Origin of the sequence: Serratia sp. LS-1, assembly GCF_003719595.1 — a bacterium.
GTDB lineage: Bacteria > Pseudomonadota > Gammaproteobacteria > Enterobacterales > Enterobacteriaceae > Serratia > Serratia ureilytica.
This window is the reverse complement of sequence record NZ_CP033504.1, coordinates 4,945,059-5,002,729: the sequence shown is the minus strand read 5'-3', so window position 1 is coordinate 5,002,729 and position 57,671 is coordinate 4,945,059. Positions and strand designations below refer to the sequence as shown.

Below are 57,671 nucleotides of genomic sequence, written 5' to 3'. Positions count from 1 at the left end.
ACCGACTTCGCAAGGCCGATCTCCCCGGAGGTTAATAGTCTTAAAGCGCCCTCTTTCTTTTCCATCGTGGTGCATCCCTGTCATTATTTAAAAAACTCACTGCCGCGGGCACTAACAAAGAGGTTAATAATAGCACCCTAGGTACACAGGATAAACATTCAACCATTCTTTTTGCATTCATTCACCTCAACGTATTTCGTGACAACAAAACTCACAGATTTAATAATTCATTTAGCAAATGAATTATTCCAACTGATTAGCCTGAATTAAAATTTAATAACTGCGATCTGCATTCCAACCTCATGAGTAAACAGCCTGTAATTCCATACAGCTTATTTTTTCCTTTTACTGATAACGTTATAGTTTTTCCGCTGCGGCAAAATCCGTAGCCGGAGTTAGCGTTCCGAACACTTACACAAGGCAGCATTATGTATATAATGCTGGGGCTCTAAACATCCAGAATTATGGTGGCCCAAGTGGGGGCTTCGCAAGAAGCGCCGGTTTCCTTCGTGTCCGGTAACGCTAACTCCGCTTGGGCTACCACCATGGGTTTAGCGTCTCATGTGGTAGTACGCATACTACACACTAAGGATAAAGACACATGGAAAATGTCGCCATCACCGAAAACCCCACAAGTACCCTCACCCTTTATCGCCAACTGTTTAACCACCTCGATCTCAGCGCGTTCAATCCTTCAGAGCTCTTAGACCTGGCCGCACTTTCTGCCGAGCAAGCAGAAGGGCTGTGCCACGGACTGATGCTGTTCGGCCATTTACTGCAAGAGACCCCGCAGTTGGATACCGAAGGCTGGGAACAGCTGAACCGCTATCTCAATGCCACGGCACATCTGGTTCCTGCGCTATGTAACCTTTATGGGCGTGCGCTGCGGGAGATGGAAGCCTGCGGCTAACGTAAATGACAATCAGGGCGATGCCTGCACTCGTCGCCCTTCCCACCCACGATTTCCAATAGATCTGACTGACATATCACAACAAAAGCATTCATCAAGGTAGGCATTTCCTCCCCTACCTGGCATAGTTAACGCATTCGGTAAATCGATGAGTTAACTGCTGGGTATTGATGCATACTGCTCTCGTCAGCAAGCACATTGCCCAGAGCTTACTCGGTGATGTGAGGGAGTGGTTTTGACAACTGCAATAGAGGCGTTATCTTCAAAAGAATCCGTTTTAAAAGCCATCGAAGAATATAAAAAACTTGGCCGAGATGAATTCTTAAAACAACATGAAATAAAACGATTTAAAAAATACACCCTTCATTATAATGGCGAGAAGTACGATATCCGCGGCATTGCCGCTAGAGCATACAATGAGCAGCATGGTTATCCGTTTAAAGGAATCAACACCGATAGCGGAACGGAAAAAGCCATCCAATTTCTCAAAGACCTCGGTTTTGAGATCGCCGAAACACCGCATCCTTTTGACTATTTAACCGAAGGCAAACTGTACACACGCAAAGCGCTTATCGAGCTCTACGGCGGGCAGCTGCAAGGCGGTATCTGGACCCCGCGGGAATTCCCAGTGATCTTTATCTTCACAGGAGAAAGCGGCGAAACCTACGGCTATAAAGATGGATGGACAGCCGAAGGCAGCTTCTCTTATACGGGGGAAGGCCAAAAAGGCCCTATGGAATTTATTCGGGGTAATAAATCCATCCGCGACCATAAAAAAGACGGCAAAGACATCTTCCTGTTCGAAGACAACAAGAAAGAAAAAGGCGTTCGCTATCTTGGCATGTTTGAGTGCGATTCTTGGGATCACATTCAGTGCTTAGACTTAGAAAATAACATGCGACAAGGCATTACCTTTAACCTGTTCAAAGTCTCGTCACTGCACGCGGTTGAAGAAGAAGCAGACACCGATGAAGCCGATACGCAAACGGAGACGCTCGAGCAGTTGCGCAAGAAGGCACTGCAGTCCTCACAGCAATCTGGCCAGCGCCAACAGAGCGACAGCAAAAAATCCTGGTTCAAACGCAGCGAAGACGTAAAAAAATACGTGCTCAAGCGCGCCAATGGCATCTGCGAAGCCTGCGATCAGCCGGCCCCCTTCAAGAAAAGGAACGGCGATCCCTACCTTGAACCCCATCACACAAAACGCCTCGCCGATGAAGGCCCCGATCACCCGCAGTGGGTTGGCGCCATCTGCCCCACTTGCCATCGCCGGATTCATAGCGGGGTGGATGGGAAAGAGGTGAACAAGAAGCTGATGGTGAAGCTGGAGGTGAAAGAGGCCGCTATCGGTTAAAAGTTGCCTGCAACAGCGTGCTACCTGTCAACTTCAAAACCGAGTTTGTGCAGTATCATAGAAATAATAAGGAAAAACAGGGAACCTCAGCATGTCAGTACCTACCTACGACCAATTCATCGAGCCGGTGCTTCGCTTTTTGGCAACCAAGCCCGAAGGCGCACTTGCTCGAGATGTGCAAGATGCAGCAGCAGACATACTCAACCTAAACGAAGAACAACGAGCAGAAACCATTGCCAGCGGCCAATTGGTTTATAAGAATCGTACCGGCTGGGCTCACGATCGTTTGAAACGTGCAGGGCTCTCGCACAGCTTATCCAGAGGCAAATGGTGCTTAACCGCCAAAGGCATCGACTGGTTAAAGCAGCATCCAAACCCGCTCACTGCAGCAGAAGTCGAGCATCTCGCTTTGGCTTATAGCAACGTCAAACTTCAACAAAATAGTGATGCGGTGGATTTGGACCCGGTAACAGAACCTCTTCTCACCGAAGCGATGTTAACAAATAGCCCAGACGATCGCCTGGAACAATCAATCAAAGAGATCCGCGATGCGGTTGCGACAGAACTGCTAGAGAACCTGAGCCAAGTATCCCCAGGCCGCTTCGAGGTCATCGTGCTGGATGTGCTGCACCGTTTGGGCTACGGCGGCCACCGCGATGATTTAAAGCGAGTCGGAGGCAACGGTGATGCGGGGATTGATGGCGTAATTTCTTTAGACAAGCTCGGCTTAGAAAAAGTGTATGTGCAAGCCAAACGTTGGCAAAACACCGTAGGCCGCCCTGAGTTGCATGCATTCTACGGTGCACTGGTGGGGCAAAAGGCCAAACGGGGAGTATTCATCACGACCTCTGGTTTTACTAAGCATGCCGTTGCCTACGCGCAATCGGTAGAAGGCATGGTACTTATCGACGGTAACCGATTGGTACATCTGATGATGGATAATGAGGTGGGTGTTAGTTCGACGCTGGTTAAAGTACCAAAGTTGGATAGTGATTATTTTGATCAGTAAATTCTTCTACACTAATCTCGTCGTTACGCCCTCTTAATCGGCGTCGGTCAAGAAGTCTTTGAACAGGTCTCCTCGTGAGGACAGGATATATCTACGGTTGTGGGGAGCAACCCACATTTAACAAAGAACGTGTAACATAGATATAAATTGAACAGACATTGCTGCCAGCCGTTCTGGGATTATGGGGCGCTGCATGGTCTGAGACGTGATAAAAATCAAAACAGGGAATACGATGAAATTCACCGAAGACACCCGGGTAAAAATCCCCGTCATCCTCCACCTGATACGGCTGGGCTACTGCTACCTGTCCCTGAAAGAACAACGCTGGGACAAAGAAACCAACATCTTCCCTGACCTCTTCACCGCTGCGATTGGCAAAATAAACCCCGGACTTGCGCCAGATGACATTGGACGCCTGTTAAAAGACCTCACGCTCCTCCTCGACAACGATGACCTGGGCCGCGCCTTCTTCGAAAAACTCAGCGACCGTTCCGGCATCAAACTGATCGACTTTGATAACTTCAGCAACAACAGCTTCCATGTCGTCACCGAACTGACCTGCGAAAATGGCGACGAAGAGTTCCGCCCGGACATCACGCTACTGATCAATGGCATGCCGCTGATCTTTATCGAAGTGAAAAAGCCCAATAACCGGGAAGGCATCGTCGCGGAACGCAACCGCATCAACGAACGCTTTAAGAACCCCAAATTCAAACGCTTCGCCAACATCACCCAGTTCATGATCTTCTCCAACAACATGGAGTATGACGACAGCGACCCGGAGCCGATTCAGGGAGCATTCTACGCCAGCAGCTCTTACAGCAACCCGGTATTCAACTACTTCCGCGAAGAAGAACTCTTCAACCTCACCAACTTACTGAAACCGCTGTCAGATGAAGCCGAAATCACCGTCCTGAAAGACAACAACCTGGAAGTGATCCGCACCAACCCGGAATTCCAGACCAACAAAGATCACAACCGCCCGACCAACCGCCTCTGCACCGCGCTGTTGAGCCGCGATCGGTTGGCATTTATCCTGCGCTATGCGCTGGTGTACGTTGCCGAACCGGGCGGCATCCAGAAACACATCATGCGCTACCCGCAGCTTTTCGCCACCAAAGCGATTGAGCGCAAACTCAACGCGGGTGTGAAAAAAGGCATTATCTGGCACACCCAGGGCAGCGGAAAAACCTCGCTGGCTTACTACAACGTGCGCTTTCTGACGGATTACTTCCAGAATCAGCAGGTGATCCCGAAATTCTACTTTATTGTCGATCGTCTGGATCTGCTCCAGCAGGCGCAGCGTGAATTCACCGCCCGTGGCTTAATCGTTCACCTTATCGACTCACGCGAAGCCTTTACCCGCGACATCAAAGCAACGCAGGCGCTGCATAACCACCACGGCAAAGCGGAAATCACCGTCGTCAACATCCAGAAATTCCGCGATGACCCGGACGTCGTCACCACCCAAGACTACGACATCAATATCCAGCGCGTGTACTTCCTCGATGAAGTCCACCGCAGCTACAACCCCAAAGGGAGCTTCCTGGCGAACTTAAGCCAGTCGGACACTAACGCTATCAAAATTGGCCTGACCGGTACACCTCTGCTGGGAACGGACTACAACTCCCGCGACCTCTTCGGCGACTACATCCACAAATACTACTACAACGCCTCTATTGCCGACGGTTACACACTGCGCCTGATCCGCGAAGAGATAGCCACCAATTACCGGATGATCCTGCAACAGGCGCTAAAAGACGTAGAAGTCAGAATGGGCGATGTGGATCGCAAGTACATTTACGCCCATCCCAGCTTCGTCAAACCGATGCTGAACTACATCGTCACCGACTTTGCCAAAAGCCGGGGCGCGCTGAATGATGACACCATCGGCGGCATGGTGATATGTGATAGCTCTGAACAGGCCAAACAGATGTTTGAATTGTTCAACGCCGACTACGCCGAATCGCCCACCGTCGCCGATGAAGTCACCGACGAAATGCCTGTATTACAGGCCGCAGAACCCGCAGCCGTTTACCAGATCCACGCCAAAGAAACATGGAAAATCAAACGCGCCGCCCTGATCCTGCACGATGTCGGCAGCAAGCAAGAACGCAAAGAGTGGGTGGAACAATTTAAAGTAGGCGAGATTGACCTGTTGTTCGTCTACAACATGTTGCTCACAGGCTTTGACGCCAAGCGATTGAAAAAACTCTATCTTGGTCGCGTGATCAGAAAGCACAACCTGCTCCAGGCGCTGACGCGCGTCAACAGGACCTACAACCACTTCCGCTACGGCTACGTGGTAGACTTTGCCGACATCCGCCAGGAATTTGACGCCACCAACAAAGCCTACTTCGAAGAACTACAGGCCGAACTGGGCGACGAAATGGAGCACTACTCCCGCCTGTTCAAATCGGCGGAAGAGATCCGTGAAGAAATCGAACACATCAAAGACGTTCTGTTCAGCTTCGATACCGAAAACGCGGAAATCTTCACTGACCAGATAAGCCAGATCCAGGACCGGGAAACCGCGCTGGCGCTGAAAAACGCGCTGGCCGATGCCCGCAGCCTGTACAACCTGATCCGCCTCCAGGGCAATACTGAATTTCTCCAGGAGCTGGACTTCAACAAACTCAACATCCTTTACCGCGAAGCCAGCCGCCGCCTCGACTTACTCAACCTGAAAGCGGAACTGGAACAGGGCGTTGACCTCTCCGGCCTGCTGAACCGGGCGCTGGAAGAGGTGATCTTTGAATTCCATAAAGTGGGCGAAGAAGAGCTGGTACTGGCCGACGAACTGAAAGAGACACTGCGCCGCACCCGCGAGGCGCTGGCCGCGAACTTCGACCAGCAGGACCCGCAGTTCGTCAGCCTGAAAGACGAACTGGAGCGCCTGTTCAAGAAGAAGAAGCTCAGTGAAGTCACGCAGGAAGAAATGGTTGCGAATATCGGCACACTCAATAAAATTCATGACCGCATCAAAGAGCTGAACCGCCAGAACAACCTGCTGCGCCAGAAATACCGGGGCGACGTGAAATACGCGCGTACCCACAAACGCCTGCGCGAGCGCGGCGGCCTGAGCGAACCGGAGCGTAAAATCTTCGAAGCACTGCTTGGCGTTAAGCTGGATGCGGATGAAAAAGTGCTGAACAACAGCCATATACTGAACAATGAAAGCTACTTTGAGCGCCAGATTGTGTCATGTGTACTTGACCACTTTGAACAACAGCAGCACATCACCCTCAGTGCGAAAGCGGCTGGCGACATCAACCGCCTGATTGTGGCGGAATACCTGAACGAATTTAATACCGGAGCACGTACGTGGTAGAACTGGAATTTAGAGACAAAACCAAAACTCTGATCGACAGCCTGAAAAGCATCTGTGCGAACTACGGTCTGGGTAATGACGGTAATGAGTTCAAAATCATCACTCAGGCATTTCTGTACAAATTCCTGAATGACAAATTCGCCTTTGAAGCCAAAAAGGTGGATAAAAGCATCGCCAGCGCCGAAAAATGGGAAGTCGCGCTCAATCAGATGAGTGAAGAACAACGGGATAAACTGCAACTGAAGATGAGCGCCGACACCGCCCGTCTGAAGCCACATCACTTCATTCAGTATTTATACAACCGTCAAAATGAGGCCAATTTCGCCACCACCTTTGACGACACCCTGATGGATATCGCCGCTACCAACAACGACGTCTTCGCAGTCAAAACTGACGGCGGCGCAAAAGTGGTCCTCTTTGAACGTCTTAGCCAATACATCGCCGACGAATCAAAGCGAGATGACTTCTGCCGCGCCATCATCAACAAACTGGCCGATTTCAGCTTCGAACGTATCTTCACGCAGAAGTTTGACTTCTACGCCACCATCTTTGAATACCTGATCAAAGACTACAACAGCAACTCCGGCGGCAAATACGCTGAATACTACACGCCCCACGCCGTGGCGCGCATCATGGCGGAAATTCTGGTGCCGAAAGCGCAACAGGGGGTCGTGCGCAACGTAAGTTGTTACGATCCATCCGCAGGTTCCGGCACCTTGCTGATGAACGTTGCGCACGCCATCGGGGAAAATCGTTGCAGCATCTTTGCTCAGGATATCTCGCAGAAATCCTCCAGCCTGCTGCGCCTGAACCTGATCCTCAACAATCTGGTGCATTCGATCCCAAATGTTATTCAGGGCAACACCATTCTGCATCCGTTCCACAAGGACGGCAGCACGCTGAAACGCTTTGACTACATCGTCTCTAACCCACCGTTTAAAATGGATTTCAGCGACTTCCGCGACGAGCTAGACAGCAAGGAAAACCAGCAACGTTTCTTTGCCGGGATACCGAAAATCAAAGCCAAAGCCAGGGACAAAATGGAAATTTACCAGTTGTTCCTGCAACACATCATTTTCTCGCTGAAGCCGGGTGGTAAAGCGGCGGTCGTGGTGCCGACCGGCTTTATCACCGCTCAGTCGGGTATTGATAAAGGCATTCGTGAACATCTGGTGAAAAATAAGATGCTGGCGGGAGTGGTCTCTATGCCGTCGAATATCTTTGCCACCACCGGGACCAACGTGTCGATCCTGTTTATTGACGCCAGCAATAAAGAGAAAGTAGTGCTGATCGATGCTTCTAACTTAGGGGAAAAAGTCAAAGACGGTAAAAACCAGAAAACGGTGCTGACAGAAGAAGAAGAACAGCGCATCTGCGAAGTATTCAACAATAAGTGGAGCGAAGAAGATTTCTCGGTGGTGGTCAGCTATGACGACATCGCCGCGAAAAATTACTCGTTCAGCGCCGGGCAGTATTTTGATGTGAAAATCGAATACACCGATATGACTCCGGGGCAGTTTGCCGCGAAAATGAAAGGGTTTACGGATAATCTTGAGAGTTTGTTTAGCCAGTCGCGCGAGCTGGAAGCGGAGATTAAGAAGCAGATGGCAGGGCTGAAGTATGAGTAAGGTCGCGTTCAGACGATTGGGAGATTTGATTACTCTCAAGAGGGGATATGATTTACCTGAAAAAGTCAGGATAGCAGGCCCGTACCCGGTAATAAGTTCTGCCGGGGTATCTGGATGGCACAATGAATATAAAGTAGAGGGACCGGGCGTTGTAACCGGGCGATACGGCACCTTGGGTGAAATGTATTATGTTGAGGACGAGTATTGGCCGCATAATACCGCGCTGTACGTGCAGGACTTCAAAGGCAATGACCCCAAATATATTTTTTATCTATTAAGCTGTTTAGGGAGAATTCGTACCTCTGATAAAAGTGCTGTACCGGGCGTAAATAGAAATGAACTTCATGAAATGGCTGTTCCAGCCATAGAAGATGTGACATCACAAATAAAAATACGTGAAGTTCTTGAGTCAGTCGACGAAAAAATCGCCCTCAACAACCGCATCAACGCCGAACTGGAAGCAATGGCGAAAACGCTGTATGACTACTGGTTTGTACAGTTCGATTTCCCTGATGCTAACGGAAAACCGTATAAAACCTCTGGTGGTAAGATGGTGTATAACTCCACGCTGAAACGGGAAATTCCAGCGGGGTGGTATGCTTCCAATATTCTGTCATTAGCTGATTTGTTAGGCGGTGGAACGCCTACGAAGACAAACCCCGGATATTGGAATGGTTCTATTCCATTTTTTACACCAACAGATTCAGATAAAAATATCTACAGTCTGAATACACAGGATTCGATTACTGATCTTGGTTTAAAACACAGTAGTACTCGGCTCTTTGAAAAAAACACGATTTTCATCACTGCAAGAGGATCGGTTGGCCGTCTCGCCCTTAATGCTGTTCCTATGGCGATGAACCAATCATGTTATGCACTGAGGGCGAAACAAGGAACAAGTTTTGCGTTTTTGTATTTCCTCACTAAAGAGTTAATTCATCATCTCGAAGTGAAGGCAACTGGATCCGTGTTTAGCTCGATTATCTCAAACGATATTGAATATACCAACCTAGCATTACCTGATGATATTGGCATGATACATAAATATGCCAAAAAAATAGAACCAGCTTTCACAAAAATTGAATTATTGACAAAAGAAAATCAGCAACTCACCACACTCCGTGACTGGCTCCTCCCTCTACTTATGAACGGACAGGTCACGGTTAAATAATCCCCAGCATGTTTTCGAGGCGCAGTCTAGATCTAGACTGCGCCTCGCCCACCGTAATCAAAACCCTGTCATCTATTACGTATAGTGATATTTATCATATTTACCAGTATTAATTATTACTACATCTAAACGACATATAACCATCATCAAAGATCCTACTTTTCACTGTGGTTAGATAGTCAATCCGGTTTAGTAAATCCCCTCGCTATCTGGCAGCAGGTTATCGAAATAATCGCGCACCACGCTACCGCGATAAGGCTGATTCCCCGGCGTGAAAGGCAAAGAAAGCGACAAAGGCCTCCCCTGACTATCTGCAATCCACTCAAGCAGATACTCCAGCCGATCTTCACCTCTACGCTTTTCCCAATATCCCACTGGAATACCGTTCATCCAGATAGCTAAACCGTTGTTGCGAACGACGCATCTCGTCACCACTGTTCCCGTCTTGCAGGCGAGTCTAAATGAGTTGTAGAGATTTCTTCCGTTTCACATCCCGGAGAGGCAAGCTCTGAAGAAAACACCATTTCAATCCCCAGCACATTAAACACCCTAAAAAGGCGCTCCAGACTGGCTGATACAGGGTTTGACTCCAGGCGCGCATAGGTCTGTTGAGTGACGCCCAGCCTCTCCGAAACGTCTTTTTGCGTCAGACCTTTTGCTTTACGAAACCCCACCAGCAAAGGACGTAGCTGGCTCAGTGTTTTTAACGGATAGACGGTATTCATAAATAGCGGCTCGCTGTCTTATCGCTGTGTACAGATTATAAGCTGTTTTGCTCACGTTACACCTTATAGGCTGTAAATGCAAAATACAGCTCATAGGGTGTTTTGTTATCAATACAGCTTATAGGCTGTTAATTTGAAAGGCAAGCTAGCTGCGGAACGGAGTGCTGACTATGCAGTAGCCCTGGCAAAATTTACTCCGGGGCATTGGCGATCTTCTCTGGTGCTCATCAGCGCCGGTTAATGCGGCAGGTAGTGAAAAAGTAAGCCACTTTATGAAATCGTCAGTCCGTTCTCCAGTGCAACCAAAATTCCTGAGCGGCTAACTCGCATGATCACATTAAAACCTAATACGGCTCCAACATAACCTCCTCACCCCGTTTCCACACGATAAACCCGGCTTCATACGGATGCAAAGGCGTACTGACAATAACACTGTATCCTTCACCAGGGATAAAATCATACTCATCGATGCCAGGAACACACTTCCCAGGCTCCAATGCAACAGGCGTGTTTGCATATGATTTTTCATAGACATAATTATCATTGCCATACTTCCATATGGCTACCGTGAGAATGGACTCTTCTCTTTCCATGTCATTCTTATCGACAAAAACGCAGATCTTGCTGCCGACAGCCGTTGCTTTTGCCGGGCGTAAATTGACTTTATCCCCCATAGGGCAACCAGAGATAAAAAGAGGAATAAAGAGTAAGAGGAATTTTTTCATAGTGGCAGCCCTGCGCTTCTGATTATGGGTTGAAATTTTGACAATGTACTTCTGTCTACTATCCCTGAGTAATTCCTACCGTATAAACCGATAAAATCGCTAACGCCAAACTTCTTGAGATAGAAATAGTCTGCAATTATCGATGCTTGCTGTTCCATACTATACTCACGCAACAGCAACCGATCGAGCCGATATTGATAGCTCACCGCCCAACTGAGAAGCCCACGGGTACGCACCCACATGCCTCTTTGATGCTGCCAAACATGTGCCATCTCGTGGATAAACAGGTGCTGTGCCAAATGATGCACCGTAAAATCAGGTCGGTATAAAGCCCTGCGAAAGTACAACTCCCCATTCGGGCTCATCGCCGTGTACTGATTCTGCAGCCCAAACGGCAGGTAGCTGTCGCAGTGAACCAACACGCTCTGATAGAAAATGGTGCTGCCAAACACCGAACGCGCCAGATTGACTTCGCCCAGCCTTAACGCCCGCGTGATCCCTTCCTGTTGCGGCTCCATCCTGGAACTCCTTGATGCGAAAGAGTCTAATGAAACGTCATTTTAACCTTTAAGGTCAATCAGATAGGCCTTAGGAAAGCATCAGGAAGATCCGGTTTTTACGGGGATGAGAAATGCGTCAATACAGAGTAAAGTGGGCAGCTAGAGGCGGCGGGCAGATTCCAGGCACAAAAAAACCACCTTTCGGTGGCTTCTTGTTCGCGCGGTACTTAATGGTGCCGAAGGCCGGACTCGAACCGGCACGTATCTCTACGGTTGATTTTGAATCAACTGCGTCTACCGATTTCGCCACTTCGGCACTGAAGTAGTATGCGGAAAACGGGTGAATTATACCTTCCCGCGACCAGCACGCAACACTTATCCGTTGTTCAATGAGTTAAGTGTCGAAAAAACCGCCGTCACGCGCGTTTGTCCGCCCCGTCTTCTCGCTGCGCGCCCTTCACAACCCTGTTAATGGTGAGCAGGCTGTTGCAACGAGCATCCGGGATAAGGCGCCACACTCACGCAATACCATCCGATTCCAGGTTCCAACGTCGTTGCACAAAACAATGACGGTTCATGTGCCGTACGTCACTCACTCCCACTAGCCAGAGCCGCTCGCCCAACTAGCGAAACAGGTTCAGGACCCCGCCACACGGAAAGTAGCACCTGCCCCCCATCGCCACTGTCTCACCCTGCGCCTGGCAAAAACAAAATAATCCCCAGCCGTAATGGCAATGCTGCAAATAATTGCACGCCAATGTGTCAGCGAATAAAGAATGAGGTTGCGCAACATTCCAAGAACACTATTTTTCATTAATGAATATCAGATGGGAAATAAAGAAGCGGAATGCTGCCTTCAGGGGAGAGACGCTATTTCGGTTAGATGGGGGGGTTATCTAAAATCACCAGGAAATAGCGTACATACGTAACAAAATAGCAACTCAAGGCGTAAAAACCAGCAGAGAACACTTGCCTCTGCAGAGTTAATAGCTTTAAGATGATGTAAGAAAATTTTCCCTGGTGTTGGCCAATATTGGCAGCCTGACCTACGCGGTCAGGTTTTTTTTTATATTTTTTATCAAAACATTACCGGGAAAGTGTATCGCCTTAAGGGGTGAGAAACTAGTTAGACTAAAGTACAGTCCCTTACTAGACCTTTATCAGTTCATGCAGGTTATTATTTCAAAGCGCAGAGATCGGGGCCGGTGCTGTATTGCTTCCCTCTCGTGAGCCGCCACGCTGCCCACTCAATACCGATTAACGCCCGTCATTTCCCGGTTCGAAAGCTGCCGTGAGCGAGCAGCCTATCCATCCACCGGTTTAATCAGCCGCAGCTCCATCCCCAGGCGCACGGCATGTCGGGCATTCGTGACCCCCAACTTTTTGACGACGTTGGACATATGGTACTTGATGGTGCCGGTCTTTATGCCCAGGATCATCGCCGTTTCCTGGTAGGTTTTACCCACGCTGGCCCAATAGAGGATTTCGTTTTCCCTGTCGGTAAAGCGGGCGTTGCCCTCCAGCGCTGCGGCGTTTTTATCTGAGGGTGGGGCCAGCGCCAGATACGACTCATGGATTGAGGCCAGCAATACCGAGATTTCACCTTTACGTTCGATGAGCGCCGGGATGACTTCCGCTTTCTGTTCTGCGCTGAAGGCAAAGGAAAGCGTGACGAGATTGTTGTTGTAATCGTGCAATACGAAGGTATAGCCGTGCGTCACGCCAAACTCGCGGGCCTGCTCGAACAGTTCGGGAAAATGCAGCCCTGCGTCGGCCATGATTTGCTCGTCCCAGGCGAAGGGGGTCAGGCGGTTGCGGGCGGTAATCACCACCGGATCAATGTACTGCAACCCCTGCTCTTGATACTTGTTGACCCATTCAGTCGGGTAGTTGGTGACGCCAAAAATACAGGAAATGTCTTTTTTGGATAACACCACATACGCCCACAGGAGCTCGCCCAACTCCCCCAACGCCGCTTCCAGGCGCTTGCCGATGATATTGCTGAGATTGTATTCGTCTTCCATTGACTGCCCGCTCCCTCTATCCGCATGCCGCAGGGTTGACTATAGCACGACGAAAAGCGACAGGTCGGGGGAGTGGTTCACCGGGGGCATGCCGCACCCACAAAAAAGGCGCGGCCCCACGGCCGCGCCTTTTCCCATACCGCTCGCCCCGCTACTTGCGTTTGAGCAGCATATACACGCTGATCAGCAGGAACAGCATGCTCGGCAGCAGCGCCCCCAGCACCGGCGGCATGCTGTAAACCATGCTCAGCGGGCCGAAGATCTGATCCAGCACGTAGAACAGGAAGCCGAAGCTGATGCCGGTCACCACGCGGATGCCCATCGGCACGCTGCGCAGCGGGCCGAAGATGAACGACAGCGCCATCAGCATCATCACCGCCACCGACAGCGGCGAGAAGATTTTTCGCCACATGTTGAGCTGGTATTTGTTCGATTCCTGGCCGCTCTGCTTCAGGTACTTCACGTAGTTGTGCAGCCCGCTGATGGAGAGCGAATCCGAATCCAGCGCCACCACGCCCAGCTTGTCCGGGGTCAGGTTGGTTTTCCATTCGCCGGTCAGCGTCTGGGTGCCGGTCACCTGTTTCGGGTTGGTCAGATCCGAGGTGTCCACCTGCGAAAGCTGCCACAGGCCGTTCTCGAAGCTGGCGGTGGCGGCATAGCGCACCGTCTCCAGGCGACGCTGATCGTTGAAGTGGTAGATGTTGACGCCGGAGAGTTCTTTATCGCCGGAGACGCGCTCGATGTAGATGAAGTCGTTGCCGTCCTTCGCCCACAGCCCGCTCTTGGTGGAGAGCAGCGAGCCGCCGTACATCTGCTGGGCGCGGTAGTTGCGCGCCATCTGCTCGCCCTGCGGCGCCACCCACTCGCCGATCGCCATGGTCAGCAGCACCAGCGGAATGGCGGTTTTCATCACCGAGCCGGCGATCTGCAGGCGGGTGAAGCCGGAAGCCTGCATCACCACCAGTTCGCTGCGCGTCGCCAGCTGGCCCAGGCCGAGCAGCGCACCGAGCAGCGCCGCCATCGGGAAGAAAGTCTCGATGTCTTTCGGCACGCTCAGCAGGGTGTACATGCCGGCGCTCAGCGCAGTGTATTCGCCCTGGCCGACCTTGCGCAGCTGATCGACGAACTTGATGATGCCGGACAGCGACACCAGCATGAACAGCGTCATGATGATGGTGTTGAAAATCGTTTTACCGATATAACGGTCTAATACGCCAAACATCAGGCCGCTCCTCTCAGGCGTGCGCGCAGCTTGCGCATCGGCACGGTATCCCACAGGTTCAGCGCCAGCGCCAGCGCGAAGTAAACGCCGTTAACCAGCCACAGCCACAGCATCGGATCCAGTTTGCCCTTGCCGGCGTTGGAGCGCAGCGAGGTCTGCAGCAGGAAGAAGATCAGGTACAGCAGGATGGCCGGCAGCATGCTCAGCACGCGGCCCTGGCGCGGATTCACCACGCTGAGCGGCACCACCAGCAGCGCCATCAGCGCCACCGACACCACCAACGTCAGGCGCCAGTGGAATTCGGCGCGCGCGTCCGGATCGTCGGATTCCCACAGCGTCTGCATCGACATCTGTTCGGATTCGGTGTTGTCCGCCGCCACGGTGCGGTGGCCAATCACCGCCTTGTAGTCGGTGAAGTCGGTAATGCGGAAGTCGCGCAGCAGCGCGGTGCCTTCAAAGCGGGTGCCCTTGTCGAGCGTCACCACCTGCGAGCCGTCTTTCTGCTGCACGATGTTGCCGTGCTCGGCCACCACCACCGACGGGCGTTGGTTGCCGTTCGGCCGCAGCTGCGCCAGGAACACGTCGTTGAAGGTGCTGCCCTTCACGTTGCCGATAAACAGCACCGCGTTGCCGTCCTGCGAGGGTTTGAACTGCCCTTCCGCCAGCCCGGCGATGCTCGGGTTGGCCTTGGCTTCGTTCACCACCACGTCCTGATAGCGCGAGGCCCAGGGGCCGGCCCAAAATACGTTCACCGCCGCGATCGCAGAGGTGAGCAGCGCCAGGATCATGGCGGCGATAATCAGGGTGCGTTTACCCAGCCCGCAGGCGTGCATGACGGTGATTTCGCTCTCGGTATACAACCGCCCAAGCGTCATCAGCAAGCCGAGAAACAGGCTCAAAGGCAGGATGAGCTGCGCCATTTTCGGCACGCCCAACGCGAGCAGAGAGAGTACTAAGTTTGTCGGGATATTGCCGTCCACCGCGTCGCCCAACACCCTGACCAAATTCTGACAAAAGAAGATCAGAAGCAGGATGAACAGGATGGCGATTTGGCTCTTGAGCGTTTCCCGTACCAGATATCTTATGATGATCACGCTTATTACGCCTGTGAAAACTTGTCTTTTTGCAGGAAAATCGATAATTTCATCGTTAATCCGCCATTTATTCTCATCATATGGCAACCTTCACAGCTAAAATAGTATTACAACATCAAGCCGTTTGGGTGTCCTATAGGAACTTGCTTATAGTCGCCAAAACAGAGCAATTTATGCCGTTCAGGTTAACATAATCCGTTAACTCAAATGGCAGGAGATCGTTACGGAGTCGGTTATTCTAGCCGTAGCGTCCGCCTTTGTCTTTAAGATTCAGGAGAGTGCATGGAGTTCAGTGTAAAAAGCGGTAGCCCGGAAAAACAGCGCAGTGCCTGTATTGTAGTCGGCGTTTTCGAACCGCGCCGCCTGTCCCCTATCGCAGAACAACTCGACAAAATCAGTGATGGTTATATCAGCGCATTGCTGCGCCGTGGCGAACTGGAAGGCAAGGTCGGGCAGACGCTGCTACTGCACCATGTGCCCAACATTCTCTCCGAGCGCATCCTGCTGATCGGCTGCGGCAAAGAGCGCGAGCTCGATGAGCGCCAATACAAGCAGGTGATCCAGAAAACCATCAATACCCTCAACGACACCGGCTCGATGGAAGCGGTCTGCTTCCTGACCGAGCTGCACGTGAAAGGCCGCAACACGTACTGGAAAGTGCGTCAGGCGGTGGAAACCGCCAAAGAGACGCTCTACACCTTCGATCAGCTGAAAAGCAACAAGGTGGAGCCGCGTCGTCCGCTGCGCAAAATGGTGTTCAACGTGCCGACCCGCCGTGAGCTCACCAGCGGCGAGCGCGCCATCCAGCATGGCCTGGCGGTGGCTTCCGGCATCAAGGCGGCCAAAGATCTCGGCAACATGCCGCCGAACATCTGTAACGCCGGCTACCTGGCCTCACAGGCCCGTCAGCTGGCGGACGCCTTCAGCACCAACATCACCACCCGCGTCATCGGCGAACAGCAGATGAAAGAGCTGGGCATGAACGCCTATCTGGCGGTTGGAGCCGGTTCGCAGAACGAATCATTGATGTCGGTGATGGAATATAAGGGCAACCCAAATCCGGACGCTAAGCCGATCGTGCTGGTAGGCAAAGGGCTGACCTTCGACTCCGGCGGCATCTCGATCAAACCGGCCGACGGCATGGACGAGATGAAATACGACATGTGCGGCGCGGCGACCGTGTACGGCGTGATGCGCGTGGTGGCGGAGCTGAACCTGCCGCTGAACGTGATCGGCGTGCTGGCCGGCTGTGAAAACATGCCGGGCGGCCGGGCGTATCGTCCGGGCGACGTGCTGACCACCATGTCCGGCCAGACCGTCGAGGTGCTGAACACCGACGCCGAAGGCCGTCTGGTGCTGTGCGACACCCTGACCTACGTCGAGCGCTTCGAACCGGAGCTGGTGATCGACATCGCCACCCTGACCGGCGCCTGCGTGATCGCCTTGGGCCACCACATCACCGGCCTGATGTCGAACCACAACCCGCTGGCGCACGAGCTGCTGGGCGCTTCCGAGCAGGCCGGCGACCGCGCCTGGCGCCTGCCGATGGCCGACGAGTACTACGAGCAGCTGGACTCCAACTTCGCCGACATGGCGAACATCGGTGGCCGCCCTGGCGGCGCCATCACCGCCGCTTGCTTCCTGTCGCGCTTCACCCGCAAGTACACCTGGGCGCACCTGGACATCGCCGGCACCGCCTGGCGCTCCGGTAAAGCCAAGGGCGCGACCGGCCGCCCGGTGGCGTTGCTGTCGCAGTTCCTATTGAATCGGGCCGGACTCAACGGCGACGATTAAATCTGAGCGGTAATTCAGGTATAATCCCAAGGGGCACAGCATGCTGTGCCCCTACATTTTTTTATCGGCAGCGGTGGATCCTTAATGAAACAGGCGACGTTTTATTTGCTCGACAACGCGGAACCGTCAGGCGCGCTCAGCGCCCATGAGGCCGTGGCCTGCGCCGTTGCCGCCAACGGCTTCCGCGCCGGCAAGCGGGTGCTGATCGCCTGCGAGAGCCAGGAGCAGGCCCAGCGGCTGGACGAAGCGCTGTGGCAGCGCGAGCCGCATGAATTCGTGCCGCACAACCTGGCCGGCGAAGGGCCGCACTACGGCGCGCCGGTGGAACTGTGCTGGCCCGGCAAGCGCGGCAATGCCCCGCGCGATCTGCTGATCGCCCTGCTGCCGCAGTTTGCCGATTTTGCTACCGCTTTCCATGAAGTGGTAGACTTCGTTCCTTACGAAGACACTCTGAAACAGTTGGCGCGCGACCGTTACAAGGCCTATCGCAGCGTCGGCTTCCATTTGACCACGGCTACGCCGCCAACTCACTGAATACGATAAAGAATGGAAAAGACAAACAGTCAGCTCGACACCGCATACGACCCAAAACAGATCGAACAGAAGCTGTACGATCACTGGGAGAGTCAGGGTTACTTCAAGCCGAACGGCGACACCAGCCAGGAAAGCTTCTGCATCATGATCCCGCCGCCGAACGTCACCGGCAGCCTGCACATGGGCCACGCGTTCCAGCAGACCATCATGGACACCATGATTCGCTATCAGCGCATGCAGGGTAAAAACACCCTGTGGCAGGCGGGCACCGACCACGCCGGCATCGCCACCCAGATGGTGGTGGAGCGCAAGATCGCCGCGGAAGAAGGCAAAACCCGCCACGACTACGGCCGTGACGCGTTCATCGACAAAATCTGGCAGTGGAAGGCGGAATCCGGCGGCACCATCACCCGCCAGATGCGCCGTCTGGGCAACTCCGTGGACTGGGAGCGCGAGCGCTTCACCATGGACGAAGGCCTGTCGAACGCGGTGCGCGAAGTGTTTGTCCGTCTGCACAAAGAAGACCTGATCTACCGCGGCAAGCGCCTGGTGAACTGGGATCCGAAGCTGCGCACCGCCATCTCCGATCTGGAAGTGGAAAACCGCGAATCCAAAGGCTCCATGTGGCACCTGCGCTACCCGCTGGCCGACGGCGCGAAAACCGCCGAGGGCAAAGACTACCTGGTGGTCGCCACCACCCGTCCGGAAACCGTGCTGGGCGATACCGGCGTGGCGGTCAACCCGGAAGATCCGCGCTATAAAGACCTGATCGGCAAAGAGATCATTCTGCCGCTGGTCGGCCGCCGCATCCGCATCGTCGGCGACGAACACGCCGATATGGAAAAAGGCACCGGCTGCGTGAAGATCACCCCGGCGCACGATTTCAACGACTACGAAGTCGGCAAACGCCACGGCCTGCCGATGATCAACATTCTGACCTTCGACGGCGACATCCGTCAGGAAGCGGAAGTGTTCAACACCCTGGGCGAAGTCTGCACCGACTACTGCAACGAGATCCCGGCCGAGTTCCGCGGCCTGGAGCGCTTCGCGGCGCGGAAAGCGGTGGTTGCTGCCTTCGATAATCTGGGCCTGCTGGACGAGATCAAACCGCACGACCTGACGGTGCCTTACGGCGACCGCGGCGGCGTGGTGATCGAGCCGATGCTGACCGACCAATGGTACGTGCGCACCGCGCCGCTGGCCAAAGTGGCGGTGGAAGCGGTCGAACAGGGCGACATCCAGTTCGTGCCGAAGCAGTACGAAAACATGTACTTCAGCTGGATGCGCGACATTCAGGACTGGTGCATCTCGCGTCAGCTGTGGTGGGGCCACCGCATCCCGGCCTGGTACGACGTGAACGGCAAAGTCTACGTGGGCCGCAGCGAAGAAGAAGTGCGCAGCGAGAACAACCTGGGCGCCGACGTGGTGCTGACCCAGGACGAAGACGTGCTGGACACCTGGTTCTCGTCCGGCCTGTGGACCTTCTCTACCCTGGGCTGGCCGGAGCAGACCGAGGCGCTGAAAACCTTCCACCCGACCAGCGTGATGGTCAGCGGCTTCGACATCATCTTCTTCTGGATCGCTCGCATGATCATGCTGACCATGCACTTCATCAAGGATGAAAACGGCAAGCCGCAGGTGCCGTTCAAGACCGTCTACATGACCGGCCTTATCCGCGACGACGAAGGCCAGAAGATGTCCAAGTCCAAAGGCAACGTGATCGATCCGCTGGACATGGTCGACGGCATCTCGCTGGAAGATCTGCTGGAAAAACGCACCGGCAACATGATGCAGCCGCAGCTGGCGGAGAAAATCCGCAAGCGCACCGAGAAGCAATTCCCGAACGGCATCGAGCCGCACGGCACCGACGCCCTGCGCTTCACCCTGGCGGCGCTGGCATCGACCGGCCGCGACATCAACTGGGACATGAAGCGCCTGGAAGGCTACCGCAACTTCTGTAACAAGCTGTGGAACGCCAGCCGCTTCGTGCTGATGAACACCGAAGCGCACGACTGCGGCTTCAACGGCGGCGAGAAAGTGCTGTCGCTGGCGGATCGCTGGATCCTGGCCGAATTCAACCGCACGGTGAAAGCCTACCGCGAAGCGCTGGACACCTACCGCTTCGATCTGGCGGCCAACATCCTGTACGAATTCACCTGGAACCAGTTCTGCGACTGGTATCTGGAGCTGACCAAGCCGGTGGTGAGCAACGGCAGCGAAGCGGAACAGCGTGGCACCCGCCACACGCTGATCACCGTGCTGGAAGCGCTGCTGCGCCTAGCGCACCCGATCATTCCGTTCATCACCGAAACCATCTGGCAGCGCGTGAAGCCGCTGACCGGCACGACCGCAGATACCATCATGCTGCAGCCGTTCCCGGCCTACGACGCCGCGCTGGAAGACGAACAGGCGCTGAACGATCTGGAGTGGATCAAACAAACCATCATCGCCGTGCGCAACATCCGCGCCGAGATGAACATCGCGCCAAGCAAAGCGCTCGACGTGCTGCTGCGCAACTGCAGCGCCGACGCCCAGCGCCGCGTGCAGGAGAACCAGAGCTTTATCGCCCGTCTGGCGCGCCTGGAATCCATCGCGCTGCTGCCGGCCGGTGAGAAAGGCCCGGTCTCCGTCACCAAGCTGGTGGACGGCGCTGAGCTGCTGATCCCGATGGCCGGTTTCATCGACAAGGACGCCGAGATCGCGCGTCTGGCCAAAGAGATGGGCAAACTGGATGCGGAAATCGCCGCGATCGAAGGCAAGCTGGCGAACGAAGGCTTCGTGGCGCGCGCGCCGGAAGCGGTGGTCGCCAAAGAACGCGATCGTCTGGCGGCCTGCAAAGAAGGCAAAGTGAAGCTGCAGGAACAGCAGGCGACCATCGCTGCGCTGTAATCCACCGGCTCACGCCAACGCCTGAAAAACAGCGGGGTCTTCCCCGCTGTTTTTTTATCGCCGTTGCATCCGGGCCGGGTTAGATGTTATTACAAGATATTACTGCTGCAGGGACGCCGCCGGGAAATAATCCCCGGCGCGTTTCGTGCTGCGATAAAAACGAAAAACGAACGTGGTCTCTTTCAATGGCGAGTGTAAACATGACAACAGCAACCCCGGCGCGCCTGCTGGTGCGCCCCATCACGGCGGAAGACAATGCCGCCATTGCTCACGTCATTCGCGAAGTCTCCGCCGAGCACGGCCTGACGGCGGATAAAGGCTATACCGTCTCCGATCCCAATCTGGACGCCCTGTATCAGCTCTACAGCCTGCCGCGCAGCGCTTACTGGGTGATCGAGGTGGACGGCCAGGTCGCCGGCGGCGGCGGCATCGCGCCGCTGCAGGGCGGCGCAGACGATATTTGCGAATTGCAGAAGATGTATTTCCTGCCGGTATTGCGCGGCAAGGGATTGGCGAAACGCCTGGCGCTGCAGGCGCTGGATTTCGCCCGCCGGCACGGCTTCCGCTGTTGTTACCTCGAGACCACTGCCAGCCTGACGCAGGCCGTCGCGCTGTACGAACACCTGGGCTTCGAACACATCGACCACGCGATGGGCGCCACCGGCCACGTCGATTGCGAAGTCACCATGCTGAAAACGCTGTAACCGTCCCGCCTCTCCATCAGGGCGCAGCTTGCTGCGCCTTTTTATTAATATCGCAATCAATCAGTAAAACTCGCTATAACGCCGTTTTTCAAGCAGATAAACTGACGTTAAAAACCGCGATGTAAATTTAATGTGAAGTTCGTTAATAAATTAACGATCGTAAATTGACCGCTTGCGCCCCCGCGCTACTCTGCCAGTATCCCAATCGCGCACGGAGAGCTGTCATGTCGGAAAATACCTTTGATTACATCATCGTCGGCGCCGGTTCCGCCGGCTGCGTGCTGGCGGCGCAGCTGATCCGCCGCACCCAGGCGCGGGTGCTGCTGCTGGAAGCCGGCGGCGACGACAATAACCTGTTTATCAAAATGCCGGCCGGCGTGGCCAAGATCATCGCCAAAAAGAGCTGGCCCTACGAGACGGAACCGGAACCGCACGCCAATAACCGCCGCATGCAGATCGCGCAGGGCAAGGTGCTGGGCGGCAGCAGTTCGGTCAACGGCATGATCTACCTGCGCGGCCAGCCGCAGGACTACGACGACTGGGCCGAGCGCTATGGCTGCGCCGGCTGGAGCTACCGGGAGGTGCTGCCCTACTTCAAACGCGCCGAGGCCAACGAAAGCCTGTCCGACGACTACCACGGCGCCGACGGGCTGCTGCCGGTCAGCGAAAACCGCTATCGCCACCCGCTGAGCATGGCGTTTATCCGCGCCGGCCAGGAGTTGAACCTGCCCTATCGCAACGACTTCAACGGCGACAGCCAGCACGGCGTCGGTTTCTACCAAACCACCACCCGCAACGGCGAGCGCGCCAGCACCGCCCGCACCTACCTGAAGGCGGTGCGCGACGAACGGCGGCTGGTGGTGAAACTGAACGCCCTGGCGCACCGGCTGACCTTCGAGGGCAACGTCGCCACCGGCGTGGTCTACAGCCAGAACGGCGGCGCGGAAGTGACCGCGCGCGCCACCAAAGAAGTGATCGTCAGCGCCGGCGCGGTCGGTTCGCCGAAGCTGCTGATGCTGTCCGGCATCGGCCCGCGCGACCACCTGCAGCAGCTGGGCATCGAGGTGCGGGCGGATCTGCCGGTGGGCAAAAACTTCCACGACCACCTGCACATGTCGATCAACGTCAGCACCCGCGAACCGATCAGCCTGTTCGGCGCCGATCGCGGCCTGCAGGCGCTGAGCCACGGTGCGCAGTGGCTGGCGTTTCGTAGCGGCGTGCTTTCGTCCAACGTGCTGGAAGGCGCCGCCTTCACCGACAGCCGGGGCGATGGCCGCACGGACGTACAGATCCACTTCCTGCCGCTGCTGGACAGCTGGGACGACGTGCCCGGCGAGCCGCTGCCGAACATTCACGGCTTCACGCTCAAGGTCGGCTATCTGCAACCGAAGGCGCGCGGCGAAGTGCTGCTGCGCAGCAGCAACCCGCGCGATCCGGTCAAGCTGCACGCTAACTACCTCGGCCACCCGGACGATCTGGCCGGTAGCGTGCGCGCGGTGAAGTTCGGCCTAGGCTTCCTGCAAACCGCGGCGCTGAAACCGCTGATCAAAGATCTGCTGATGCCGCAGCCGGAGTGGACGCGCGACGACGCACAGCTGGAAGCCTTTGTGCGCAACTTCTGCAAGACGGTGTATCACCCGGTGGGCAGCTGCCGCATGGGGCCGTCGCCGCAGGACGCGGTGACCGATCCGCAGCTGCGGGTGCACGGTTTTGAACAGCTGCGGGTGATCGACTGCTCGGTGATGCCGCAGCTCACCAGCGGCAACACCAATGCGCCGACCATTATGCTGGCGGAAAAGGCGGTGGATTTGTTGCTGGGCGCGCCGCAGTAAGGACGCGCCTCAACGTCAGGCGGCGGTGGGCACGCCGCTGTGGAAACGCAGCTCGCTGTCCGGCGACAGGATCAGTTCAGCTTCGAGGCGGCCGAAATGCGCCACCCGTTCGCTGATGTCGTCGCCGGCGATCTGCTCGGCCAATGTCAGGTAGTCCTGATAGTGACGCGCTTCGGATCGCAGCAGCGAGACGTAAAAGCGGTTCAGCTCATCGTCCAGGTGCGGCGCCAGTTTGGCGAAGCGTTCGCAGGATCGCGCTTCGATGTAGGCGCCGCAGATCAGTTTGTCGATCAGCGTCGCCGGATCGTGAGTGCGGATCTCGCGGATCATCCCCTTGGCGTAGCGGCTGGCGGTGATCTTGCGATACGGGATCCCGCGCGCCTGCATGATCTCCAGCACCTGCGAGAAATGATGCAGTTCTTCCTTGATCAGCAGCACCATGCGATCCGCCAGATCCTGGCCGTAGGCCGAGCCGTTTTTCGGCAGGATCTTGCGGGTGAACTGACCCTGACGGAACAATGTATCGGGCGCGCCCTGCGCTTCGTGCAGAAACGCCTCGTAGGGCCGCAGCAGCGCCAACAGCGCGTCGCCGCTCTCTTTGTCCGCCACGTAGCGGCGGATCAGCCACATGCCGGTCTGTGCGGCTTTCAGCTCACACACCAGGTGGTCGGTCAGCAACAGCTGCAGGTTTTCCGGACGGCGCGCGGCGTCGATCCAGGCGTCGGGAGTTTCACAGTGCAGGAAGCTTAAAATCGGGGCTAGCAGGGATTGGTATGTCATGGCGTCATTGCCCTATGTATTTCAAGTTGCAGCTAGGCGGCCAGCTCACTCATCCCCAGGAGCTTACTCAGGTAAGTGACTGGGGTGAGAGAGTGCAGCCAACAACGCTGCAGCTTGAAAGACGACGGGGATATCAGGGGCCGGCGAGAGCCGGCCCACAGGCATTAATCGGAAAGGAATTAGTGGCGTTTGCCGTCGTCGTCTTCGTCAATATAGTCGCCGTCTTCGTCATCCTCACCGTCTTCACCGTTCGGATCTTCAAAGTAGGTGCCCCAGCCGTCGTAGTTGACGCCGCAGCGCTCTGCCAGCGCCACCAGCTGCTCGACCTGAGCGTCGATCAGCTCGGCGTTCAGGCCGACTTCGCTGATCACGTCGCAGCACATCACCATCGAACCGTCTTCCACTTCCAGCTCTTCGGCGTCGGTCACTTCGTAGCCCAGCTTGAAGGCTTCAACGGCGGCCTGCTCCAGAACCTCAAATTTCTCGGCGGACAGATGGTGCTCGATGGTGTAGAGCGCGTCCGGATCGCTGCCGTCTTCCAGCAGCTCTTCGATGATCAGGCGGGTCTCTTCACGTTGTTCTTCCAGCAATTCGCGGTTTGCCATGCCTATATCCTCAAGTCAAATGGCCTTCATTCCTTCTATTTTCACACACCGCCGACATTGCTTCCACGATAAACGTGAAAGATTTCCTCACCGGGGTTGAAATTGAATATTCATACATATAAAGTGAATTTTAATTCAATTAAGCAATCAGGGAATCGGACTATGAGCACCGGCAATGCGTTCTACCAACGTCACTTTCTGAGGTTAATGGATTTCACCCCCGCCGAGCTGCAGGCGCTGCTGCAGCTTTCGGCCGATCTGAAGCAGGCCAAGAAGCAGGGGCGGGAACAGCGCCGGCTGCAGGGCAAAAACATTGCGCTCATCTTCGAAAAAGACTCAACCCGCACGCGATGCTCTTTCGAAGTTGCCGCATTCGATCAGGGCGCGCAGGTCACGTACCTCGGCCCGAGCGGCAGCCAGATCGGCCATAAAGAGTCGATGAAAGACACCGCCCGGGTGCTGGGCCGCCTGTACGACGGTATTCAGTACCGCGGCTACGGCCAGGCGCTGGTGGAAACCCTGTCGCAGCACGCCGGCGTGCCGGTGTGGAACGGCCTGACCGACGAGTTCCACCCTACCCAATTGCTGGCGGATCTGCTCACCGTGCAGGAACACCTGCCGGGCAAGGCGCTGAACGAAGTGAAGCTGGCGTACGTCGGCGACGCGCGCAACAACATGGGCAACACGCTGCTGGAAGCCGCCGCGCTGGCGGGCATGGATCTGCGGCTGGTGGCGCCGAAGGCCTGTTGGCCACAGCCGGAGCTGGTGGCCGAATGCCAGGCGCTGGCGCAGCAAACCGGCGCGAAACTCACCCTGACCGAAGACATCGCCGAAGGGGTGCAAGACGCCGATTTCCTCTACACCGACGTGTGGGTGTCGATGGGCGAACCCAAAGAGACCTGGCAGGAGCGTATCGCGCTGCTGCGGCCGTATCAGGTCAACATGGCGATGCTGAAACTGACCGGCAACCCGAACGTGAAGTTCCTGCACTGCCTGCCGGCGTTCCACGACGATCAAACCACGCTCGGCAAGCAGATGGCGCAGCAGTACGATCTGCACGGCGGTATGGAAGTGACCGACGAGGTGTTCGAGTCGGCGCACAGCGTGGTGTTCGATCAGGCGGAAAACCGGTTGCATACCATCAAGGCGGTGCTGGTCGCCACGCTGAGCGCAACGCTCTGACACGCCTCTCCCTCCGCCCTGGTGCCCCCGGCCAGGGCGGCTAATATATTCCTGGAATATCAAATAGCGCATTGGCCTTTGCCCGCCGCGGACAAAGGTTCTACCGTGACAGGCCGACGGCGCCCGCGCCGTAAAAACCAACGATAACAAACCGTTCTCAGCGCCGCCTTGCGGCGCCTTCAGGGGATACACACCGATGAAAACCAAACTCTTGCCGCTGTTCCTGCTCGCCGCCCTGCCCGCCGCCGCGTTGGCCGCCACGCCGCCGAATACGCTGGTGGTGGTGCAATCGCTGGATGACATCGTCAGCCTCGATCCGGCGGAAGCCAACGAACTCTCCAGCATCCAGACGGTGCCCAGCCTGTACCAGCGCTTGGTACAGGCGGATCGCGACGATCCGGCCAAGGTGGCACCGGTGCTGGCAGAAAGCTGGCAGAGCGATGCGGCGGCCAAAACGCTGACGGTAAAACTGCGGCCGCAGGCGGCGTTCGCCTCCGGCAACCCGCTGACCGCCGACGACGTGATCTTCTCCTACAGCCGCGCGGTGAAAATGAACAAGTCGCCGGCGTTCATCCTCAACGTGCTCGGCTGGCAGCCGGACAACATCGACGCGCAGCTGAAGAAGATCGACGACCATACCGTGCAGCTGCGCTGGACGGCGGACGTCAGCCCGGCGGTGGTGCTGAATATCCTCTCGACGCCGATCGCCTCGATCGTCGACAGCAAAGCGGCGCTGGCCAACGTTAAAGACGGCGACTTCGGCAACGCCTGGCTGAAAATGCACTCCGCCGGCAGCGGCCCGTTCAAGATGCGCGTCTATCAGCCGCATCAGGCGATCGTGCTGGACGCCAACCCCACGACGCCGGGCGACAAGCCGCAGCTGAAAAACATCATCATCAAGAACGTGCCGGATCCGGCCACCCGCCGCCTGCTGGTCCAGCAGGGCGACGCCGATATCGCCCGCGAACTGGGCGCCGACCAGACCGACACGCTGAAGAACCAGCCGGGGGTTAAGGTGCTGGAGATCCCGTCCGCCGAACAAAACTACCTGGTGTTCAACACCGGCAACGGCGCCAATCCGCTGCTGAACAACCCGGCCTTCTGGGAAGCGGCGCGCTACCTGGTGGATTATCAGGGCATCACCCAGGATCTGCTGAAGGGCCAATACTTCGTGCATCAGAGCTTCCTGCCGGTCGGGCTGCCGGGCGCGCTGGAGACCAACCCGTTCCGCTACGATCCGGCCAAGGCGAAAGCCATTCTGGCCAAGGCGGGCATCACCCACGCCGCCTTTACGCTGGACGTAGAGAACAAACCGCCGTTCATCACCATCGCGCAGGCGCTGCAGGGCAGCTTCGCCGCTGCCGGCGTGAAGGTCGAGCTGCTGCCGGCCGCGGGCAGCCAGGTTTACTCCCGCGTGCGCGCCAGGCAGCATCAGGCGGCGATCCGCCTGTGGATCCCGGATTACTTCGACGCCCACTCCAACGCCAGCGCCTTTGCCTACAACGACGGCAAGAGCAGCACGGTGGCCGGGCTGAACGGCTGGCAGATCCCGCAGTTGAATAAGCAGACGCTGGCGGCACTGGCCGAAGCCGATCCGGCCAAGCGCCGCGCGCTGTACACCGCCATGCAGCAGGAGCTGCAGCGCAGTTCGCCGTACGTGTTTATCGATCAGGCCAAAACCGAAGTGGTGCTGCGCGACAACGTCAAAGGCTACCAGCAGGGGCTGAACGCCGACATGGTCTACTACGATCGCGTCAGCAAATAGCCCGCAGGCGGCCATCGCCGGCCAATCGATTGCGGGGCGGCAAAAAACGGCGTTTTAACGCTTGCAGTGGCGAAAAGCGCGAGTATAATGCGCCACAATTTGCCAGGAGAAAGCATGAAAAACGACGTTTGTTTTGTTAGCCGCAATCGACAAAACCGACTGCCTATCGGCGGCCAGCTGCCGTTGTTTCTCCTGTTGCTAAACCGTTCGTTTCAAGCCCCTCATTGAGGGGCTTTTTTTTGCCTTAAAAAGTCCCGCGCCACGGGCACGCGTCGAGGAGGAGTGAAAAATGGCCAACCCGCTGTATCACAAACACATCATCTCTATTAACGATCTCAGCCGCGAGGATCTGGAGCTGGTGCTGCGCACCGCCGCCGGTCTGAAAGCCAACCCGCAGCCGGAACTGTTGAAACACAAGGTGATCGCCAGCTGCTTCTTCGAAGCCTCGACCCGTACCCGCCTGTCGTTCGAAACCTCGATGCACCGCCTCGGCGCCTCGGTGGTCGGTTTCGCCGACGGCAGCAACACCTCGCTTGGCAAGAAAGGCGAAACCCTGGCCGACACCATCTCGGTGATCAGCACCTACGTGGACGCCATCGTGATGCGCCATCCGCAGGAAGGCGCGGCGCGCATGGCCTCGGAGTTCTCCGGCAACGTGCCGGTGCTCAACGCCGGCGACGGCGCCAACCAGCACCCGACCCAGACCCTGCTGGATCTGTTCACCATCCAGGAAACCCAGGGCCGCCTGAACAACCTCAGCATCGCCATGGTCGGCGATCTGAAGTACGGCCGCACCGTGCACTCGCTCACCCAGGCACTGGCCAAATTCGAAGGCAACCGTTTCTACTTCATCGCCCCGGACGCGCTGGCAATGCCGGCCTACATCCTGAAAATGCTGGAAGAGAAAGGCATCGAGTACAGCCTGCACGGCAGCATTGAAGAAGTGGTGCCGGAGCTGGATATTCTCTACATGACCCGGGTGCAGAAAGAGCGCCTCGATCCGTCCGAGTACGCCAACGTGAAGGCGCAGTTCGTGCTGCGTGCCGCAGATCTGGCCGGCGCGCGCGCCAACCTCAAGGTGCTGCACCCGCTGCCGCGCATCGACGAGATCGCCACCGACGTGGATAAAACGCCGCACGCTTACTACTTCCAGCAGGCGGGCAACGGCATCTTCGCCCGTCAGGCGCTGCTGGCGCTGGTGCTCAACGCAGATTTGGCTCTTTAAGGGGGAACCGCCATGACTCACGACAATAAACTGCAGGTTGAAGCGATCAAATGCGGCACGGTGATCGACCACATTCCGGCGCAGATTGGTTTCAAACTGCTGACGCTGTTCAAGCTGACCGCCACCGACCAGCGCATCACCATCGGCCTGAATCTGCCCTCCAACGAGCTGGGCCGCAAGGATCTGATCAAGATCGAGAACACCTTCCTGACCGAGCAGCAGGCCAACCAGTTGGCGATGTACGCGCCGAAGGCCACGGTAAACCGCATCGACAACTATGAAGTGGTGCGCAAGCTGACCCTCAGCCTGCCGGACCACATCGACGGCGTGCTGACCTGCCCGAACGGCAACTGCATCAGCCGCAGCGAGCCGGTGGCGTCGAGCTTCAGCGTCAAATCGCGCGACGGTGAAGTACACCTGAAGTGCCGCTACTGCGAAAAAGAGTTCGAGCATCAGGTGGTGCTGCAGGCGGACTAATCCCGGCATGGGCGCCGGGAGATGGCGCTGTTATTCTCCCGGTGACGCCCTATAATGGGTTCCTGAAAATCACTCTACCCACGTTGCTACCCACCGAATTTTACGCTGCGGCCGACCGCGCGGCGGCGTGAAAGACAACGGGTTTATCAGGAGAAAACATGTCACGTAACATCAGCACTGAACTCGCCCCGGCAGCCATTGGTCCTTACGTGCAGGGCGTTGATCTGGGCAGCATGATCATCACTTCCGGCCAGATCCCGGTCGATCCGAAAACCGGCGCCGTCGCCGACGACGTCGCCGCTCAAGCGCGCCAGTCGCTGGAAAACGTCAAAGCGATCGTCGAAGCCGCCGGCCTGATCGTTGCCGACATCGTGAAAACCACCGTGTTCGTGAAAGACCTGAACGACTTCGCCACCGTCAACGCCGCGTACGAAGCCTTCTTCACCGAGCACAGCGCGCCGTTCCCGGCCCGTTCCTGCGTGGAAGTGGCGCGTCTGCCGAAAGACGTGAAGATCGAAATCGAAGCCATCGCCGTGCGTCGTTAATCGACGGTCACGCGCATCACGGCCAGTGCAGACTGGCCGTTTTTACATTACTTGAATGCTGGGCGCCGACGGACACAACCCAGAGTTTCCGCTGCTGGAGAGGATGAAGCGTTAACCTGTTTTACCGCCTGTTTTAAAACGGCGATAACCTCTTCTCGCGAAGCCGTAATCGGTTTGCCGCGAGGCGTTATGCGGTCAATCTGTTCAGATGTATAGGTGTTCACTGCATCTACACCTTCCATGCCGAATTTATACACCTTCAGCTCATAAGAGGCAGGTTGTGTTACCTGACGTTTTGTTGACTTTATCACCATGCGAACCTCCTGTGACCCCACCGGCATTTCGTCATTATTGCGCAAATTTCATCCACCTTCAATTATGAGGCCGGCGGCAAAAAACCTTCCTGGAACCACAGGAAAAGCGCCTCAGCATCTCGATAAAGTATCTGTTTGAGCCCCCCGGTGAGGTCAACAAATTGATGATAATTTATATAATAATCAGCCAACTCCGTATTAATCGGCGATATTAAACGCAAACCTGCGCATGCCGTATCCACCATAAAGAGCACGGCGACATAGAGCGCAAAACGCAGCGTATTGCCATCAAGGCTCGAGTCTCTAATCCGAAAGTTTTGCAGCATCTCAATATTTAACATCGCCAGTTGCTCGCCAGCCGCCGGACAAAATCGGCAGATACAGGCGCCTGCCGGCCGGTCATCGATGCCCTGTATCTTAAAACTAAACGTAAAACCGTCAGGATCGTCCAACGCGGCGCCATTCAACGCCCAGGGAATACGGCGCTCTTCAGGTTGTTGGCGAGCCAACGCAACGCACCACTCAAAATCTTCAGCCTTCATCATTTGCACCCGGACGCCATACCCGGCCTCAGCAAAGAGGTCATTGGCTGCAGCCAGTGCGCGTTCTCCAATCAATCGGACATTAAAAACCTGCGGCATTATCAATCCCTTGAATGCGTAAACCGTATTGAATGAACAAATCGGGCTGGATTTTACAACCAGCCCGTCGTTTCTGCTCTTTCAACCACATCGCAATGTCGAGATATGGAATACGCCCCGCAGTTTCTTCGCCACCTCTCCTTACGGCGCCATTTGCATCCCACGCAGCAGCGCCTCCAGCGGGTACACCGCCGCAATCACCACTTCGTCGCGCGTCTGCGCCGCCGCATCCAGCTGGCGCTGCGCTTGCTCGGCCTCGGCCCGGCTCAGCGGTTTGCCCTGCTGATGGCGATCCAGCAGCGTTAAGCCCAATGCGGCCAAGGCACCGACGTCCTGCGCCACCGGCGCCAGCTCCCGCAGCGTGCGGTTGCCCGCGATCGCCGTCTGCAGCGCCGCGCCGTTCGCCTGCCAGCGCTGCAGCCGTTCGCGCAGCGCCTGCGCCGCCGCCTTATCGCGCTTATCCTTCAGCAAAGCCGCGACCTGCGCATGCATGGCGCGCACCGCCTCGCTCTCCGGCGGCAGCGCATCGGCAAAGCGGTTCAGCGGTTCGAACTGATGATAGTTGCCGGCCTGGAACTTCAGGTGCTGGCGGGTGTAATACTGCGCCGGTTCCACCGCCTCGGCCAGGATCTGCAGCGGCATGATCTGCACGCTGTTGCTCAGCCGGGTGAATTCGCGCGCCGTTTCCGCGTGCTGCTGCAGGCCGACCGACACCACCGACCAGGCGTCGATCGCCGCCAGCCGCCGGTACATGTTGCTTTCGTCGGTGACGTCCTGCGCCGACCACAGCCTCTCCGCCACCGCAAAGGCGCGCGGCCACAGCTTGAGATCGATCAGCGGCGCACGCACGTTTTCCGCCCACAGCGCCGCTTCCCCGCCGAGGATCTTGGCCTGCCCCTTCTCATCCGGCACCACCGGCATCTTGCCCGCCGGCGCCGCCGCCAGTTTCTCGCCCTGGGTGGGGTAACGCACGTTGCCGACCAGCGTATAGCCGCTGAGCTTGTCCTGTTGCAGCGTAAATACCGGCCGCGTGTCGCCCATCCAGGTATCGACGCGGAACGTCACCTGCTGCGGCGTGCGCCAGACGATATCGTGCACCGCGCGGCGCGACTTGCCGTTGAAATCGATAAAGCCGCGCCAGCCCTGCTTGCCCTCGATCAGCGTGAAGCTGCCCTCCACCGCGCTGCCCTTCAGGCGCGGCATGCTGAAACGCCAGCTTTGCGCCTGCTCGCCGGGTTGCACCGCCGTTTCGACCCCCAGCGGCTGCGGCAGAATTTCATTGCGGTAGTGATAGGCGGTGCTTTGCGGCTGATCGAGATAGAAACCGGTGGAGAGAATGCCCTGATAGCCGTCCTGGGCGCTGGCGCCCAGTGAGTCTTGCCCCTGCCAGGACTGAATGACGATCGAACGCGGCAGCGACGGATGATAGATCTCGTCCCAGCCGACCATCTGCCGCTGGTGCTTCTCGAGAACCTTTTCCAGCTTCTGGTTGAAGTAGGCCTGCAGCGCATGGGTATCCGCCAGCCCGTTCTGCTGCATAAACGCCTGAATCGACGGCGACGCCCGCCACTGGCTGGCGTCCACTTCGTCGCCGCCGATGTGCAGATAAGGATCGGGGAAGATCGCCGCCAGCTCGCCGACGATCGTATCGACAAACTGATAAACCTCGTCGCGGGTCGGATCGAGCGTCGGCTTATGCACGCCCCACTCGCGCTCCATGCGATACGGCCCCGGCGCGCTCATCAGGTCGGGATAGGCCACCGCGATGCTGGAGGCGTGCCCCGGCATGTCGATCTCCGGCACCACGCGAATGCCGCGCGCCGTGGCGTAAGCCACCACCTGCTGCATTTGCTCACGGGTGTAGAACAGGCCGTCGCTGGCCTGCTGCTGCAATTTGGGGTAATGCTCGGAGGCGAAGCGCCAGCCCTGATCGTCGCTCAGGTGCCAGTGCAACACGTTGAGCTTGGCCGCCGCCATGCCGTCAAGCTGGCGCAAAATGTCCGGCAGCGGCAGGAAATGGCGCGCCGAATCCAGCAGCACGCCGCGCCACGGAAAACGCGGCACGTCGCGAATATCCACCAATGGCAGGAAAGTGTTTTGCCCATCGGTCTGCAGCAGTTGCAGCAGGGTCTCCATGCCGCGCAGCGCGCCAAAGCGGGTGTTGGCGGTCAGCGTGGCGCCCTGCGGCGTGACCGCCAGCCGGTAACTCTCATCGCTGCCCGGCAGCGGCTGCGCCGCCACCCGATCCTTGATCACCACCTTGATCGCCGCCCCGTTTGCTTCTTCCCTCGGCGCCAGCGTCCAGCCGGTCTGCAACTCGATGCGCTGGCGCCAGCGCGGCAGCGCGTCGCCCAAATCATCGCCCTGGAGGCTTAACGACAGCCGGTGATCCAAAATCAGTTTGCCCGCCGGTTGCGTCACTTCCACCTGCTGCGGCCAGGGCATCAGCGGCAAATCACCCGCCGGCTGCGCCAGCGCGCCGCAAGAAAACCATAACGATGAAGCCAGTAGCGTATAACGGAAAGGTCTGTGCATCGGAAATTCCTCAGAGGAAAAAAACAAAATATCCCCAATGAATTTCAAACCACCGCTAGGCGATAAACAACAACGCGTTGGTTTGAAAGGCGCAGGGGAAAACAGCCAACGCTGTAGATAAAGACTTAGCACAGAACAGATGTCCAACCGTTGCGGTGAAAAAGCGGACGGGATCACAGTTGCCCCCTCCCGGCCGGAGGGGGCGAACGGGTTATTGCCAGCCGTAGCGGCGCACGAACCAGCCTTTCACGCACTGGGTCAGCACCATGTAACCGGCGAGGATCAGCACCAGCCACGGGAAGTAACCGAGCGGCAGCGCCTGCAGCTGCAGGAAGCCGGCCAGAGGCGAGAACACCAGGCCGATGCCGGTGGCGATCACCGCCAGCGTCATGATGCACAGCGGCCAGGACGGGCGGCTCTGGATAAACGGAATTTTGCGCGTGCGGATCATGTGCACGATCAGCGTTTGCGACAGCAGCCCTTCCACGAACCAGCCGGACTGGAACAGCGTCTGCATTTCCGGCGTGTTGGCCTTGAATACCCACCACATCAGGCTGAAGGTCAGCACGTCGAAGATCGAACTGATCGGCCCAAAGAACACCATAAACCGCCCCAGATCGGCGGAGTTCCAGCGCTGCGGCTGGGTTATCTGATCGTCGTCGACGTTATCGAACGGGATGGCGATCTGCGAGATGTCGTACATCAGGTTCTGAATCAACAGGTGCAGCGGCAACATCGGCAGAAACGGCAGGAAGGCGCTGGCGATAAGCACGCTGAACACGTTGCCGAAGTTGGAGCTGGCGGTCATCTTGATGTATTTCAGCATGTTGGCGAAGGTGCGGCGCCCTTCGATCACCCCCTGCTCCAGCACCATCAGGCTTTTTTCCAGCAGGATAATGTCCGCCGCTTCCTTGGCGATGTCCACCGCCGAATCGACGGAGATGCCGATATCGGCCGCGCGCAGCGCCGGCGCGTCATTGATGCCGTCGCCCATAAAGCCCACCACGTGCCCCTGGCGGCGCAGCAGTTTGACGATGCGCTCCTTGTGCAGCGGCGTCAGCTTGGCGAACACCGTGGTGCGCGCCGCCGCCTGCGCCAGCTGCTCGTCGTCCATCTGCTCGATCTCGCTGCCGCGCAGCAGGTGCTCGGCCTCGAGCCCGACGTCACGGCACACTTTGGCGGCCACCAGCTCGTTGTCGCCGGTGAGGATCTTCACCGTGACGCCGTTCTGTTTCAGCGCCGCCAGCGCCGGTGCGGTGCTTTCCTTCGGCGGATCGAGGAAGGCGACGTAGCCTTCGAGGATCAGATCCGACTCGTCCGCCACGCCGTATTCATGGGTTTGCGCCGGCAGGATCTTGTTGGCCACCGCCACCACCCGCAGCCCCTGCTGGTTGAGATCGTCGGTGATGCGACGGATCCTCGCCAGCAGCGCCTCGCTCAGCGGGATCACCTCGTCTTCGTGGCGCACGTGGCTGCAAATCGCCAGCATCTCTTCCAGCGCGCCCTTGCACACCAGCTCGTGATACTCGTTGTCTTTGGCCACCACCACCGACATGCGGCGGCGCACGAAGTCGAACGGGATCTCATCCACCTTGCGGTAGTTTTGCAGCGCCTGCGGCTGCTGATTTTGCTCCGCGCAGCTCAGCACCGCCACGTCGAGCAGGTTTTTCAGCCCGGTCTGGTAGAAGCTGTTCAGCCAGGCGTAGCGCAGCACCCGCTCGCTGCTGGCGCCGAACACGTCGGTATGGCGCTCCAGCACGATCTTGTCCTGGGTCAGAGTGCCGGTCTTGTCGGTGCACAGAATGTCCATCGCGCCGAAGTTCTGGATGGCGTCCAGCCGTTTGACGATCACCTTCTGGCGCGACAGCTTCACCGCCCCTTTGGCCAGCGTCGAGGTGACGATCATCGGCAGCATCTCCGGCGTCAGCCCGACCGCCACCGACAGCGCGAACAGCGCCGCCTCCCACCAGTCGCCCTTGGTGTAGCCGTTGATCAGCAGCACGATCGGCGTCATCACCAGCATAAAACGGATCAGCAGCCAGCTGACCTTGCTGATGCCGCTCTGGAAGGCGTTCGGCTGCTCATCCTGGCTGGTGACGCGCTGCGCCAGCTGGCCGAAATAGGTGCCGCCGCCGGTGCCGATCACCATCGCCAGCGCGGTGCCGCTGACCACGTTGGTGCCCATGAAGCACAGGTTCTGGCAGTCGAGCGGATCGGCCGCCGACAATTGCGGCGCGGCGGATTTCTCCACCGGCAGCGATTCGCCGGTCAGCGCCGCCTGGCTGATGAACAGATCCTTGGCCGACAGCACGCGCAGATCCGCCGGGATCATGTCGCCGGCCGCCAGCTTGATGATGTCGCCCGGCACCAGCTGCGCGATCGGCAGCTCCACGTGCTCGCTCTTGCCGGTGAGCGCATCGCTGCGGATCACCGTGGCGGTGTTGCTCACCATGGCCTTCAGCGCGTCGGCCGCCCGGTTGGATCGCGCCTCCTGGATGAAATTCAGCAGCGTGGAGATCAGCACCATCAGCGCGATCACCAAGGCGCCGGTCAGATCCTCGGTGGCGTAAGAGATCATGCCGAGCGCGGTCAGCAGCAGGTTGAACGGGTTGCGGTAGCAGTGCCAGAGGTGTTGCCACCAGGCCTCTTTCTGCTGATCGTCGATGACGTTCTCGCCGCAGCGCTGGCGCACCTGTTCCGCCTCATGGGCGGTGATGCCTTCCGGATGGCTGTGAAAACGCTCAAACAGCTGCATCGTTTCTGCGGCGGCGCATTCCAGCCGCTGCTGCGCCAGGCCGGCCGGCATGTCGCGCGCAGCGCCGCCGACGCTGTCCAGCAGGCTGTCGCGGCGCACCAAACGGCGCGGGAGGCTGCGGGCGAACAGGCCCAGCAGCTGACGGGGGAGTTTTTTCAGTTTCATGGGTCGCACCTCGTCGCCCGGTGCCTCACGGCAGCGGGTAAACGGGGATCGTCATCGGCCGGGCGGATGGCGGGTGCGCCAAAAAGCCTCTGCCAACGCAGATCCTTATTCTTTTTTTCAGCAGCAGGAGCGAACGACGAAGCGCGCGCTACCGGTTACCGTGATGTACTTCACCGGTAAAACAGCAGCGCCAGGCGGAGAGGTTTTACCGGAGAACCGAGTGAGTGTCTAAAGCAGTCGGGTCGGGGTCCATATGGGGAATAACCTCCTGTAAAGGGAAAAACAGAGCGGCAGGAGCGGCCGTTCATCGCAATGTCACAATCCCGTTTTGCATCAAGATCCGCGTCGGAAAATGAGCTATGCTGACGGGCATTGTTTTACAGGCCTTTATGTTACGCCTGTCCACCTCAACGAAAAGTAAACCATGCAAAACCGGCTGACCATCAAGGACATCGCGCGCCTGAGCGGCGTAGGCAAATCCACCGTCTCACGCGTGCTGAACAATGAAGGCAGCGTGAGCCCGCAAACCCGTGAACGGGTGGAAGCGGTGATCCGTCAGCAAGGGTTTACGCCCTCCAAGTCGGCGCGCGCCATGCGCGGCCAAAGCGACAAAGTGGTGGGCATCATCGTTTCCCGTCTCGACTCGCCGTCGGAAAACCAGGCGGTGCGCACCATGCTGCCGCTGCTGTATCAGCAAGGCTTCGATCCGATCGTGATGGAGAGCCAGTTCGAAACCCGCCTGGTGCAGGAGCATCTGCACGTACTGCATCAGCGCAACGTCGACGGCGTGATCCTGTTCGGCTTCACCGGCCTGACCGCGGCGATGCTCAAGCCGTGGCAGGAAAAAATGGTGGTGATGGTGCGCGAATACGACGGCTTCTCGTCCGTCTGCTACGACGACGCCGGCGCGGTGAACCTGTTGATGGATCGCCTGTATCAGCAAGGGCATCGGCATATCGGCTATCTGGGGGTGCAGCTCAGCGACGCCACCACCGGCCAGCGCCGCTACCAGGCCTATCTCGACGCCTGCGAACGCCTCACGCTCACGCCGCGCGCCACGCTGGGCGAGCTGAGCTACCAGAGCGGTTTCCAGCACGCCGCCGAGGTGATCGATGCGCACACCAGCGCGCTGATTTGCGCCTCCGACAGCATCGCCCTGGGGGCGATCAAGTACCTGCAGCAGCAGCCGACGCATACCATCCAGGTGTGCGCCATCGGCAACACCCCGCTGCTCAGCTTCCTGTTCCCCGACACCCTGTCGGTGGAGTTCGGCTACGGCAGCGCCGGCCTGCTGGCCGCGCAGCAGCTGCTGTCGCAGCTCAGCGGCGAGCAGGGGATCCGCCGCCTGGTGGTGCCCAGCAAACTTTCCTGATCGGAAGTTGACCATTTTTCATCATTTTGTGATCCTCGCCCCAAACCGGGAACGTTCCCATTTCATTCAAAATGCCGAGTGGCTAAGCTTTGATCATTACTCAGTCAACACCTCTGCAGGTATCCCATAATGAGCAAAGTAAAACAGCAGGATATTGATCGCCTGATTGTTTTGGTCGGCGGCCGCGAGAACATCGCCACCGTCAGCCATTGCATTACCCGGCTGCGTTTCGTCCTCAACGATCCCAACAAGGCGAAACCGAAAGAGATCGAAGAGCTGCCGATGGTCAAGGGTTGCTTCACCAACGCCGGGCAGTTCCAGGTGGTTATCGGCACCGACGTCGGCGACTACTATCAGGCGCTGATCGCCAGCACCGGCGTCAACGAGGCCGACAAGGAGCAGGCCAAGGTGGCCGCGCGCCAGAACATGACCTGGACCGAGCGCACCATCTCCCACTTCGCCGAGATCTTCTTCCCGCTGCTGCCGGCGCTGATCAGCGGCGGTCTGATCCTCGGCTTCCGCAACGTGATCGGCGACATCCCGATGTCCGGCGGCCAAACGCTGGCGCAGATGCACCCGGCGTGGAAAACCGTTTACGACTTCCTGTGGCTGCTCGGTGAAGCGATCTTCATGTTCCTGCCGGTGGCCATCTGCTGGTCGACGGTGAAAAAGATGGGCGGCACCCCGGTGCTCGGCATCGTGCTGGGCGTCACCCTGGTGTCGCCGCAGCTGATGAACTCCTACCTGCTCGGCCAGCAAACGCCGGAAGTGTGGAACTTCGGCTGGTTCGTGATCCAGAAAGTGGGCTATCAGGCGCAGGTGATCCCGTCGATCCTGGCGGGCATGGCGCTGGGCTGGATCGAAACCCGGCTGAAAAAGATCGTTCCCGACTATCTCTATCTGGTGGTAGTGCCGGTGGTCTCGCTGCTGCTGGCGGTGTTCCTGGCGCACGCGCTGATCGGGCCGTTCGGCCGCATGATCGGCGACGGCGTCGCCTGGGCGGTGAAATCGGTGATGACCGGCAGTTTCGCGCCAGTGGGCGCCGCGCTGTTCGGCTTCCTGTATGCGCCGCTGGTGATCACCGGCGTGCACCAGACCACGCTGGCTATCGACATGCAGATGATCCAGAGCATGGGCGGCACCCCGGTGTGGCCGCTGATTGCGCTGTCCAACATCGCGCAGGCCTCGGCGGTGCTCGGCATCATCATCATCAGCCGCAAGGCCAACGAGCGTGAAATCTCGGTGCCGGCGGCGATCTCCGCCTACCTCGGCGTGACCGAACCGGCGATGTACGGCATCAACCTCAAATACCGCTTCCCAATGCTGTGCGCGATGATCGGCTCCGCGATCGCAGGCCTTATCTGCGGGTTGGACGGCGTGATGGCCAACGGCATCGGCGTCGGCGGCCTGCCGGGCATTCTGTCTATCAAGCCGCAGTTCTGGCTGATTTACTCGCTGGCGATTCTGGTGGCGATCGTCATCCCGCTGGTGCTGACCATCATGGTCTACAAACGCAAGGCCGCCCGCGGCGAGCTGCCGGTTTAATTGACGCAACATGAATGTAGGAGCCTGCTCGCGCAGGCTCGTTGTCACGATTCAAAGGTATACAGCTATGAGCAACCCAATCCCCTGGTGGCAGAACGGCGTCATCTACCAAATTTATCCGAAGAGTTTTCAGGACAGCACCGGCAACGGCTACGGCGATTTGGCCGGCGTGACGCGGCGGCTGGACTATCTGCATGAACTGGGCGTCGACGCCATCTGGCTGACGCCGGTCTACGTATCGCCACAGGTGGACAATGGCTATGACGTGGCGGACTACTGCGCCATCGATCCGGCTTACGGCACGATGGCGGACTTCGAGCAGTTGGTCGCCGCTGCCCACCGGCGCGGTATCCGCATCGTGATGGACATGGTGTTCAACCACACCTCGACCGAGCACCCGTGGTTCAAGGCCGCGCAGGATCGCCACAGCCCGTATCGTCAGTTCTACGTCTGGCGCGACGGCGAAGGTGAAACGCCGCCGAACAACTGGCGCTCCAAGTTCGGCGGCAACGCCTGGCAGTGGCACGCCGACAGCGGCCAGTACTACCTGCACCTGTTCGCCGCCGAGCAGGCGGATCTCAACTGGGAGCACCCGCCGGTACGCGAAGAGCTGAAGAAAGTGTGTCAGTTCTGGGCGGACAAAGGCGTCGACGGCCTGCGCCTCGACGTGATCAACCTGGTGTCCAAACAGCAGGACTTCCCGTCCGACAGCCAGGGCGACGGCCGCCGCTTCTACACCGACGGCCCGCGCATCCACGAGTTCCTGCAGGAGATGAGCCGCGACGTGTTTCAGCCGCGCGGCCTGATGACGGTGGGCGAGATGTCCTCCACCACGCTTGAGCATTGCCAGCGCTACGCGGCGCAGAGCGGCGAAGAGCTGTCGATGACCTTCAACTTCCATCACCTGAAGGTGGACTACGCCGGCGGTGAAAAATGGACGCGGGCGGCGCCGGATTACGTGGAACTGAAGCAGATCTTCCGCCACTGGCAGCAAGGGATGCATAACCGCGCCTGGAACGCGCTGTTCTGGTGCAACCACGATCAGCCGCGCATCGTGTCGCGCTTCGGCGATGAAGGCGCACTGCGGGTGCCGGCCGCCAAAATGCTGGCGATGGTGCTGCACGGCATGCAGGGCACGCCTTATATCTATCAGGGCGAAGAACTCGGCATGACCAACCCCGGCTTCTGCGCCATCGAGCAGTATCGCGACGTGGAAAGCCTGAACATGTACGCCGAACTGCGCGCCCAGGGCCGCAGCGACGCCGAGCTGCTGGCGATCCTGGCCGACAAATCGCGCGACAACGGCCGCACGCCGATGCAGTGGAGCGCCGCGCCCCACGCCGGTTTCACCACCGGCACGCCGTGGATCGGCTGCGCCGAGAACTACCCGCAGATCAACGCCGACGCGGCGCTGGCCGATCTCGACTCGGTGTTTTACGCCTATCGCCAGCTGATCACCCTGCGCAAGCAGTATCCGCTGCTGACCCACGGCGACTATCAGGATCTGGCGCCGGAACACCCGGCGCTGTGGTGCTATCAGCGCAGCTGGAACGGCCAGCGCCTGCTGGTGGCGGCCAACCTGAGCCGCGAACCGCTGGCCTGGGCGGCGGAAGGCGTGGAAGCTTCCGCGCAATGGCGCCCGCTGATGAGCAACTACGCCGATTCGGCGGACCAGCCGCAGGCGCTAACGCTGCGGCCGTTCGAAGCGGTGTGGTGGCTGCTCGAAGACTGACCCCGCAGGGCGCGGCGAACGCTGCGCCCTACCATTTCCCCAGCAGCGCCGCCACGCCGGCGGCCGCTTGCGCCAACTGCTCATCGCTCATGTCGCTCACGCCCTGCACCAGATGCGGCGGCAGATAATCCATGCCGGTCAGGTTGGCCATGGCGTGGAACGGCAGCAGCAGATCCTGCACCGGATAACGGTTATACCCTTGCGCCGTATAAGCCTGCGCGTCGCCGCCGGTGCTCACCACCAGCTGCAGCGGCTTGCCGTGCAGTTGGGTGCCTTCGCTGCCGTAGGCAAAACCGTAGGTTAATACCGCATCCTGCCATTCGCTGAGGATCGCCGGCGAGCTGTACCAGTAAAACGGGAACAGCATCACTACCGCATCATGGCTCTGCAGCAGCGCCTGTTCGCGCGCCACGTCGATGCGGTAATCCGGATACGCGCGGATCAGTTCGTGAACGGTCACGTTGGGCAGCGGGCGTACGGCCTCGATCAGCGCCTTATTAATGCGCGACTCGTCGGGGGTGCGGTGGGCGGTTAACACTAAAATGCGCGACATGCATGGTTCCTCGGTCATAAGAAGATGAGGCATTTTTCCATTTCCGCCGCTGCGGGTGTAGGCTGTTAGAGGTCACTTCAATTTCAACTGAAAGTATCAACCACTATGTCGCTGCCCTTTGACGTACACCGCCTGTTGCCGGCCTTCCTCGCCGCCGCGCAGGCGCAAAATTTCTCCGCCGCCGCTCGCCAGCTGGGCGTGACGCCGGCAGCGGTCAGCAAAAACATCCGCGCGCTGGAAGAGAAGCTGGCGCTGCGGCTGTTTCAGCGCAACACCCACAACGTGCTGCTGACCGACGAGGGCAAAGCGCTGCTGGCGCAGGTAGCGCCGCTGTGGCAGGCATTGGCGGCGACGCTGGAAAGCGCCGGCAGCGAACGGCAGGCGCCGGCCGGGGTGGTGCGCGTCACGATGATCCCCGGCTTCGGCCGCCAGATGCTGATGCCGTTGATCCCGCAATTTTTGGCGCGCTATCCGCAGATCGATCTCGATCTGTCGCTGGACGCCCGGGTGGTGAATCTGGTGGGCGAAGGTTTCGACGTCGGCATCGGCAGCCGGGTCGATCCCGACAGCCGGCTGGTGGCCCGCCCGCTCTACCCGATGCACATGGTGCTGGCGGCGTCGCCCGACTATCTGGCGCGGCGCGGTGAACCGCAAACGCCGCACGATCTGCTGCGGCACGACTGCCTGCTGCACCGCAACCCGGCCAACGGCCGCCACGTCAAATGGCAGCTGCGCCATCAGGGCGAAACGCTGGCGCTGGATCTGAACGGCCGGCTGGTAGCCAGCCGCCCGGAAATGCTGCTGGATGCGGCGCTGGCCGGGCTGGGCATCGTCAACCTGGCGCGCTGGTACGTCGAGAAACACTTCGAGCAGGGCACGCTGCGGCCGGTGCTGGCGGAATGCTGGCCGCGCCCGGTGCAGCTGTGGCTCTATTACGCTTCGGCGGATCTACCGCCGCGGGTGCGCGTCTGGGTCGATTTTCTGCTGGAACATTTTCGCGATCGGCCGGCGGGCGATTGACGACTGTTCAGCTTGCGCACGCTCTTTCGTTTTCCTTGTTCTACATCAAAAGAATCGCGCCGATATCTATATATAGTGCATTAAGAATTGCGAACACCTATATATAGTAGTTATCCACAAAATCATCCACACGCCGCCACAGCCCTTGCGCGCTGCGGCTTTGCCCTGTGGATAAGCGAAATTTGACGGTTGCTCGCCACGCCAGGCGGGTATGAACGCTCCCTCGGGGAACAAGGAGTACAATGTGAAACCAGTAGTGATTAAGCGGGACGGTTGCCAGGTACCTTTTGACGAAGCGCGCATTGCGCAGGCCATCGAGCGCGCCGCGCTGGCGGTGGGCGTGGTCGATGCCGACTACTGCGCCACCGTCGCCCGCGTGGTCGCTCAGCGCATGGAGCAGCAGCCGCGCGTCGATATCCACGAGATCCAGCAGGCGGTGGAAAACCAGCTGATGGCCGGCGAATACAAACAGCTGGCGCGCGCCTATATCGAATACCGCCACGATCGCGACGTGGCGCGCGAGCTGCGCGGCCGCCTGAATCAGGAAATTCGCGGCCTGGTCGAGCAGAGCAACCGCGCGCTGCTGAACGAAAACGCCAACAAGGACAGCAAGGTGATCCCCACCCAGCGCGACCTGCTGGCGGGCATCGTCGCCAAACACTACGCCAAGCAGCACATCCTGCCGCGCGACGTGGTGCTGGCCCATGAACGCGGCGAAATTCACTACCACGATCTCGACTACTCGCCGTTCTTCCCGATGTTCAACTGCATGCTGATCGATCTGAAAGGCATGCTGACCAACGGCTTCAAGATGGGCAACGCCGAGATTGAGCCGCCGAAGTCGATCTCCACCGCCACCGCCGTGACCGCGCAGATCATCGCCCAGGTCGCCAGCCATATTTATGGCGGCACCACCATCAACCGCATCGATGAAATTCTGGCGCCGTTCGTCGACGAGAGCTTCCGCAAACACCTGCAGGTGGCGGAAGCGTGGCAGATCCCGGATGCCAAAGGCTATGCCATGGCGCGCACCGAGAAAGAGTGTTACGACGCCTTCCAGTCGCTGGAGTACGAGGTCAACACCCTGCACACCGCCAACGGCCAGACGCCGTTCGTCACCTTCGGCTTCGGCCTCGGCACCAGCTGGGAGTCGCGCCTGATCCAGCGCTCGATATTGAAAAACCGCATCGCCGGGCTGGGCAAAAACCGCAAGACCGCCGTATTCCCCAAACTGGTGTTCGCCATCCGCGACGGCCTCAACCACCAGTACGGCGATCCGAACTACGACATCAAGCAGCTGGCGCTGGAGTGCGCCAGCAAGCGCATGTACCCGGACATCCTCAACTACGATCAGGTGGTGAAGGTCACCGGCTCGTTCAAAACGCCGATGGGCTGCCGCAGCTTCCTCGGCACCTACGTGCAGGACGGCGAGCTGGTGCACGACGGCCGTAACAACATCGGCGTCATCAGCCTCAACCTGCCGCGCATCGCGCTGGAGGCGATGGGCGACGAGTCACGCTTCTGGGCGCTGCTGGATCAGCGCCTGCAGCTGGCGAAAAAGGCCCTGATGACGCGCATCGCCCGGCTGGAAGGCATCAAGGCGCGGGTGGCGCCAATCTTGTACATGGAAGGCGCCTGCGGCGTGCGGCTCAAGGCCGACGACAACATCGCGGATATCTTCAAGAATGGCCGCGCCTCGATTTCGCTGGGCTATATCGGCCTGCACGAGACCATCAACGCGCTGTTCGGCGGCAAAAACCACGTGTATGACGACGAAGCGCTGCGCGCCAAAGCGGTGGCGATCGTCGCGCGGCTGCGCGCCGCCGTCGACGCCTGGAAAGACGAGACCGGCTACGGCTTCAGCCTCTACAGCACGCCGAGCGAAAACCTGTGCGATCGCTTCTGCCGGCTGGACACCGCCGATTTCGGCGTGGTGCCGGGCGTCACCGACAAGGGCTATTACACCAACAGCTTCCACCTCGACGTGGAGAAGAAGGTCAATCCGTACGACAAGCTGGACTTCGAAGCGCCCTACCCGCCGTTGGCCAGCGGCGGCTTCATCTGCTACGGCGAGTACCCGAACCTGCAGCACAACCTGAAGGCGCTGGAAGACGTGTGGGACTACAGCTACAGCCGGGTGCCTTACTACGGCACCAACACGCCGATCGACGAGTGCTACGAGTGCGGCTTCACCGGTGAATTCTCCTGCACCAGCAAAGGCTTCACCTGCCCGAAATGCGGCAACCACGACTCGGCCAAGGTCTCGGTCACCCGCCGGGTGTGCGGCTATCTCGGCAGCCCCGATGCCCGGCCGTTCAACGCCGGCAAGCAGGAAGAGGTGAAACGCCGGGTGAAACACCTCGGTAATGGGCAGCTCGGCTGAAAAGCGCCGTGCAACCTAGGCAGAAGCCTGTTCATCAGGCGTGATTGTCGCAGCCAGTTTGCCTTCGGCCAGCGCGCACCAACCGCAGCGTACACGCAGTACGTGAGGATTGGGAGCACTGCCCGGAGGCAAAATGGCCAGTAAAATAGCCTGATGGGCAGGCCTCACATGAATTATCACCAGTATTACCCGATCGACGTCGTCAACGGCCCCGGCACCCGCTGCACGCTGTTTGTCGCCGGCTGCGTGCACCAGTGCCCCGGCTGCTACAACAAAAGCACCTGGCGGCTCAACTCCGGCCAGCCGTTTACCCCAGCGCTGGAAGACCGCATCATCACCGATCTGAACGATACGCGCGTGCCGCGCCAGGGGCTGTCACTCTCCGGCGGCGATCCGCTGCACCCGGCCAACGTGCCGAGCATCTTGCAACTGGTGAAACGGGTGCGCGCCGAGTGCCCCGGCAAGGATATCTGGCTGTGGACCGGCTACCGGCTGGCGGAGCTGGACGCACAGCAAATGCAGGTAGTAGACAGGATCAACGTGCTGATCGACGGCAAGTTCGTTCAGGATTTGAAAGACCCGGCGCTGATCTGGCGCGGCAGCAGCAACCAGGTGGTGCATAGGTTGCGATGAGCTAGTGGTACAGACTCGATCTGGCAGCGCTACGGTATGGAGTTAATCTGATGGGCGGGTTTGTGCCAAATGTGGATGCAGTTAAGCCCTGTAAAGCATCATAGATTTTTTAGCAGGGTTAAGGGTTAAGGGTTAAGGGTTAAGGGTTAAGGGTTAAGGGTTAAGGGTTAAGGGTTAAGGGTTAAGGGTTAAGGGTTAAGGGTTAAGGGTTAAGGGTTAAGGGTTAAAATGGTGAGCCATATTCTTTAATTTCATCGAAAACCCACCATGCCAGTCTGAGAGGATAGCTCTTAGCAGGAAATTGTTATCAACACCCTGCTATTTTTTCATTATTTAGGTACTGAACCATTTCAAAGAATGGAAGGTTTTGTTACTTCCCTCTTTGCAAATTCAGAAGCCATAAGATAAAGAAATTGCTGAGGTTGACCAGTTATAAAATCCTGAACTCTTGGTCCGAAAACAGTATCTGTAATCGTCGGAAGATGGTGAGGTCGATATCGAGTAATTGACCCCAGATAATAAGAAAGAGCATAAATTGAAAGTAACTGCGGAAGTACCTGATTAGAATCAGTACTAGGTCTGGTATAAACATAATGCCTGCGGTAAGGCGGTATTGTCGAAACAGTGACCCAGAGATAAGGTCGTATCGAGTCAAAGAGGCCCTGAAGATAATTTGCATATTTTCTTGTATTGCAAATGAATGGGGTTGTTTGTTGAAAACATATTAATTTCCTATTCAAATTATCTAATTCAGCACAACTAACTTGAGTATAGCTTCCAGCCAAATCAGTCTCGAGAAGAAAATTTGTCGTTGTTATACCAATACGTGAAAGATCATCAGAGACAAAGTAAATATTTAACCAAATTTCGCCGCTTTCTTTATTGACATAAGGGCGTATTTCATGAACAGCAACAAAACGTTCTTTTTTGTTCGCTGCAGAAGACCAAAGTCTGTGGCCAGGCAAAATTTGGGGTAAAAGAATAGGGATTTTATATTGCTGAGGTGCAGTCAGTCCTGCTCCAGTTAAAGCCTGCATAAACTCTGAAAAATTTTGTAATTTACCCCTTGCGTTTGGGCTAGGGAATCCCTCCAAATAAGCATCATGAAGCTCTTTCCCCCCAGTCCCCAGTTGCTCTGTTAATCCATGTTGCGCTTTATCAAAGGTTACTTGCGTTCCTCTTGTCAAACAAAACGCTTTAACTAGATTCATAAAACAATAGTAAAGAGATAACGGCCTAGCAGAAACACGCTGTGTATCAATAGCCGACTCATAAAAATCTCTAGCCTGGTGAACACATGCCAATGCCTCACTTTTAGATAAATTAGGACAGTTATTCTTTATAGCTTGATCAATAATGGCCCAAGGATCAAGTGAAAACAAAAGTGGTAAAATGCTAGAGTTTCCTTTTGAGCCAGTATTTACTGGCCAAAAACTATATGGAATTAGTTTTTTATTAACTTTCAGTCTCTCTCCTGTCCGTGCTTGTGCAAGCTTCATACTTTCTCCTTTGAGCTGAGTTAAAATGAGTCGTCCGTCTCGTTCTGACTGCACGATAGATAATTAATAATATACTTTATGAAAAAACACAAAATCTTCTTATATGAATAATCAACTATGTGACTGGTCTATTAACCGCTGATTAATACATCGTGTTTAAGCTGCCAACTCTTCAACTGTGGGAACAACCCCGAGCATCCGCTCTTCGCTCAAAATCGACCACAAGATAACACGTTGTTATACCTGGAGAAACAGCCCGCCAGCCCTGAACCAATCCCCCCTCCCCCCTCGCCGATAGCGCCCCCGGATTTTCGCTTTAAATAAAGCCATTCGTTTTTCTGCCTCCGAATGGCTGAGATAAACCGCGGTGCCGTTTCTTAAGCGTTCAAGGGCGGCATCCACCCTTTCACGCAGCGCTTGCTACAGCAACATCGCCTCTACGTCCATTTCAGGTTTATTCCGCTGTTCCATTGCCATCTCCTCCTTGAGACAGCATCGGGCCACTCATCAGTTACATCAACCCCATACCCACCACGCCGGTCAGTGCGCCGCACAGCGCCACCAGCGCCGCTGTCAGGCACAGCGCACGGGCGGAGAAGGCTTTGTTGAGCATCAGCAGCGAAGGCAGGCTGACCGCCGGCAGGGTCATCAGCAGCGCCAGCGCCGGGCCTGCGCCCATGCCCGCCAGCATCATGGTCTGCACGATCGGGATTTCCGCCGCGGTGGGGATAACAAACAGGCAGCCGACGATCGCCAGGCCGATGATCCACAGCAGGCTATTGTCGACGGCGCCGTCAGCGTGCGGGAACAGCCAGACCCGCGCCGCGCCCAGCGCCAGCACCGCCAGCACGTAGATCGGGATGGTCGACCAAAACAGCGCCCACAGCGCTTTGCCCCAGCGGGCGAGGAACGGCTGCTCGTCGTTCTGCGCCATCATCATCACCGGCGGCTGCGGCGCGGCGGGTTGCGGATCGTTGGCGGTCACGCGTTGCACCAGCCAGGCGATGCCCAGCACCATCACCACACCTGCCACCAGGCGGATGGCGGCGAACGGCCAACCGAGCACAAACCCCATGAACACCAGCGTCGCCGGATTCAATACCGGGTTGGCGAGCCAAAAGGCCAGCGCGGCGCCGCTGGACACCGACTGGCGGCGCATGCCGGCGGCAACCGGCGCGGCGCAGCAGGTGCACATCATGCCCGGCAGCGCGATCAGCGCCCCCAGCACGGTGCCGGAAAAACGCCGGTGGCCGAGCGTGCGCGCCAGCCAGTCGCGCGGGATCAGCACCTGCACCAGCGAACCTAACAGCACCCCGAGCAGCGCCGCCTTCCATACTGCGGTGAAGTAGACCAGCGCGTACTGCCAGGCCGCCAGCCAGGGGCTCGCGGCGCCGTCGGCCAGGATCGACTTGCCGATCGAGTGACTGTCCGCCGCCACAAACGCCTTGCCGTAGTAAGGCTGCCATTTGACGTAGTAGAGGCCGACGGCCACCACCAGCAGAAACAGGATCGGTTTCCACAGCGGCCAGGCGCGTGGGGCGTGTTCAGGGGCATTCAGAGATTGCGGCATGGTAGCGGCCAGAGTCAGTCAACAAAGGCGCCAGCATAGCGCGCCGCCGCCGCCCGTGCACGCCTGGGCTGTCCTAAATAGTTCATCTGTTCGCCACCGACGCGTAACGCGATTGTCATCTGCGCCCGGCACCATGATGCCAACGTGAAGACCACAGGTTAGACGCCCGATGAAACGCACCGCTTCCACCTTCATCGCACCGCCATCGGCATGACGAGGTTTTTATTATGATGGAGTTATCTAGACATCCGACCACTTACCCCACCCGCTATCAGCAGATCGCCGCGCAGCTGGAGCAGGAGCTGCGCACGCAGTACCGCTGCGGCGACTACCTACCTTCAGAACAGCAGCTGGCCGAGCGCTATCAGGTCAATCGCCACACCCTGCGCCGCGCGGTGGATCAGTTGGTAGAGCGCGGCTGGCTGCAGCGCCGCCACGGCGTCGGCATTCTGGTGCTGATGCGACCTTACGACTACCCGCTGCACGCCAATACCCGCTTCAGCCAGAACCTGTTCGAGCAGGGCAGCCACCCCACCAGTGAGCGCTTACTCGCTGTCTTGCGCCCGTGCAATGGGCATGTCGCCAGCGCGCTTTCGCGTGAAGAAGGCGAAATGGTGATCCACCTGCGCACCCTGCGCCGGGTCAACGGCGTGCCGATGAGCGTGATCGACCACTATCTGCCCGATCTGGAGTGGTGGCCGGCGCTGCAGCAGTTCCACAGCGGTTCGCTGCACCAGTTTATCGAACAGCACCTCCAGCAGCCGCTGACCCGCCGCCAGACGCGCATCAGCGCGCGCCGCGCGCAGGCCAAAGAGAGCCGGCTGCTGGAGATCGCCACCCACGCGCCGCTGCTGTGCGTGCGCACCCTTAACGTCCGCAGCGGCGGCGAAGACGTGGCGGAATACTCCGTCAGCCTGGCCCGCGCCGACATGATTGAACTGACGATGGAGCACTGAATGCACGCCTTAGAGTCGAGACAACGCTGGATGTCGGTGCTGGCGCACAGCCGGCCCGAGCAGCTGCGCAGCCACTGGCAGGCGCTGAACCTCAGCCCGAGTTACCGCAGCATCCGCGCGCCGGAGATCGGCCTGGCCCAGCTGCAGGGGCGCATGGGCGCCACCGGCCGCCGCTTCGTGTTGGGAGACATGACGGTCACCCGCGCGGTGGTGCAGCTGGACAACGGCGGCTACGGCTACAGCTATATCGCCGGGCGCGACAAGGCGCACGCCGAGCTGTGCGCGCTGGCCGATGCGCTGCTGCAACAGCCGGAACACGGCGAACGCCTGCAACAACAGCTGATCGCGCCGCTGGCCGCGCTGCAGCACGAACAGCGCCAGCTGCGCGCCCGGGCGATCGCCGCCAGCCGGGTGGACTTCTTTACGCTGGTGCGAGGGGATTAAGCCATGAGTTTATTGACCGGTTTTGAGCAACCGATAGACCAATCGCAGCACGCTTTCCGTTTGATTCTTAAAGCCTTGAGCGAACCGGGCCACCGGGTGACGCTGCCGGCCGGCCCGGCCTGGGCGCCGCTGAACGCCGCCAGCACCGCCGCGCTGCTGACGCTGGCCGATCAGGAAACGCCGCTGCAGCTGTGCGCTGCGCTTAAAAGTGAGCGAGTGCTAACAAACATTCGTTTTCACAGCGGCGCGCCGCTGGCCACCGCGGCGCAGGAGGTCTGTTTTGCCCTGTTCGATGAGCAGCTGCAGGCCGCCGATCTGCAGGCCTTACCGCACGGCACGGAAATCTCGCCGGAATGCGGCGCCACGGTCATCGTGCAGCTCGCCGAGCTGGAGAACGGCGCCGCGCTGCGCCTGACCGGCCCCGGCATCGAGAGCCAACGCCTGATAGCGCCGCGCCTGCCGCCGGCACTGCTGGATTACCTGGTCAACCGCCCGCAGCGCTTCCCGCTGGGGCTGGATATCTTGCTGACCTGCGGCGATCGCCTGCTGGCGATCCCGCGGACCACCCGCGTGGAGGTGTGCTGATGTACGTAGCGGTAAAAGGGGGCGAAAAAGCCATTGAGGCCGCCCATCAGCTGCAGGAACAGCTGCGGCGCGGCGAAGAGGCGCTGCCGGCGATCGGCGCGGAACACATCGAACAGCAGCTGGGGCTGGCGGTGGATCGGGTGATGACCGAAGGCGGCATCTACGATCGCGAGCTGGCGGCGCTGGCCATCAAACAGGCCAGCGGCGATCTGGTGGAGGCGATCTTCCTGCTGCGCGCCTATCGCACCACCCTGCCGCGCCTGGCGGTCAGTGAGCCGCTGGCCAGCGAAAACATGCGGCTGGAGCGGCGCATCTCGGCGGTTTACAAGGACTTGCCCGGCGGGCAGGTGCTGGGGCCGACCTATGACTACACCCACCGGCTGCTGGATTTCGCGCTGTTGGCGGAAGGCGAGGCGCCGCGCGCGCCGCAGGCCGACGAACCGCTGCCGGACAACTGCAGCCACGTGTTCGATCTGTTGTGTCGCCAGCAGCTGGCGCGGGAGGAACAGGACGACGGCAGCGCGCCGGACGACATCACCCGCAACCCGCCGGTTTACCCCTGCTCGCGCTCGGCGCGCCTGCAGCAGCTGGTGCGCGGCGACGAAGGTTTTCTGCTGGCGCTCGGCTACGCCACCCAGCGCGGCTACGGCCGCAACCACCCGTTCGCCGGCGAGATCCGCACCGGCCACGTTTCGGTGGAGATCGTGCCGGAAGAGCTGGGTTTCGCCATCGATATCGGCGAAATCCTGCTGACCGAGTGCGAAATGGTCAACGGCTTCGTCGATCCCAAGGACCATCCGCCGCACTTCACCCGCGGTTACGGGCTGGTGTTCGGCCGCGCCGAACGCAAGGCGATGGCGATGGCGTTGGTGGATCGCGCATTGCAAAGCCCCGACTACGGCGAAGGCGTCGCCGGCCCGGCGCAGGACGAAGAGTTCGTGCTGGCCCACGCCGACAACGTCGAGGCCGCCGGCTTCGTCTCCCATCTCAAGCTGCCGCACTACGTCGACTTCCAGGCCGAACTGGAGCTGCTCAAGCGGCTGCGGCAGGAATACAGCGAGCGTCAGGAGGCCCGCGATGAGTGAAGTATTGACCGGCTATAACCTCGGTTATCTGGACGAGCAGACCAAGCGCATGATCCGCCGCGCCATCCTGAAGGCGGTGGCGATCCCCGGCTATCAGGTGCCGTTCGGCGGCCGCGAGATGCCGATGCCCTACGGCTGGGGCACCGGCGGCATTCAGCTCACCGCCAGCGTCATCGGCCGCGCCGACGTGTTGAAGGTGATCGACCAGGGCGCCGACGATACCACCAACGCGGTGTCGATCCGCCGCTTCTTCCAGCGCGTCGCCGGGGTGGCCACCACCGAACGCACGCCGGAGGCCACGCTGATCCAGACCCGTCACCGCATTCCGGAAACCGCGCTGCGCGAAGACCAGATCCTGATCTATCAGGTGCCGATCCCGGAGCCGCTGCGCTTTATCGAACCGCGCGAAACCGAGACCCGCAAGATGCACGCGCTGGAGGAGTACGGCGTGATGCAGGTGAAGCTGTATGAGGACATCGCGCGCTACGGCCATATCGCCACCACCTACGCCTACCCGGTGAAGGTCAACGATCGCTACGTGATGGATCCGTCGCCGATCCCGAAATTCGACAACCCGAAAATGCACATGATGCCGGCGCTGCAGCTGTTCGGCGCCGGGCGCGAGAAACGCATCTACGCCCTGCCGCCGTTCACCAAGGTGGAGAGCCTGGACTTCGACGACCATCCGTTCAGCGTGCAGCAGTGGGACGAACCCTGCGCGCTGTGCGGTTCGCGCCACAGCTATCTGGACGAGGTGGTGCTCGACGATCGGGGCAACCGCATGTTCGTCTGTTCGGACACCGACTACTGCCGGCAGCAGCTGGCGCAATCTTCGCAAGAGGCGCAGCACTGATGACTTCCACCCCTTTGAGCACCACTCCGCTGCTGTCGGTGAACCGGCTCACCCACCTGTACGCCCCCGGCAAGGGCTTCAGCGACGTGTCGTTCGACATCTACCCCGGTGAAGTGCTGGGCATCGTCGGCGAATCCGGCTCCGGCAAAACCACGCTGCTGAAGTCGATCTCGGCGCGGCTGGCGCCGCAGCGCGGGCAGATCCTTTACCGCCCGCAGGCAGACCAGGAACACGACCTGTACGCCATGGCGGAGAGCGATCGCCGCCGCCTGCTGCGCACCGACTGGGGCGTGGTGCACCAGCACCCGCTCGACGGGCTGCGGCCGCAGGTCTCCGCCGGCGGCAACATCGGCGAGCGGCTGATGGCCATCGGCCAGCGCCACTATGGTGACATTCGCCGCCAGGCCGGCCAGTGGCTGGAAGACGTCGAAATCCCACTGTCGCGCCTCGACGATCTGCCGACCACCTTCTCCGGCGGCATGCAGCAGCGGCTGCAGATCGCCCGCAACCTGGTCACCCACCCCAAGCTGGTGTTTATGGATGAGCCGACCGGCGGGCTGGATGTGTCGGTGCAGGCGCGCCTGCTCGATCTGCTGCGCAACCTGGTGGTGGAGATGCAGCTGGCGGCGGTGATCGTCACCCACGATCTCGGCGTGGCGCGGCTGCTGGCCCACCGTCTGCTGGTGATGAAACAGGGCGAAGTGGTGGAGAGCGGCCTGACCGACCGGGTGCTGGACGATCCGCACCACCCCTACACCCAGCTGCTGGTTTCTTCGGTGCTGTCGTAACCCAAGGCGATAACAGATGACTATGCAAATCCGAGTTGAACATCTCAGTAAAACCTTTGTGCTGCATCAGCAGTACGGCACCCGCCTGCCGGTGCTGCACGACGCCAACCTGACGGTCCACGGCGGCGAATGCGTGGTGCTGCACGGCCACTCCGGCAGCGGCAAATCCACCCTGCTGCGCTCGCTGTACGCCAACTACCTGCCGGACAGCGGCCATATCTTGATCAACCACCAGGGCGACTGGCTGGACATGGTCAGCGCCGACGCGCGCCAGATTCTGGCGGTGCGCCGCCATACGCTGGGCTGGGTCAGCCAGTTCCTGCGGGTGATCCCGCGCATCAGCGCGCTGGAGGTGGTGATGCAGCCGCTGCTGGAACAGGGCGTCGAGCGCGCCGAGTGCCGTGAACGCGCCGAAGCGCTGCTCGCGGCGCTCAACGTGCCGCAGCGCCTGTGGCCGCTGGCGCCGTCCACCTTCTCCGGCGGCGAACAGCAGCGGGTGAACATCGCGCGCGGCTTTATCGTCGATTACCCCATTCTGCTGCTGGACGAACCGACCGCCTCGCTCGACAGCCGCAACAGCGCGGCGGTGGTGCAGCTTATCGAACGCGCCAAGGCGCGCGGCGCGGCGATCGTCGGCATTTTTCACGATGAAGGCGTCCGCCAACAGGTCGCCGACCGGCTTTATGACATGCAGGCGCCGCAGGCGCTGGAGGCCCTCTGATGATCGTCAATAACGTTAAGCTGGTGCTGGATGACCAGGTGGTGCAAGGCTCGCTGGAGATGCAGGACGGCGTGATCCGCAGCTTCGCCGACGGCCCGAGCCGGCTGCCGCAGGCGCTGGACGGCGACGGCGGCTGGCTGCTGCCGGGGCTGATCGAGCTGCATACCGACAACCTGGACAAGTTCTTCACCCCGCGCCCGAACGTCGACTGGCCGGCCCATTCGGCGATGAGCAGCCACGATGCGCTGATGGTGGCCAACGGCATCACCACGGTGCTGGACGCGGTGGCGATCGGCGACGTGCGCGACGGCGGCCACCGGCTGGAAAACCTGCAGAAGATGATCGACGCGGTGATCCACAGCCAGCGCGCCGGGGTGAACCGCGCCGAGCACCGGCTGCACCTGCGCTGCGAGCTGCCGCACGAGAGCACCCTGCCGCTGTTCGAACAGCTGATGGACAAGCCGGGCGTGTCGCTGGTGTCGCTGATGGACCATTCGCCGGGCCAGCGCCAGTTCGCCTCGCGCGAAAAGTACCGCGAATATTATCAGGGCAAATACCACCTCAACGATCAGCAGATGAGCGAGTACGAGGAAGAGCAGGTCGCCCTGTCCGCCCGCTGGGCCGCGCCAAACCGCGAGGCGATCGCCGCCCACTGCCGCGCGCGCCGCATCTCGCTGGCCAGCCATGACGACGCCACAGCCGCGCACGTGGCCGAATCCTGCGCGCTCGGCAGCGCCATTGCCGAGTTCCCCACCACCGAGGCGGCCGCCCGCGCTTCGCACCAGCAGGGCCTGCAGGTGCTGATGGGCGCGCCGAACATCGTGCGCGGCGGCTCCCACTCCGGTAACGTGGCGGCGCACCACCTGGCGGCGCTGGGGGTGCTGGATATCCTCTCTTCCGATTATTACCCGGCCAGCCTGCTGGACGCGGCGTTTCGCCTCGCGGCGGACGAGCGCAACGCCTACGATCTGCCCCAGGCGGTGCGCATGATCACCCGCAACCCGGCACGGGCGCTGGATCTGCAGGATCGCGGCGCCATCGCCGAAGGATTGCGGGCGGATCTGGTGCTGGCACGGCCGCACGGCGAGCACGTTTACGTGCAGAACGTGTGGCGCCAGGGCAGGCAGGTGTTCTGATGGCGCGGCTCATCTATCTGATGGGGCCTTCCGGCGCAGGCAAGGACAGCCTGCTGGCCGCGCTGCGGGCCGACGCCGACCGCGCGCCGCTGGTGGCGCACCGTTACATCACCCGGCCGGCAGACGCCGGCTGCGAGAATCACATCGCGCTGAGCGAACCCGAATTTCTGCGCCGCCGCGCCAAGGGGCTGTTCGCGCTCGACTGGCAGGCCCATCAGCAGCACTACGCGTTCGGGATCGAAGTGGATCTTTGGCTACTGCAGGGGATCGACGTGGCGGTCAACGGTTCGCGCGCCCACCTGCCGCAGGCGCAGCAGCGCTACGGTGCGCAGCTGCTGCCGGTATGCCTGCAGGTCAACGCCGCGATCCTGCGCCGGCGCCTGCAGGATCGCGGACGGGAAAGCGCTGAACAGATCGAGCAGCGGCTGGCGCGGGCGGCGGAATATCAGCAGAGTCTGCCCGCCGGCTGCCGGGTACTGCACAACGACGGCCCACTCGACGATACCCTGGCGGCGCTGTTGGCGCTGCTGCCAACCGCCACCCGACAAGCTCAGGATGCGACGCCATGAACGACTTTGCCCAGCCGAAAATCGGCGACAACGTAACCCTTAACCGCACCCGGCTCGGCCAGTATGTGCATCTGGCCGACGATGCGATCCTGGAAGAGGTGGAGATGGGGGACTACTCCTACACTGCCGGGCACAACCAGATTTTTTACGCCACTATCGGCAAGTTCGTTTCCATCGCCTCCTATGCGCGCATCAATCCCGGCAACCACCCGACCTACCAGCGCATCGCGCAGCACCACTTCACCTATCGCGCTTCCGAATACGGGCTGGGGGAAGACGACGCGGCGTTCTTCGACTGGCGGCGCGAGCACCACGTCACCGTCGGCCACGACGTGTGGATCGGCCATAACGCCATCCTGATGCCGGGCGTCAGCGTCGGCAACGGCGCGGTGATCGGCAGCGCAGCGGTGGTCACCAAGGACGTGGAGCCTTACAGCATCGTCGCCGGCGTGGCGGCCAAGAAGATCGGCATGCGCTTCGACGATGCGCTGATAGAGCGTATCGAACGCAGCCAGTGGTGGCACTGGGATCACGCCACGCTGCAGGCGCGGCTGGCGGATTTTCGCGACATCAACCGCTTTGCCCAGAAGTACCTTTAACGGAGGGGGAGCGATGCAACTGACCTTTCTCGGCACCGGCGGCGCGCAGCAGGTGCCGGTGTTCGGCTGCGACTGCCTGATCTGCCAACGGGCGCGGCGCGAGCCGGCATTTCGGCGGCGCGCATGCAGCGCCATGCTTAACTATCAGGGGGAAACGACCTTATTGGATGCGGGATTGCCGGCTTTGGAGCGGCGATTTTCGGCGGGGCAAATTCAACGTTTTTTACTGACACATTACCACATGGATCACGTTCAGGGGTTATTTCCTTTGCGTTGGGGGTGCGGAAATTCCATTCCGGTGTATGGCCCACCGGATGAACAGGGCTGCGACGACCTGTTCAAACACCCGGGCATTCTGGCGTTTCAGCCGCCGCTGGCGCCCTTCGCCACCGTCGAACTGGGCGGCATGCGCATCACCCCGCTGCCGCTGCAACACTCCAAACTGACCCACGGCTATCTGATCCAGGCGGCGAGCGCTGCGCTGGCCTACCTGACCGACACCGTCGGCCTGCCGCCGGCCACCGCCGACTATTTGCAGAACGTGGCGCTGGATCTGCTGGTGCTCGACTGCAGCCTGCCGCCTCAGCCGCAGGCGCCGCGCAACCACAACGATCTGACCCGCGCGCAGGAGACGCAGCGGTTGCTGCAGCCCAAACGCACGCTGCTGACGCACATCAGCCATCATCTCGATCTGTGGCTGCTGGACAATGAACTGCCCGCCGGGCTGGAGCTGGCGTTCGACCACCTCAGCGTCAGCCTCGGTAGCAGTGCAGCCGATCCGACTCCAGCACCCTGACCCCTTCGCCCGGCGTGAACGCCTGCTGCAGCAGCGTTTGCGCCACGTCTTTGGCGGAGACGGCGCGCCATTTGCCGGGCAGCAGCCTGAACAACGGCAGCGAGAGGCGCTCCATCAGGCGCGGCGCAGGGCGATCCCCCACCAGCATGGAAGGCCGCACCAGCGTCAGGCGCGGCCAGCGCTGTTCGCGCAGCGCCTGCTCCATCTCGCCTTTGGTGCGGTTATACAGGAAGGTGGAATGCGCGTTGGCGCCCAACGCACTCACCACCAGACAGTGCTGCGCCCCCAACCGGCGGCCGGTCAGCGCGCTCTCCACCACCAGTTGGTAATCGACGTAGCGGAAGGCATCGGCGCTGCCCGCCGCCTGGCGGGTGGTGCCCAGGCAGCAGAACACCAG

The 57,671-nt window shown here is 59.1% G+C and carries 51 protein-coding genes, 1 tRNA gene and 1 pseudogene (2 of these 53 cut by a window edge); 34 read left to right on the top strand and 19 right to left on the bottom strand.

The genetic code is table 11. The features are described 5' to 3' along the window. Positions 1 to 65: the 5' portion of a hypothetical protein gene (locus tag EDY99_RS23815; RefSeq protein WP_048795350.1), read on the bottom strand. 469 nt of this gene lie to the left of the window's left edge; 65 of the gene's 534 nt are visible here — the first part of the coding sequence; its start codon is at positions 63 to 65; the stop codon falls past the left edge of the window. Positions 66 to 464: 399 nt separating this feature from the next. Between EDY99_RS23815 and EDY99_RS23810 the strand changes: the two genes are divergently transcribed. The 7 genes from EDY99_RS23810 to EDY99_RS23780 all read left to right on the top strand — a co-directional run bounded on the left by EDY99_RS23810 (position 465) and on the right by EDY99_RS23780 (position 9,403). Beyond that, a complete protein-coding gene (locus EDY99_RS23810; protein WP_123062122.1) occupies positions 465 to 707 on the top strand; it encodes an ash family protein in 243 nt (80 codons plus the stop codon). Continuing rightward, positions 602 to 910, top strand: a complete 309-nt coding sequence (locus tag EDY99_RS23805) for a hypothetical protein (protein WP_123062121.1) — start codon at positions 602 to 604, stop codon at positions 908 to 910. Before EDY99_RS23810 ends, EDY99_RS23805 begins: the two co-directional genes overlap by 106 nt. A gap of 235 nt (positions 911 to 1,145) precedes the next feature. Further along, positions 1,146 to 2,264 (top strand): HNH endonuclease signature motif containing protein, encoded by a 1,119-nt coding sequence (locus tag EDY99_RS23800; protein ID WP_123062120.1) that lies wholly within the window; start codon positions 1,146 to 1,148, stop codon positions 2,262 to 2,264. Between the two features lie 91 nt (positions 2,265 to 2,355). Next, positions 2,356 to 3,273, top strand: a complete 918-nt coding sequence (locus EDY99_RS23795) for a restriction endonuclease (protein WP_123062119.1) — start codon at positions 2,356 to 2,358, stop codon at positions 3,271 to 3,273. Positions 3,274 to 3,505: 232 nt separating this feature from the next. Further along, a complete protein-coding gene (locus tag EDY99_RS23790) occupies positions 3,506 to 6,604 on the top strand; it encodes a type I restriction endonuclease subunit R (protein WP_123062118.1) in 3,099 nt (1,032 codons plus the stop codon). After that, positions 6,598 to 8,232 carry a class I SAM-dependent DNA methyltransferase gene (locus tag EDY99_RS23785; protein ID WP_123062117.1) on the top strand — a complete coding sequence of 545 codons (1,635 nt, stop codon included), beginning with the start codon at positions 6,598 to 6,600 and terminating at the stop codon, positions 8,230 to 8,232. Before EDY99_RS23790 ends, EDY99_RS23785 begins: the two co-directional genes overlap by 7 nt. Beyond that, complete coding sequence (locus tag EDY99_RS23780; RefSeq protein WP_123062116.1) at positions 8,225 to 9,403, top strand: restriction endonuclease subunit S; 1,179 nt, start codon at positions 8,225 to 8,227, stop codon at positions 9,401 to 9,403. Before EDY99_RS23785 ends, EDY99_RS23780 begins: the two co-directional genes overlap by 8 nt. Positions 9,404 to 9,598: 195 nt before the next feature. Here the strand turns inward: EDY99_RS23780 and EDY99_RS23770 are convergent. The 8 genes and pseudogenes from EDY99_RS23770 to lptF all read right to left on the bottom strand — a co-directional run. Beyond that, positions 9,599 to 9,827: pseudogene (locus tag EDY99_RS23770) on the bottom strand (HipA N-terminal domain-containing protein); the annotation flags it as partial. 4 nt (positions 9,828 to 9,831) lie between these two features. After that, positions 9,832 to 10,128: a helix-turn-helix transcriptional regulator gene (locus tag EDY99_RS23765; RefSeq protein ID WP_123062115.1), complete on the bottom strand. Its 297-nt coding sequence runs from the start codon at positions 10,126 to 10,128 to the stop codon at positions 9,832 to 9,834. Between the two features lie 344 nt (positions 10,129 to 10,472). After that, complete coding sequence (locus EDY99_RS23760; RefSeq protein ID WP_123062114.1) at positions 10,473 to 10,853, bottom strand: putative T6SS immunity periplasmic lipoprotein; 381 nt, start codon at positions 10,851 to 10,853, stop codon at positions 10,473 to 10,475. Further along, positions 10,850 to 11,371, bottom strand: coding sequence for a type IV secretion protein Rhs (locus EDY99_RS23755; RefSeq protein WP_123062113.1), 522 nt, complete (start codon positions 11,369 to 11,371; stop codon positions 10,850 to 10,852). The genes EDY99_RS23760 and EDY99_RS23755 overlap by 4 nt, the downstream gene beginning before the upstream one ends. Before the next feature lie 213 nt (positions 11,372 to 11,584). Then, positions 11,585 to 11,669 (bottom strand) — tRNA-Leu (locus tag EDY99_RS23750). Between the two features lie 988 nt (positions 11,670 to 12,657). Next, a complete protein-coding gene (locus EDY99_RS23745) occupies positions 12,658 to 13,377 on the bottom strand; it encodes a LuxR family transcriptional regulator (RefSeq protein ID WP_108680117.1) in 720 nt (239 codons plus the stop codon). 151 nt (positions 13,378 to 13,528) lie between these two features. Continuing rightward, entirely contained in the window at positions 13,529 to 14,599 is a 1,071-nt protein-coding gene (gene lptG / locus EDY99_RS23740; protein WP_047025123.1) for an LPS export ABC transporter permease LptG, read from the bottom strand. Continuing rightward, positions 14,599 to 15,693, bottom strand: a complete 1,095-nt coding sequence (lptF, locus tag EDY99_RS23735) for an LPS export ABC transporter permease LptF (protein WP_033641697.1) — start codon at positions 15,691 to 15,693, stop codon at positions 14,599 to 14,601. Before lptF ends, lptG begins: the two co-directional genes overlap by 1 nt. A 282-nt stretch (positions 15,694 to 15,975) precedes the next feature. Between lptF and pepA the strand changes: the two genes are divergently transcribed. From pepA to EDY99_RS23710, 5 genes are all read left to right on the top strand, one after another. Continuing rightward, positions 15,976 to 17,487, top strand: a complete 1,512-nt coding sequence (pepA, locus tag EDY99_RS23730) for a leucyl aminopeptidase (RefSeq protein WP_004933352.1) — start codon at positions 15,976 to 15,978, stop codon at positions 17,485 to 17,487. 84 nt (positions 17,488 to 17,571) lie between these two features. Beyond that, a complete protein-coding gene (locus EDY99_RS23725; RefSeq protein WP_004933353.1) occupies positions 17,572 to 18,021 on the top strand; it encodes a DNA polymerase III subunit chi in 450 nt (149 codons plus the stop codon). 12 nt (positions 18,022 to 18,033) lie between these two features. Continuing rightward, a complete protein-coding gene (locus EDY99_RS23720) occupies positions 18,034 to 20,910 on the top strand; it encodes a valine--tRNA ligase (protein ID WP_033641696.1) in 2,877 nt (958 codons plus the stop codon). 200 nt (positions 20,911 to 21,110) lie between these two features. Continuing rightward, a complete protein-coding gene (locus tag EDY99_RS23715) occupies positions 21,111 to 21,614 on the top strand; it encodes a GNAT family N-acetyltransferase (protein ID WP_033636872.1) in 504 nt (167 codons plus the stop codon). A gap of 224 nt (positions 21,615 to 21,838) precedes the next feature. Then, positions 21,839 to 23,446, top strand: coding sequence for a GMC family oxidoreductase (locus EDY99_RS23710; RefSeq protein ID WP_122017073.1), 1,608 nt, complete (start codon positions 21,839 to 21,841; stop codon positions 23,444 to 23,446). A gap of 15 nt (positions 23,447 to 23,461) precedes the next feature. Here EDY99_RS23710 and miaE read toward each other — a convergent pair whose 3' ends face one another. After that, positions 23,462 to 24,226 (bottom strand): tRNA isopentenyl-2-thiomethyl-A-37 hydroxylase MiaE, encoded by a 765-nt coding sequence (miaE, locus tag EDY99_RS23705; RefSeq protein ID WP_033641694.1) that lies wholly within the window; start codon positions 24,224 to 24,226, stop codon positions 23,462 to 23,464. Between the two features lie 179 nt (positions 24,227 to 24,405). Further along, positions 24,406 to 24,831 carry a ribonuclease E inhibitor RraB gene (gene rraB / locus EDY99_RS23700; RefSeq protein ID WP_025305115.1) on the bottom strand — a complete coding sequence of 142 codons (426 nt, stop codon included), beginning with the start codon at positions 24,829 to 24,831 and terminating at the stop codon, positions 24,406 to 24,408. Positions 24,832 to 24,993: 162 nt separating this feature from the next. On the opposite strand from rraB, the gene argF reads away from it, so the two are divergent. The 5 genes from argF (at position 24,994) to ridA (ending at position 30,025) form a co-directional block, all read left to right on the top strand. Then, complete coding sequence (gene argF, locus EDY99_RS23695) at positions 24,994 to 26,013, top strand: ornithine carbamoyltransferase (RefSeq protein ID WP_123062112.1); 1,020 nt, start codon at positions 24,994 to 24,996, stop codon at positions 26,011 to 26,013. A 196-nt stretch (positions 26,014 to 26,209) separates the two neighbouring features. Beyond that, entirely contained in the window at positions 26,210 to 27,778 is a 1,569-nt protein-coding gene (locus EDY99_RS23690) for an ABC transporter substrate-binding protein (RefSeq protein ID WP_123062111.1), read from the top strand. A 289-nt stretch (positions 27,779 to 28,067) separates the two neighbouring features. Next, positions 28,068 to 29,003 carry an aspartate carbamoyltransferase gene (pyrB, locus tag EDY99_RS23685; RefSeq protein ID WP_033641691.1) on the top strand — a complete coding sequence of 312 codons (936 nt, stop codon included), beginning with the start codon at positions 28,068 to 28,070 and terminating at the stop codon, positions 29,001 to 29,003. Between the two features lie 12 nt (positions 29,004 to 29,015). Continuing rightward, positions 29,016 to 29,480, top strand: coding sequence for an aspartate carbamoyltransferase regulatory subunit (gene pyrI, locus EDY99_RS23680; protein WP_033641690.1), 465 nt, complete (start codon positions 29,016 to 29,018; stop codon positions 29,478 to 29,480). A gap of 158 nt (positions 29,481 to 29,638) precedes the next feature. Continuing rightward, on the top strand, positions 29,639 to 30,025 hold the full coding sequence (gene ridA / locus EDY99_RS23675; protein ID WP_004933379.1) for a 2-iminobutanoate/2-iminopropanoate deaminase: 387 nt from the start codon (positions 29,639 to 29,641) through the stop codon (positions 30,023 to 30,025). Between the two features lie 47 nt (positions 30,026 to 30,072). On the opposite strand, the gene EDY99_RS23670 is transcribed toward ridA, so the two are convergent. From EDY99_RS23670 to mgtA, 4 genes are all read right to left on the bottom strand, one after another. Next, entirely contained in the window at positions 30,073 to 30,339 is a 267-nt protein-coding gene (locus EDY99_RS23670) for a hypothetical protein (protein WP_046688125.1), read from the bottom strand. 62 nt (positions 30,340 to 30,401) lie between these two features. Continuing rightward, positions 30,402 to 30,980 (bottom strand): hypothetical protein, encoded by a 579-nt coding sequence (locus tag EDY99_RS23665; protein ID WP_123062110.1) that lies wholly within the window; start codon positions 30,978 to 30,980, stop codon positions 30,402 to 30,404. Positions 30,981 to 31,121: 141 nt separating this feature from the next. Continuing rightward, entirely contained in the window at positions 31,122 to 33,515 is a 2,394-nt protein-coding gene (locus EDY99_RS23660) for a beta-N-acetylhexosaminidase (RefSeq protein ID WP_123062109.1), read from the bottom strand. 211 nt (positions 33,516 to 33,726) lie between these two features. Further along, entirely contained in the window at positions 33,727 to 36,435 is a 2,709-nt protein-coding gene (gene mgtA / locus EDY99_RS23655) for a magnesium-translocating P-type ATPase (protein ID WP_123062108.1), read from the bottom strand. 424 nt (positions 36,436 to 36,859) lie between these two features. Here mgtA and treR point away from each other — a divergent pair, with 424 nt between their 5' ends. The 3 genes from treR (at position 36,860) to treC (ending at position 41,084) form a co-directional block, all read left to right on the top strand. Continuing rightward, positions 36,860 to 37,807, top strand: coding sequence for a trehalose operon repressor TreR (gene treR, locus EDY99_RS23650; RefSeq protein WP_123062107.1), 948 nt, complete (start codon positions 36,860 to 36,862; stop codon positions 37,805 to 37,807). A 129-nt stretch (positions 37,808 to 37,936) separates the two neighbouring features. After that, entirely contained in the window at positions 37,937 to 39,352 is a 1,416-nt protein-coding gene (treB, locus tag EDY99_RS23645) for a PTS trehalose transporter subunit IIBC (RefSeq protein WP_033651452.1), read from the top strand. A gap of 67 nt (positions 39,353 to 39,419) precedes the next feature. Then, positions 39,420 to 41,084: an alpha,alpha-phosphotrehalase gene (gene treC / locus EDY99_RS23640; RefSeq protein WP_123062106.1), complete on the top strand. Its 1,665-nt coding sequence runs from the start codon at positions 39,420 to 39,422 to the stop codon at positions 41,082 to 41,084. A gap of 28 nt (positions 41,085 to 41,112) precedes the next feature. Here the strand turns inward: treC and EDY99_RS23635 are convergent, their stop codons facing one another. Beyond that, a complete protein-coding gene (locus tag EDY99_RS23635; protein ID WP_123062105.1) occupies positions 41,113 to 41,637 on the bottom strand; it encodes an NAD(P)H-dependent oxidoreductase in 525 nt (174 codons plus the stop codon). A 105-nt stretch (positions 41,638 to 41,742) separates the two neighbouring features. On the opposite strand from EDY99_RS23635, the gene EDY99_RS23630 reads away from it, so the two are divergent. From EDY99_RS23630 to nrdG, 3 genes are all read left to right on the top strand, one after another. Next, complete coding sequence (locus tag EDY99_RS23630) at positions 41,743 to 42,657, top strand: LysR family transcriptional regulator (RefSeq protein ID WP_123062104.1); 915 nt, start codon at positions 41,743 to 41,745, stop codon at positions 42,655 to 42,657. A gap of 244 nt (positions 42,658 to 42,901) precedes the next feature. Further along, entirely contained in the window at positions 42,902 to 45,040 is a 2,139-nt protein-coding gene (gene nrdD, locus EDY99_RS23625) for an anaerobic ribonucleoside-triphosphate reductase (protein WP_123062103.1), read from the top strand. A 168-nt stretch (positions 45,041 to 45,208) separates the two neighbouring features. Further along, on the top strand, positions 45,209 to 45,673 hold the full coding sequence (nrdG, locus tag EDY99_RS23620) for an anaerobic ribonucleoside-triphosphate reductase-activating protein (RefSeq protein ID WP_117187880.1): 465 nt from the start codon (positions 45,209 to 45,211) through the stop codon (positions 45,671 to 45,673). Positions 45,674 to 46,023: 350 nt separating this feature from the next. Here nrdG and EDY99_RS23615 read toward each other — a convergent pair whose 3' ends face one another. Both EDY99_RS23615 and EDY99_RS23605 read right to left on the bottom strand, forming a co-directional pair. Next, the gene (locus EDY99_RS23615; protein WP_122017079.1) at positions 46,024 to 47,172 is read right to left on the bottom strand and encodes a YaaC family protein; all 1,149 of its coding nucleotides are present in this window, start codon (positions 47,170 to 47,172) and stop codon (positions 46,024 to 46,026) included. A gap of 511 nt (positions 47,173 to 47,683) precedes the next feature. Beyond that, positions 47,684 to 48,742: a permease gene (locus EDY99_RS23605; protein ID WP_123062102.1), complete on the bottom strand. Its 1,059-nt coding sequence runs from the start codon at positions 48,740 to 48,742 to the stop codon at positions 47,684 to 47,686. Positions 48,743 to 48,969: 227 nt separating this feature from the next. On the opposite strand from EDY99_RS23605, the gene phnF reads away from it, so the two are divergent. From phnF to phnP, 11 genes are read left to right on the top strand one after another with little or no spacing between them, the layout of a single operon-like run. Continuing rightward, positions 48,970 to 49,698, top strand: coding sequence for a phosphonate metabolism transcriptional regulator PhnF (phnF, locus tag EDY99_RS23600; protein ID WP_047025109.1), 729 nt, complete (start codon positions 48,970 to 48,972; stop codon positions 49,696 to 49,698). Further along, positions 49,699 to 50,142: a phosphonate C-P lyase system protein PhnG gene (gene phnG, locus EDY99_RS23595; RefSeq protein ID WP_015376438.1), complete on the top strand. Its 444-nt coding sequence runs from the start codon at positions 49,699 to 49,701 to the stop codon at positions 50,140 to 50,142. Between the two features lie 3 nt (positions 50,143 to 50,145). Continuing rightward, the gene (gene phnH, locus EDY99_RS23590; RefSeq protein ID WP_047025108.1) at positions 50,146 to 50,727 is read left to right on the top strand and encodes a phosphonate C-P lyase system protein PhnH; all 582 of its coding nucleotides are present in this window, start codon (positions 50,146 to 50,148) and stop codon (positions 50,725 to 50,727) included. Further along, positions 50,727 to 51,812 carry a carbon-phosphorus lyase complex subunit PhnI gene (locus tag EDY99_RS23585; protein ID WP_123062101.1) on the top strand — a complete coding sequence of 362 codons (1,086 nt, stop codon included), beginning with the start codon at positions 50,727 to 50,729 and terminating at the stop codon, positions 51,810 to 51,812. Before phnH ends, EDY99_RS23585 begins: the two co-directional genes overlap by 1 nt. Next, positions 51,805 to 52,665 carry an alpha-D-ribose 1-methylphosphonate 5-phosphate C-P-lyase PhnJ gene (locus EDY99_RS23580; protein WP_016929301.1) on the top strand — a complete coding sequence of 287 codons (861 nt, stop codon included), beginning with the start codon at positions 51,805 to 51,807 and terminating at the stop codon, positions 52,663 to 52,665. The genes EDY99_RS23585 and EDY99_RS23580 overlap by 8 nt, the downstream gene beginning before the upstream one ends. Then, on the top strand, positions 52,665 to 53,453 hold the full coding sequence (phnK, locus tag EDY99_RS23575) for a phosphonate C-P lyase system protein PhnK (RefSeq protein ID WP_016929302.1): 789 nt from the start codon (positions 52,665 to 52,667) through the stop codon (positions 53,451 to 53,453). The genes EDY99_RS23580 and phnK overlap by 1 nt, the downstream gene beginning before the upstream one ends. Positions 53,454 to 53,469: 16 nt before the next feature. Then, entirely contained in the window at positions 53,470 to 54,174 is a 705-nt protein-coding gene (gene phnL / locus EDY99_RS23570; RefSeq protein WP_123062100.1) for a phosphonate C-P lyase system protein PhnL, read from the top strand. Further along, positions 54,174 to 55,310, top strand: coding sequence for an alpha-D-ribose 1-methylphosphonate 5-triphosphate diphosphatase (gene phnM / locus EDY99_RS23565; RefSeq protein WP_060660027.1), 1,137 nt, complete (start codon positions 54,174 to 54,176; stop codon positions 55,308 to 55,310). The genes phnL and phnM overlap by 1 nt, the downstream gene beginning before the upstream one ends. Then, on the top strand, positions 55,310 to 55,879 hold the full coding sequence (gene phnN / locus EDY99_RS23560) for a ribose 1,5-bisphosphokinase (protein WP_116286774.1): 570 nt from the start codon (positions 55,310 to 55,312) through the stop codon (positions 55,877 to 55,879). Before phnM ends, phnN begins: the two co-directional genes overlap by 1 nt. Next, entirely contained in the window at positions 55,876 to 56,478 is a 603-nt protein-coding gene (locus EDY99_RS23555; RefSeq protein ID WP_015376431.1) for a DapH/DapD/GlmU-related protein, read from the top strand. The genes phnN and EDY99_RS23555 overlap by 4 nt, the downstream gene beginning before the upstream one ends. Positions 56,479 to 56,491: 13 nt before the next feature. Beyond that, positions 56,492 to 57,274, top strand: a complete 783-nt coding sequence (gene phnP / locus EDY99_RS23550) for a phosphonate metabolism protein PhnP (RefSeq protein WP_123062099.1) — start codon at positions 56,492 to 56,494, stop codon at positions 57,272 to 57,274. Here the strand turns inward: phnP and EDY99_RS23545 are convergent. Further along, positions 57,231 to 57,671: the 3' portion of an NAD(P)H-binding protein gene (locus EDY99_RS23545; protein ID WP_033641670.1), read on the bottom strand. It continues 192 nt past the right edge of the window; 441 of the gene's 633 nt are visible here — the last part of the coding sequence; its start codon lies beyond the right edge, outside the window; the stop codon is at positions 57,231 to 57,233. The two genes, phnP and EDY99_RS23545, sit on opposite strands and share 44 nt — an antisense overlap.

Coding starts and splice junctions, on each gene's coding strand:
- EDY99_RS23810 (WP_123062122.1), top strand. CDS start 465: ATGGTGGCCCAAGTGGGGGCTTCGCAAGAAGCGCCGGTTTCCTTCGTG.
- EDY99_RS23805 (WP_123062121.1), top strand. CDS start 602: ATGGAAAATGTCGCCATCACCGAAAACCCCACAAGTACCCTCACCCTT.
- EDY99_RS23795 (WP_123062119.1), top strand. CDS start 2,356: ATGTCAGTACCTACCTACGACCAATTCATCGAGCCGGTGCTTCGCTTT.
- EDY99_RS23790 (WP_123062118.1), top strand. CDS start 3,506: ATGAAATTCACCGAAGACACCCGGGTAAAAATCCCCGTCATCCTCCAC.
- EDY99_RS23780 (WP_123062116.1), top strand. CDS start 8,225: ATGAGTAAGGTCGCGTTCAGACGATTGGGAGATTTGATTACTCTCAAG.
- EDY99_RS23765 (WP_123062115.1), bottom strand. CDS start 10,128: ATGAATACCGTCTATCCGTTAAAAACACTGAGCCAGCTACGTCCTTTG.
- EDY99_RS23760 (WP_123062114.1), bottom strand. CDS start 10,853: ATGAAAAAATTCCTCTTACTCTTTATTCCTCTTTTTATCTCTGGTTGC.
- EDY99_RS23755 (WP_123062113.1), bottom strand. CDS start 11,371: ATGGAGCCGCAACAGGAAGGGATCACGCGGGCGTTAAGGCTGGGCGAA.
- EDY99_RS23745 (WP_108680117.1), bottom strand. CDS start 13,377: ATGGAAGACGAATACAATCTCAGCAATATCATCGGCAAGCGCCTGGAA.
- lptG (WP_047025123.1), bottom strand. CDS start 14,599: ATGTTTGGCGTATTAGACCGTTATATCGGTAAAACGATTTTCAACACC.
- pepA (WP_004933352.1), top strand. CDS start 15,976: ATGGAGTTCAGTGTAAAAAGCGGTAGCCCGGAAAAACAGCGCAGTGCC.
- EDY99_RS23725 (WP_004933353.1), top strand. CDS start 17,572: ATGAAACAGGCGACGTTTTATTTGCTCGACAACGCGGAACCGTCAGGC.
- EDY99_RS23720 (WP_033641696.1), top strand. CDS start 18,034: ATGGAAAAGACAAACAGTCAGCTCGACACCGCATACGACCCAAAACAG.
- EDY99_RS23715 (WP_033636872.1), top strand. CDS start 21,111: ATGACAACAGCAACCCCGGCGCGCCTGCTGGTGCGCCCCATCACGGCG.
- EDY99_RS23710 (WP_122017073.1), top strand. CDS start 21,839: ATGTCGGAAAATACCTTTGATTACATCATCGTCGGCGCCGGTTCCGCC.
- miaE (WP_033641694.1), bottom strand. CDS start 24,226: ATGACATACCAATCCCTGCTAGCCCCGATTTTAAGCTTCCTGCACTGT.
- rraB (WP_025305115.1), bottom strand. CDS start 24,831: ATGGCAAACCGCGAATTGCTGGAAGAACAACGTGAAGAGACCCGCCTG.
- argF (WP_123062112.1), top strand. CDS start 24,994: ATGAGCACCGGCAATGCGTTCTACCAACGTCACTTTCTGAGGTTAATG.
- EDY99_RS23690 (WP_123062111.1), top strand. CDS start 26,210: ATGAAAACCAAACTCTTGCCGCTGTTCCTGCTCGCCGCCCTGCCCGCC.
- pyrB (WP_033641691.1), top strand. CDS start 28,068: ATGGCCAACCCGCTGTATCACAAACACATCATCTCTATTAACGATCTC.
- pyrI (WP_033641690.1), top strand. CDS start 29,016: ATGACTCACGACAATAAACTGCAGGTTGAAGCGATCAAATGCGGCACG.
- ridA (WP_004933379.1), top strand. CDS start 29,639: ATGTCACGTAACATCAGCACTGAACTCGCCCCGGCAGCCATTGGTCCT.
- EDY99_RS23670 (WP_046688125.1), bottom strand. CDS start 30,339: ATGGTGATAAAGTCAACAAAACGTCAGGTAACACAACCTGCCTCTTAT.
- EDY99_RS23665 (WP_123062110.1), bottom strand. CDS start 30,980: ATGCCGCAGGTTTTTAATGTCCGATTGATTGGAGAACGCGCACTGGCT.
- EDY99_RS23660 (WP_123062109.1), bottom strand. CDS start 33,515: ATGCACAGACCTTTCCGTTATACGCTACTGGCTTCATCGTTATGGTTT.
- mgtA (WP_123062108.1), bottom strand. CDS start 36,435: ATGAAACTGAAAAAACTCCCCCGTCAGCTGCTGGGCCTGTTCGCCCGC.
- treR (WP_123062107.1), top strand. CDS start 36,860: ATGCAAAACCGGCTGACCATCAAGGACATCGCGCGCCTGAGCGGCGTA.
- treB (WP_033651452.1), top strand. CDS start 37,937: ATGAGCAAAGTAAAACAGCAGGATATTGATCGCCTGATTGTTTTGGTC.
- treC (WP_123062106.1), top strand. CDS start 39,420: ATGAGCAACCCAATCCCCTGGTGGCAGAACGGCGTCATCTACCAAATT.
- EDY99_RS23635 (WP_123062105.1), bottom strand. CDS start 41,637: ATGTCGCGCATTTTAGTGTTAACCGCCCACCGCACCCCCGACGAGTCG.
- EDY99_RS23630 (WP_123062104.1), top strand. CDS start 41,743: ATGTCGCTGCCCTTTGACGTACACCGCCTGTTGCCGGCCTTCCTCGCC.
- nrdG (WP_117187880.1), top strand. CDS start 45,209: ATGAATTATCACCAGTATTACCCGATCGACGTCGTCAACGGCCCCGGC.
- EDY99_RS23615 (WP_122017079.1), bottom strand. CDS start 47,172: ATGAAGCTTGCACAAGCACGGACAGGAGAGAGACTGAAAGTTAATAAA.
- EDY99_RS23605 (WP_123062102.1), bottom strand. CDS start 48,742: ATGCCGCAATCTCTGAATGCCCCTGAACACGCCCCACGCGCCTGGCCG.
- phnF (WP_047025109.1), top strand. CDS start 48,970: ATGATGGAGTTATCTAGACATCCGACCACTTACCCCACCCGCTATCAG.
- phnG (WP_015376438.1), top strand. CDS start 49,699: ATGCACGCCTTAGAGTCGAGACAACGCTGGATGTCGGTGCTGGCGCAC.
- phnH (WP_047025108.1), top strand. CDS start 50,146: ATGAGTTTATTGACCGGTTTTGAGCAACCGATAGACCAATCGCAGCAC.
- EDY99_RS23585 (WP_123062101.1), top strand. CDS start 50,727: ATGTACGTAGCGGTAAAAGGGGGCGAAAAAGCCATTGAGGCCGCCCAT.
- EDY99_RS23580 (WP_016929301.1), top strand. CDS start 51,805: ATGAGTGAAGTATTGACCGGCTATAACCTCGGTTATCTGGACGAGCAG.
- phnK (WP_016929302.1), top strand. CDS start 52,665: ATGACTTCCACCCCTTTGAGCACCACTCCGCTGCTGTCGGTGAACCGG.
- phnL (WP_123062100.1), top strand. CDS start 53,470: ATGACTATGCAAATCCGAGTTGAACATCTCAGTAAAACCTTTGTGCTG.
- phnM (WP_060660027.1), top strand. CDS start 54,174: ATGATCGTCAATAACGTTAAGCTGGTGCTGGATGACCAGGTGGTGCAA.
- phnN (WP_116286774.1), top strand. CDS start 55,310: ATGGCGCGGCTCATCTATCTGATGGGGCCTTCCGGCGCAGGCAAGGAC.
- EDY99_RS23555 (WP_015376431.1), top strand. CDS start 55,876: ATGAACGACTTTGCCCAGCCGAAAATCGGCGACAACGTAACCCTTAAC.
- phnP (WP_123062099.1), top strand. CDS start 56,492: ATGCAACTGACCTTTCTCGGCACCGGCGGCGCGCAGCAGGTGCCGGTG.